The organism is Polycyclovorans algicola TG408 (genome assembly GCF_000711245.1).
Lineage (GTDB): Bacteria > Pseudomonadota > Gammaproteobacteria > Nevskiales > Nevskiaceae > Polycyclovorans > Polycyclovorans algicola.
Genome location: NZ_JOMH01000001.1, coordinates 1,765,417 through 1,823,087, shown reverse-complemented (window position 1 = coordinate 1,823,087; position 57,671 = coordinate 1,765,417). Strand labels below are relative to the sequence as shown.

At 59.2% G+C, this 57,671-nt stretch carries 43 protein-coding genes (2 of these 43 only partly in view); 5 read left to right on the top strand and 38 right to left on the bottom strand.

Features of this window, described 5'->3' with window-relative positions; all coding sequences use genetic code 11:
- The 32 genes from U741_RS0108735 to U741_RS19700 all read right to left on the bottom strand — a co-directional run.
- Positions 1-361, bottom strand: the 5' portion of a protein-coding gene (locus U741_RS0108735; RefSeq protein WP_029890096.1) for an REP-associated tyrosine transposase. It extends 170 nt beyond the left edge of the window; the window shows 361 of its 531 coding nt (coding positions 1-361); it begins with the start codon at positions 359-361; its stop codon lies beyond the left edge, outside the window.
- A gap of 233 nt (positions 362-594) precedes the next feature.
- Complete coding sequence (locus U741_RS0108730) at positions 595-1,743, bottom strand: Fic family protein (RefSeq protein ID WP_043110240.1); 1,149 nt, start codon at positions 1,741-1,743, stop codon at positions 595-597.
- A 315-nt stretch (positions 1,744-2,058) separates the two neighbouring features.
- Positions 2,059-4,236 carry a prolyl oligopeptidase family serine peptidase gene (locus tag U741_RS0108725; RefSeq protein WP_235200196.1) on the bottom strand — a complete coding sequence of 726 codons (2,178 nt, stop codon included), beginning with the start codon at positions 4,234-4,236 and terminating at the stop codon, positions 2,059-2,061.
- Between the two features lie 25 nt (positions 4,237-4,261).
- Positions 4,262-7,009, bottom strand: coding sequence for an SLBB domain-containing protein (locus tag U741_RS0108720; RefSeq protein WP_161776170.1), 2,748 nt, complete (start codon positions 7,007-7,009; stop codon positions 4,262-4,264).
- A gap of 36 nt (positions 7,010-7,045) precedes the next feature.
- Positions 7,046-7,696 carry a hypothetical protein gene (locus U741_RS0108715; protein WP_152551554.1) on the bottom strand — a complete coding sequence of 217 codons (651 nt, stop codon included), beginning with the start codon at positions 7,694-7,696 and terminating at the stop codon, positions 7,046-7,048.
- Complete coding sequence (locus tag U741_RS0108710; protein WP_161776168.1) at positions 7,693-9,831, bottom strand: YjbH domain-containing protein; 2,139 nt, start codon at positions 9,829-9,831, stop codon at positions 7,693-7,695. Before U741_RS0108710 ends, U741_RS0108715 begins: the two co-directional genes overlap by 4 nt.
- Positions 9,832-9,882: 51 nt before the next feature.
- Positions 9,883-10,662: a capsule biosynthesis GfcC family protein gene (locus tag U741_RS0108705; protein WP_152551553.1), complete on the bottom strand. Its 780-nt coding sequence runs from the start codon at positions 10,660-10,662 to the stop codon at positions 9,883-9,885.
- Positions 10,659-11,435 (bottom strand): hypothetical protein, encoded by a 777-nt coding sequence (locus tag U741_RS19525; RefSeq protein WP_200872808.1) that lies wholly within the window; start codon positions 11,433-11,435, stop codon positions 10,659-10,661. Before U741_RS19525 ends, U741_RS0108705 begins: the two co-directional genes overlap by 4 nt.
- Positions 11,436-11,661: 226 nt before the next feature.
- On the bottom strand, positions 11,662-12,009 hold the full coding sequence (locus tag U741_RS0108690; protein WP_029890088.1) for a hypothetical protein: 348 nt from the start codon (positions 12,007-12,009) through the stop codon (positions 11,662-11,664).
- Positions 12,010-12,120: 111 nt separating this feature from the next.
- Entirely contained in the window at positions 12,121-14,109 is a 1,989-nt protein-coding gene (locus U741_RS0108685) for a polysaccharide biosynthesis protein (RefSeq protein ID WP_052378645.1), read from the bottom strand.
- Between the two features lie 25 nt (positions 14,110-14,134).
- Entirely contained in the window at positions 14,135-15,040 is a 906-nt protein-coding gene (locus U741_RS0108680; protein WP_029890086.1) for a Wzz/FepE/Etk N-terminal domain-containing protein, read from the bottom strand.
- Between the two features lie 407 nt (positions 15,041-15,447).
- On the bottom strand, positions 15,448-15,999 hold the full coding sequence (locus U741_RS0108675; RefSeq protein WP_029890085.1) for a sugar transferase: 552 nt from the start codon (positions 15,997-15,999) through the stop codon (positions 15,448-15,450).
- Between the two features lie 4 nt (positions 16,000-16,003).
- Positions 16,004-16,945 (bottom strand): UDP-glucose 4-epimerase family protein, encoded by a 942-nt coding sequence (locus U741_RS0108670; RefSeq protein WP_029890084.1) that lies wholly within the window; start codon positions 16,943-16,945, stop codon positions 16,004-16,006.
- 52 nt (positions 16,946-16,997) lie between these two features.
- On the bottom strand, positions 16,998-18,173 hold the full coding sequence (locus U741_RS18925) for a glycosyltransferase (RefSeq protein WP_084154759.1): 1,176 nt from the start codon (positions 18,171-18,173) through the stop codon (positions 16,998-17,000).
- Complete coding sequence (wecB, locus tag U741_RS0108665; protein ID WP_029890083.1) at positions 18,158-19,288, bottom strand: non-hydrolyzing UDP-N-acetylglucosamine 2-epimerase; 1,131 nt, start codon at positions 19,286-19,288, stop codon at positions 18,158-18,160. Before wecB ends, U741_RS18925 begins: the two co-directional genes overlap by 16 nt.
- 2 nt (positions 19,289-19,290) lie before the next feature.
- Positions 19,291-20,424, bottom strand: coding sequence for a UDP-2-acetamido-2,6-beta-L-arabino-hexul-4-ose reductase (gene wbjC / locus U741_RS0108660; protein ID WP_029890082.1), 1,134 nt, complete (start codon positions 20,422-20,424; stop codon positions 19,291-19,293).
- 4 nt (positions 20,425-20,428) lie between these two features.
- Entirely contained in the window at positions 20,429-21,457 is a 1,029-nt protein-coding gene (locus U741_RS0108655; protein WP_029890081.1) for a polysaccharide biosynthesis protein, read from the bottom strand.
- Between the two features lie 33 nt (positions 21,458-21,490).
- Entirely contained in the window at positions 21,491-22,918 is a 1,428-nt protein-coding gene (locus tag U741_RS19210; RefSeq protein ID WP_152551552.1) for a hypothetical protein, read from the bottom strand.
- A 113-nt stretch (positions 22,919-23,031) separates the two neighbouring features.
- A complete protein-coding gene (locus U741_RS18920) occupies positions 23,032-23,727 on the bottom strand; it encodes an HAD family hydrolase (RefSeq protein ID WP_084154758.1) in 696 nt (231 codons plus the stop codon).
- Positions 23,724-24,470, bottom strand: coding sequence for a 3-deoxy-manno-octulosonate cytidylyltransferase (locus tag U741_RS0108650; RefSeq protein ID WP_029890080.1), 747 nt, complete (start codon positions 24,468-24,470; stop codon positions 23,724-23,726). Before U741_RS0108650 ends, U741_RS18920 begins: the two co-directional genes overlap by 4 nt.
- A 51-nt stretch (positions 24,471-24,521) precedes the next feature.
- Entirely contained in the window at positions 24,522-26,129 is a 1,608-nt protein-coding gene (locus U741_RS0108645) for an aldolase catalytic domain-containing protein (protein WP_029890079.1), read from the bottom strand.
- Between the two features lie 139 nt (positions 26,130-26,268).
- Positions 26,269-27,246, bottom strand: coding sequence for a hypothetical protein (locus tag U741_RS19205; protein WP_152551551.1), 978 nt, complete (start codon positions 27,244-27,246; stop codon positions 26,269-26,271).
- A 603-nt stretch (positions 27,247-27,849) separates the two neighbouring features.
- Positions 27,850-29,043 carry a glycosyltransferase family 4 protein gene (locus U741_RS0108635; protein WP_152551550.1) on the bottom strand — a complete coding sequence of 398 codons (1,194 nt, stop codon included), beginning with the start codon at positions 29,041-29,043 and terminating at the stop codon, positions 27,850-27,852.
- Positions 29,044-29,292: 249 nt separating this feature from the next.
- Entirely contained in the window at positions 29,293-29,937 is a 645-nt protein-coding gene (locus U741_RS18915) for a class I SAM-dependent methyltransferase (protein ID WP_084154756.1), read from the bottom strand.
- Entirely contained in the window at positions 29,918-31,261 is a 1,344-nt protein-coding gene (locus U741_RS0108630) for a lipopolysaccharide biosynthesis protein (protein WP_043110239.1), read from the bottom strand. The genes U741_RS18915 and U741_RS0108630 overlap by 20 nt, the downstream gene beginning before the upstream one ends.
- A 40-nt stretch (positions 31,262-31,301) precedes the next feature.
- Positions 31,302-32,282, bottom strand: a complete 981-nt coding sequence (locus tag U741_RS0108625; protein ID WP_052378644.1) for a UDP-glucose dehydrogenase family protein — start codon at positions 32,280-32,282, stop codon at positions 31,302-31,304.
- 40 nt (positions 32,283-32,322) lie between these two features.
- The gene (locus U741_RS0108620) at positions 32,323-33,342 is read right to left on the bottom strand and encodes an NAD-dependent epimerase (RefSeq protein WP_029890074.1); all 1,020 of its coding nucleotides are present in this window, start codon (positions 33,340-33,342) and stop codon (positions 32,323-32,325) included.
- A 1-nt stretch (position 33,343) separates the two neighbouring features.
- Complete coding sequence (locus tag U741_RS0108615) at positions 33,344-34,678, bottom strand: UDP-glucose dehydrogenase family protein (RefSeq protein WP_029890073.1); 1,335 nt, start codon at positions 34,676-34,678, stop codon at positions 33,344-33,346.
- A 25-nt stretch (positions 34,679-34,703) separates the two neighbouring features.
- Positions 34,704-35,084 (bottom strand): MarR family EPS-associated transcriptional regulator, encoded by a 381-nt coding sequence (locus U741_RS0108610; protein ID WP_084154754.1) that lies wholly within the window; start codon positions 35,082-35,084, stop codon positions 34,704-34,706.
- A gap of 95 nt (positions 35,085-35,179) precedes the next feature.
- Positions 35,180-35,719 (bottom strand): transcription termination/antitermination NusG family protein, encoded by a 540-nt coding sequence (locus U741_RS0108605; RefSeq protein WP_029890071.1) that lies wholly within the window; start codon positions 35,717-35,719, stop codon positions 35,180-35,182.
- A gap of 220 nt (positions 35,720-35,939) precedes the next feature.
- Positions 35,940-36,236, bottom strand: coding sequence for a NadS family protein (nadS, locus tag U741_RS0108600; RefSeq protein WP_029890070.1), 297 nt, complete (start codon positions 36,234-36,236; stop codon positions 35,940-35,942).
- A 71-nt stretch (positions 36,237-36,307) separates the two neighbouring features.
- Entirely contained in the window at positions 36,308-36,499 is a 192-nt protein-coding gene (locus tag U741_RS19700) for a type II toxin-antitoxin system RelE/ParE family toxin (RefSeq protein ID WP_235200194.1), read from the bottom strand.
- Between the two features lie 508 nt (positions 36,500-37,007).
- Here U741_RS19700 and U741_RS0108590 point away from each other — a divergent pair.
- The 4 genes from U741_RS0108590 to U741_RS0108570 all read left to right on the top strand — a co-directional run bounded on the left by U741_RS0108590 (position 37,008) and on the right by U741_RS0108570 (position 41,872).
- Entirely contained in the window at positions 37,008-37,730 is a 723-nt protein-coding gene (locus U741_RS0108590) for a PP2C family protein-serine/threonine phosphatase (RefSeq protein WP_029890069.1), read from the top strand.
- Positions 37,727-40,006: a serine/threonine-protein kinase gene (locus U741_RS18350; protein WP_052378643.1), complete on the top strand. Its 2,280-nt coding sequence runs from the start codon at positions 37,727-37,729 to the stop codon at positions 40,004-40,006. Before U741_RS0108590 ends, U741_RS18350 begins: the two co-directional genes overlap by 4 nt.
- Positions 40,007-40,189: 183 nt before the next feature.
- The gene (locus tag U741_RS0108575; RefSeq protein ID WP_029890068.1) at positions 40,190-40,930 is read left to right on the top strand and encodes a hypothetical protein; all 741 of its coding nucleotides are present in this window, start codon (positions 40,190-40,192) and stop codon (positions 40,928-40,930) included.
- Positions 40,931-40,954: 24 nt separating this feature from the next.
- Entirely contained in the window at positions 40,955-41,872 is a 918-nt protein-coding gene (locus U741_RS0108570; RefSeq protein ID WP_029890067.1) for an adenylate/guanylate cyclase domain-containing protein, read from the top strand.
- Positions 41,873-43,682: 1,810 nt separating this feature from the next.
- Here U741_RS0108570 and U741_RS0108565 read toward each other — a convergent pair.
- The 6 genes from U741_RS0108565 to U741_RS0108540 form a co-directional block, all read right to left on the bottom strand.
- Positions 43,683-47,408, bottom strand: coding sequence for an LVIVD repeat-containing protein (locus U741_RS0108565; protein WP_029890066.1), 3,726 nt, complete (start codon positions 47,406-47,408; stop codon positions 43,683-43,685).
- A 269-nt stretch (positions 47,409-47,677) separates the two neighbouring features.
- Positions 47,678-49,675 carry a hypothetical protein gene (locus U741_RS0108560; RefSeq protein ID WP_052378642.1) on the bottom strand — a complete coding sequence of 666 codons (1,998 nt, stop codon included), beginning with the start codon at positions 49,673-49,675 and terminating at the stop codon, positions 47,678-47,680.
- Entirely contained in the window at positions 49,662-51,557 is a 1,896-nt protein-coding gene (locus U741_RS0108555) for a heme-binding protein (RefSeq protein ID WP_200872699.1), read from the bottom strand. The genes U741_RS0108560 and U741_RS0108555 overlap by 14 nt, the downstream gene beginning before the upstream one ends.
- A 58-nt stretch (positions 51,558-51,615) precedes the next feature.
- Positions 51,616-53,259: a cytochrome c3 family protein gene (locus tag U741_RS0108550; RefSeq protein WP_029890063.1), complete on the bottom strand. Its 1,644-nt coding sequence runs from the start codon at positions 53,257-53,259 to the stop codon at positions 51,616-51,618.
- A 114-nt stretch (positions 53,260-53,373) separates the two neighbouring features.
- Positions 53,374-54,378: a hypothetical protein gene (locus U741_RS0108545; RefSeq protein WP_052378641.1), complete on the bottom strand. Its 1,005-nt coding sequence runs from the start codon at positions 54,376-54,378 to the stop codon at positions 53,374-53,376.
- Positions 54,365-56,761 (bottom strand): NAD(P)-binding domain-containing protein, encoded by a 2,397-nt coding sequence (locus tag U741_RS0108540; RefSeq protein ID WP_029890061.1) that lies wholly within the window; start codon positions 56,759-56,761, stop codon positions 54,365-54,367. The genes U741_RS0108545 and U741_RS0108540 overlap by 14 nt, the downstream gene beginning before the upstream one ends.
- Positions 56,762-56,866: 105 nt before the next feature.
- On the opposite strand from U741_RS0108540, the gene U741_RS18345 reads away from it, so the two are divergent.
- Positions 56,867-57,671, top strand: the 5' portion of a protein-coding gene (locus U741_RS18345) for a multiheme c-type cytochrome (RefSeq protein ID WP_052378640.1). Its footprint extends 518 nt past the window's final position; only the first 805 of its 1,323 coding nucleotides appear in the window; its start codon is at positions 56,867-56,869; its stop codon lies off the right edge, out of view.

Here is a 57,671-nt window from a genome sequence, read left to right as displayed (position 1 = left end):
CTTCATCGCGAATCGCGTGCTCCCAAAATCGACGCTGCCAAATGCCACGCTCTTGTCGACGTGCACGGCTGGCGTTGACCCGCTCGCCCGGCGGCAGCGCGCGCGAGAACCCAGACTTGATCAGCCGCCAGCGGGTAGAGAAATCGGCATCGTTGGGTGGCAACGTCCAGATGACGTGCAGGTGTTCAGGCAGGATGACAACGGCATCAACGGTGAACGGGTGGCGGCGTTGCACATCACGAAATGCCTCGCGAAGCGCCCCAATATTCCGCACCAGCAGGTCATTGCCGCGGCGATCGGAGAGATTGACGGTGAAAAAATAGCAACCTGCGGCGTTGCGGCTGCGAATGTAGCGACGCATGGCACGCCTCCTTGCGGGGACGAGGAACACTCGCTGGCATCGTAGGCCCGGTTGCCGCGAAACAGAAACCCCGGACGCCTTGGCCAACCTCACCGCTGGGTTTCGCAAGCTCTACCCAGCCTACGACCGCATATCGACGCCATGAGCGGTTTGAAGAAAGCCCCCGTAGGCTGGGTTGTAGCGAAGCGAAAACCCAGCATCCCTCTCGATCAACCCTCAACGCTGGGAAAGGCTCACAGCACGGAGCCAGCGCTTCGCTTCCCTGCTGCATCGCAAAGGGTGTACCCGGTGCTACGCCCACCCGCCTCTAGTTTTCTCAGCACACCTTTGTCCAACAGATCATTGATGTCTCGCAGCGCCGTATCGGCCGAACACTTGGCGATGGCCGCCCACTTGCTGCTGGTGAGCTTGCCGTCAAATCCGTCGAGCAATCGATTCAGCAGTTTTAGCTGGCGCTCATTCAGCGGGGTTGTTGCCCAGCGTTGCCAGAAGCGTGCTTTGCTCAGTACGGCGTCCAGGGTGTGATGCGCCTGGTCGACTGCGCGATGCAGAGTGTCGAGAAACCACGCCAGCCACTCCGTGACATCCATCGAGCCTTTCTGCGTGCGCTCGAGAATGTCGTAGTAGGCCTTGCGCTCCCGCTGGATCTGGGCGGACATGCTGTAAAAGCGTTGCGGGCTGCCATCAGCGCGCGACAGCAATAGATCACCGATGGCTCGCGCGATACGGCCGTTTCCGTCGTCAAACGGATGCACCGTCACGAACCAAAGATGGCCCAGTCCGGCCTTGATCAGTGCGGGCTCTCTCGACGCGCCATTCAGCCAGTCGAGGAACTTGTTCATCTCATCGTCCAGCCCGCTGGCGGGCGGTGCTTCGAAATGCACCTTCGGGCGACCGATGGGACCGGAGACCACCTGCATGGGGCCGTCTACGTCATCGCGCCAGCCGCCGACTCTGATCTTGGAGAGACCCGCGTAGCCCGTCGGAAACAGCGCGGCATGCCAACCGAACAACCGCTCTCGCAATACTGTTGCGTCGCATTGGGCGGTGGCATCCAGCACCATCTCCACCACACCCTCGACATGACGATCCACCGGCGCCAGGGCACCGATGTCCACGCCCAACCGCCTGGCGATGGACGAGCGTACGGACGCCACATTGAGCTGCTCCCCCTCAATCTCGCTGGTCTTCACCACGTCCTCGGTGAGGGTGGCCAAAGCAGCTTGATCGCGCAGTACCAAGCCAACATCAGCGAGTCGCCCCAGCAGCAGGCCCTGAGCACGGCTCACCTCGGCCATGGGACTCGCCAACGCGGCGAGGTCATAACGCCAGTTGGGCCAGTCGGTGGCCTGCCAGATGTACTTATAATCGCCGCGATACATGCGGAGATAATGCGGCATTATCACCGCGCTTGCAGAGGATCACCGCATATCATGCGGCGATAATCATGAATATTCGCCGCAGGCGGCTCGAGACTGAGGGCCACCGGGTTTCGCTTTCGGGGCTGTCGGCCAAGTTGCTGCACGGCTTCGGGCACCCCGCAGGGTTTCGCCGACTCTACCCAGCCTACAACCATGCAACGAAACCGCAGGCCGGGTAGGAAAACCCCCGTAGGCTGGGTTGCAGCGTAGCGAAAACCCAGCAGACTCCGGCCAACCCCGCTGGGTTTCGCAGGCTCTACCCAGCCTACGACTGCGTCAGGGCGCTTCAAGGCCCACATGGTGGGCGAGGAAGGCCATCTGGTCGGCGGCTTCTTCGATGCGCTTTGAGAGGGGTTTGCCGGCGCCGTGACCGGCATCGGTTTCGATGCGGATCAAGGCGGGCGCGGGGCCGGCCTGGGCCCACTGAAGGGCGGCGACATATTTGTAGCTGTGGGCAGGCACGACACGGTCATCGTGATCGGCGGTGGTGATCAGCACCGGCGGATAGCGGGTGCCGGGCTTCAGGTTGTGCAGCGGCGAATAGGCCAGCAGGTGCTTGAAGTCGTCCGGGTCATCGGGCGAGCCGTAGTCGCCGGTCCAGGCGCGGCCGATGGTGAAGCGGTGAAAGCGCAGCATGTCCATCACCCCGACCCCTGCCACGGCGGCACCGAACAGGCGCGGCTGCTGATTGAGCACGGCGCCCACCAGCAAACCGCCGTTGGAATGGCCACTGATCGCCAACTGCGAAGCGGTCGTCCACCCGCGGTCAATCAGGTAACCCGCTGCCGAAATAAAATCGTCAAACACGTTCTGCTTGTTGGCCCCGGTGCCGGCACGGTGCCACTCGCGACCGTACTCGCCGCCGCCACGCAAATTGGCGACCGCGTAAACGCCGCCCGCCTCCATCCACGCCAGGTTGGCGGCCGAGAAGTGCGGCGTCAGCGCCACATTGAACCCCCCGTAGCCGTAAAGGTGCACGGCGTTGGGCGCGCTGCGGTCCAGCCCCTTGCGATGGCTGATGAACATCGGCACACGCGTTCCGTCACGGCTGGTCACAAACACCTGCTCGGTGACGAATCGGTCGGGGTCAAACGGCAGCTCAGCGGGAAACAGCGGGGCCAGCCGGTCAACGCGGCGCGTCACATCGGTCGACAACAGCACGGCGGGTTGGTTGAAGGCGGTGTAGACCACATCCACCTCGGCACGACCGGCTTCACCGCCCAGCGCGCTGACCGCGCCAATACCGGGCAAGGTCAGGGCGCCTTTGGGCGTGCCATCCAGCGCGTGCCGCTGCAACACGTGGGTGGCGTCGCGCATCACGCGGGTGACCAAGTACGGCCCGGCACGTACGGCCGACTGCAGCGTGTCGCGACCTTGCGGAATGACCGACTGCCAGCCCGCATCCGGGTTGTTCATGTCAATGGCCACCACGCGGCCGCGCGGCGCCTCGGCGGTGGTGGTGAAGTACAGCACCGACCCGTCGTTACCGATCAGCGTGTACTGCGCCTCGAAGTTGGGGACGACTTCGGTCGCGTTACCGGCATCCCAGGGCGGCACATCGTCAAACAGCGGCTTGATGATCAGCGCGTTCTCGCTGGCGGCACCACGCCACACGCTGACCACCAGGTAACGGCCGTCATCGGTCACTTCGCCATGAAAGCCGCGGTCGGGATGATCGGGCTGCGCAAACATTTGCCGGTCTGCCGACTGCGGCTCGCCCAGCCGGTGCACGTAAAGCGCCTGATGGGTCAGCGGATCAAAGTCGTCGGTAGCGCCCTCCGGCGGATCGGGATAACGCGCGTAATAAAGCCCCGAGCTGTCGGGCAGCCACGCCAACCCCGAGAACTTGACCCGCTTCAGTGGCCCCGACACCTTCGCGCCGTCCGCCAGGTTGATGACGTTGATCTGCTGCCAGTCCGACCCCGCCGTTGACAGCGCGTAAGCCAGCCGCTTGCCGTCCGGCGAAACCCGCCACTGCGCCAGCGACACCAGACCATCGGCGGACAGTTGGTTGGGATCGAGCACCACGTGCGGCTCGGTCTCGCCGGTCTGCAGCACCATCAGCACCGGCTGGTTTTGCCGGCCGTCGCTGAACTCGAAGTACATCCGGTCGCCGACACGCTGCGGCAAGCTGTGACGCGGTTGTTGCCAAAGTGCGGTCAAGCGCTGTTCAAACCAGGCGCGCGCCGGCAGCGCAGCCAACTGCGGGGCGCTGTAGGCGTTCTGTGCCGCCACCCATTCACGCGTGGCGGCGCTGTCGCTGTCCTCAAGCCAGCGGTACGGATCGGCAAGGCCCACGCCGTGCAAGGTGTCGACCTGGTCACCGCGAAACGAAGTCGGCGCTTCCGACCGTGGCTCGACCAACGACCCTGCACGCACCGTCAGCGAGGCCAGCAAAAGCCCGGCGGCAACATGCCGGACCCAACCCGTGGCACCAAAGCCCGGACGTCTCACGCCCACACGCTGGCCAAGAGCAGGCTCAGAACACCCCGACCGAATTGAAGGCCGCAACAGTGATCGCCACCTGCGACAGAATCTGCGTGATGTCGCGCGCCAACTGCATGGGCCTAATGGCCGTCGTGTCCAGCGGCACCACGATGGTGTCACCCGGCCTGATCTCCGGCGGCGTGCCAAACCACCCGGTGTCCAGCGAACGCACTTCACCACTGGCGCGGACCACGTAAACCTGATCGTTATCCGCCCGTTGCGTCAGCCCGCCGGACAACTCCAGATACTCCTTGGCCGTACGGTTTTCACGCCAGCGATGGCTGATGGTCATGTTCACTTCGCCAATCACCGACACCGTCTCAAGCTTCGGCGGCACCACCAGCGTGTCGCCGGGGCTCAGCAGAACATCGTCCGAACCACCGTCAGCAACCTGATCAAAGTCAATCACCAAACGGCCGACTGGCTCCATGCCGTCTGACTCCTGCAGCAGCCTGCGCGCCGTCATCAAGCCTTCTTGTTCATCTGGCGATGCCTCGACCTGAACCGCCATGGCGCGAAGGTCATCACTCAGCCTCTGCCGCAACCGTGCCAACTCCTCACGCTCACGCTCCTTCAGCCGTTCACGCTGGAACACCGCACCGTTGAGATAACCCTCATCGGTGACCCCGCCCACCCGCTCCAGCAGGTCGCTCAGGCGCTCGCCCTTGGTGATCGTGTAGCGACCCGGGAAGCGAACTTCGCCCTTGACCTCGACGAACATCGGCTCGGTCCAGTTGGGAATGCTGAAAATGTTCACCACGTCATCGGGCATCAGTTTCAGCGACGTACGCTCGGCCTCGTCGGCCAGTGAGAAGCTGGCCTTGACGTTCTGCCGACCGCGGTCGTCGCCCACTGAATAGCGCACCAGCTCGGCAGTGTCTTCATAAGCCGATTCGAGCAGTCCGCCTGCCTTCTGGATCAACGAATCAACCGAGCTGCCTTCTTCATAGAAATACACGCCCGGGAATCGCACCGCGCCCGAAATGGTCACCGTCGGCTGCTGCCGGAACGCATCGGCACCGTTGACCTTGAGCAACAAGCGCTCCATGGCCATGGTCCGCTGCTCGCCCAACGGCAGCGCAACAATCTCGTCGCGCGCCTCCAGCGTTACATTGCCGCCGTCACCGGCGGCGACACTGGCGTAGTCGACGCTCAGCACCTTGATCTCTCGCGAAGGCCCGGACTCGCGCAAGATCAGCAAATATCCGAGGTCCGCACGCGGCATAAACTCCCGGATCGAAGGCAACACATCCAGCACCGTCATGCCTTGACGCCACTCACGGTAGCCGGGGTTTTCGAAATGTCCCGACAGCACCACCGCGTTATCACGCCGGCTCAGGGCGCGATCCACCCGGACCACATCGCCACGCTGCAACCGCAAGTCGCCATCGGCACCACGCAGATTACCGGTGACCAGATCAGTCTCACCGCGCTCATTCAGTCGCTCAATCGAAAAGCCGCCCGCGGCGTTGTCTGACAGCCCGCCTGCCATACCAACCACCTGCTCAACCGACGGCGCACCGTCGAGCTCGTAAAGCGCCGGCTTGCGCACCTCACCCAACACGCTGATGCGTGGCCCGGCCGGATGCACGATCACCACGTCCTCCTGCATGACCTGAAGGTCGCCCACATTCCGGCTGCTGGTCAGCACGTCATAGAGGTCGATTGACCGCACCAGCGACCCGCCACGCCGTATTGAAATCTTCCGGTAGGACGCGGTGTCGAGCAGACCGCCCGCAGCGATGATCACGTCGATGATGGAGGCGCCGGCAGGCACCGACACCGGCCCGGGCGAGGCAAACTCGCCCAGCGCCAGAACACCAATCGACCGCAGCGCGCCGACCGAAATGCTGGTGTTGACCCCGATCAGCCCTTCGGAAACCTTCTGACTGATCGCATCGCGAATGTCGTCAAAGGTCATTCCGGCCACGGTGATCGGGCCCAGCTCGGGCAGGTTGATGCGCCCATCGCGCAGAACCGTCAACTCATAAACGGAGTTGGTTTTACCGTAGTACTGAACAATGAACGAGTCGCCCGGCCCATACACATAGCCCGGTGGCGGCACCAAGTTTTCATTGATATTGCGCCCGACAATGTTTTCGTGGCCAAACACGTCAGAGCCAAACGGGCGAAGCCGATTGACGCTCACGGTGTCTGCCGGCAACAACATGACCGAGATGTCGTAGTTCGACAGCCTGGGGTCGACCGACAACCGCGCGACGATCTCGTCCGCGCTATAGCCCATCACTTCGTAGCGCCCAAACGCGTCCAGATTGATCTGGCCCTGATTGTTAGGCACCACATAGATGCGTTTGACCGGCGGCGCCTGATCGTCACGCGGGGCGCTCGTACGCGGCTCATCCTCATCCGGCTGCTGGGTCAACTCGACAATGACGCCGATGCCCGCTTCGACCACCCGGGGCTCATCCATTGGCTGCGTTGCATCCCGTGGTGCCTGCGCCGAGCCCAACCGCGGGTCGCCGTAGCCGCCGTTGACCGCGGCAGAGCCCATCGACGAACGATCGCCAGTCTGACCCAGCCCGGAGGGCATGGCCTGAGCGGCATTCGGATCACGGTATTTCTCGCTCAGCGCCTGAATATCGGACTGCGACAGGCCGCTTAGACCGGCGGCTGCACCGCCCTGCGCCGCAACGTGCAGCGGCGTCATCAAGGACAACAGCAACGTTACCGCCCAGAAACCGCGTGTTAGGCGCGTCCGGCCTGCTTGATCAATGCGCATTTCTTGCATCCACTTAATTTATGACAGAACCGCGCCCTATCGACCTGGCGCCTTGTACAACTGAATGACGGTGTGCGAGTCCTCGGCCGAATATTTTGCGCGCGAACGAACGTTGTAGAGCGTGTCGACCAGCAGCGCGTGCGTATTGGCCCATCGATTGCCGCGCGCATCAACCACCCGCTCTTCAATCTGGTGGGTTTGCACCCACAGGTCATTCACCGCAACCGGCGCCGCGCCAACATAGACGAACTCGATCCGCTGCTCGTCAAGCGCACCCAAGACTTCGACGATTCTAACGCCAGACAACGCATCAACCTGGCCGTCAATCAGTTGCCGTACGTCGTCACGGTTGGGCAGATCGCTGTCCAAAGTGGCCACGTTCAAGCCGGTGACGCCGCTGGACGACAGTGAGAACACCCCTTCACGAAACAGCAGGTTGCCTGCGGCGTCCATCCAGCGCTCGGCGCCATTGGCCGTGTCCACCATGATGAATGCAGTTCCCAAACGCCCCGGCCTTTCGACCAGCAAGTAAGCAAACGGAAACTCATCCAGATACCCGGCAATGTCCTCGCTTTTCGCCCCGCTCTTGGGCTTGCCCAGGGCTTCTTCGGCCAACGAGCGATAGCTGAAATTGGCGCACCCGGCCAACGCCACCGTCACGACCAACAAGGTGAGCCCGCGCATCACTCGAGAATCTCCGAGGCCGATTCGTAATAGCGGTCCACGCCTTCGTTGCTGAGCGTCGGATAAAGCGCGCGCCCGTCACTGACCTTGGCACCGCCATCGCGCAGGATGAACCGGTGCGAGATCGACACGCCACCCGCCGCCTCGCGCGTTGAAAACACGTTGATGGGGATGAACATGTAAACCCCCTTGTCGAACGAGCCCTCGCCAAATTCGCGTGACGACACATTGGTCTTGGTGGCAAACACGCCAAAGCGCAGCCCGTTGCGGAACGACTTGGACAGATCAAGCGTCGCCCCGGTGTCACCGGCCAGGTAGCGGCCCACACTGAGAACCACCCGAATACGGCTGAACGGCGATTCGTAGTAGCCCGTCACATGCCCCGTGGTGGCCTCAAAATCCTGAAAGCCAAACCGCAGGTCAAAGTCGCGCTTCTTCACCCGGTTGATGTTGTAGCCCACGGCAAACCTTGAACCCGGCGGCATGTAGAGCATCTCGTGGCCAATGCCGCCGTACATTTCTTCAAAGATACCGGCCGAAACCCGCCCGTACACCGACGGCGCTACCGTGAAGTAGTAGTTGGCCTCCAGTTTGTCCAGATAGCTGCCGCCGCTCTCTCTTTGGTAACGCTCGAGGTCGGTGCGCACCGGTGGCAACAAACTGGTTTCACGCGGCTGCAGACGGTCAAAGTCGTCGTAAAGAAAGTCAAAGGCCCAACTGGTGGTCACGTTGAGATTGCGTGACAACTGGATACTGGCAAACGGCTTGAGCTGCAACTGCCCGACATAGAAATTCACCGGGCCACCGATGTTCGACCGCAAGGCCGGCGTGATGCCAAAGGCAAAGGTCGGATACTTGGCCAAGCCGGTATAGGTGGCCTCTTGCCAATCTTTCTCCGGCACGGGCGCCACGTCGGTTTCGAGCAACAGCTCCTCGACTGACAGCGCGCCCAACGCGGCCTGCCTGAAGATCTCGGTGTCGAGCGTTACGTTAGACCGCTCCCGACCCGCCACCACGCTGACCACGTTCAGCTTTTCAAACTCGCGCCCGTAAGTGTCCAGCAGCGCGCGCGCCGAGCGCCCGGCCGCCACAGCCGATTCACGTGTCAGATTATTGGTTTGCCAAACCGTGGCCTCCTTATTGACCGTGTCGAGGTCCAGCGCATGGACAAACACCCGGTCCTCCCGCAGCCGCTGGTGGAAGCGCCGCAATTGCTCGGGTCGTTGAAGGCCCTCGGATTCTGCCCTGACCTCCGGAAAGCCCACCTCATCAAGGGGCTTGGGCGGGCGCACGGCCCGGCGGCTGCGTTCAAGCTGCCGGTTCAAGGACGCGTGAATCAACACGCCAAACCCAAGCACCTCCCCGCGCTCGTAGCTCAGCTTCAGCTTGATGTTGTCGGTGACGCTGTAATCAGCCCCCACATTCAACCGTGTTGACGACTTGAGTGATTCACCACGCCGAAACTCATCGGAGTAGTCGTTGCCCTCCCACTCGGCCTTGAGGTCGAGCCGGCCGCCCAACAGCGAATAACGCACGCCGCCAAACAGTGCCACCTCACGCCCCGAAAACCAGCTTGAAACTGCCGGAACGCCGCCTTCGCCGCGGGTTGCGCTTTCGCGGGTTTCGAAGCGGTCATCAATCTGACCCAATGGGTTGGTCATGTCGCGGCCGGCCGCAAACCGGCCCCAACCCATGCCCAGCGAAAAGTCGAAATCGTGAATGCGCTTGTTCATCACCAAATATTCGGAGCTGAACAGGCCGGTGCCGGCGGCATCAATCAAACCCACGGCAATTTGCGGGCGCCACAATGACTCCTGCGCAAGCCGAAACTGCAGGTTGATCCCTTTATCGTGCACGGTGTTGACGCGCGATTGCGCCACGTTGGTGTCGGTGTAGCGCACCGATGCGTGCAACCAGTCAAATGGCGACGCATAAAAGTTGAGGCTGTCGTAAGGCTCTTGGCGCGCAAAGCCCAAGCCCACCGACCCGGCCTGGGGCATGCGTGCGACCGGCGTCTGCACCAGCCCCGGAAAACCCATGGGGGTAATTTGCTCCGCATTGGCGTTGGTAACGACAAAGCCAAACAGCCCGAGCCAAAGCGCACGCGGCCCACATACCTTGGCCAGAAAGACGCGCATCAATTGCCGCATCGCGGCGAGCGCACGACCCGGCGCTGGACCCATAAACATCTAAAGACCAAGGCAGCTGTCATCAATTTTCTTTTTCTTGTCACGGCTTGTGATGACCGAGCCCGGCGGCACAACCTGCAACTCGTAATTCCAAAGATTCAGCTTCAACAGATCTTGATCACCGTTCGGCAAGTAAATGCGGAACTCATTGCTTGACCAATTGGTTTTAATGTCGGCGGCGTTCAAATACTCATCCGCTTTCCAGCCGGGCCGATAATTGACGATCACCGTCTCGTCATTGCCAGGCGAGATAATGGCCACCGACGTCGGCCGAAACGGCACGTAGAGAATGTCCCCAGTAACGAGCGTCACGTCGGCCTGCGCCTCGGCAATGGTCGGCCCCGGTGAGAGTGAGATCGGAATGCGGATGTATTGCCCCAGGTCGATTCCAGCCGTCAGGCTGCCGGCACCTGTCAGCTCACTCCCCCCGGAGAGGGCCAACTGCATGCGCAGCAATTCTGCGGCCGACGCCATGCACACGGTCATGCCCACCTGCAAATCACTCCTGCGCAGCAGCAGCGAGCCGTACGGGTACGCCCCCTCCCGGTAGCCGCCCGCCACCTTGATGGCATCACTGAGCTTCACGGGGCCATTGACGCGAATCGGCTTTTCGACCGCACCGGTCACAGTGACCACGCTGTCCCGCGTGTCGCTCTGGGCCAACGCCAGGTTGGCCCCGCCCGACACCAGCATGGCAGCCCAGGCAATCACCGCATAAACGGCACCATTGCTCAAAAAAAAGGCCGGCGACTGCCGGCCCTTATGTTCCAACGTGCTCACGGCGTCGAAGTATTCGTGTTCGTGTTGGTGTTGGTGTTGGTGTTGGTGTTGGTATTCGTGTTGGTATTCGTGTTGGTGTTGGTGTTCACCGGTGGCTGAACGGTGGGTACCGGACTTGCGGTCGGCGTGGCCGTCGGGGTCGCAGTCGGCGTGGCCGTTGGCGTCGCGGTTGGGGTCGCAGTCGGGGTGGCCGTAGGCGTCGCAGTCGGAGTAGCCGTTGGTGTCGCAGTCGGGGTGGCCGTCGGCGTCGCGGTGGGCGTTGCGGTCGGGGTAGCCGTTGGTGTCGCAGTCGGCGTCGCGGTTGGCGTAGCCGTCGGCGTCACGGTGGGTGGCGGCGGCGTTGGGGTCGGGGTGGCCGGAGGCGGCGTCACTGGCAAAAGCGGCGAACGAACATCTTCGCTGCTATCAAACTCGGAAATGATGAAGACGCCAACGACCAGCGTCGCGACAATGGCGGTGATCTGCTGTGCCGTCAGCCCTGCCTGAGTGGCGAGACCGAGACGGGTGGCGCCCTTTTGCGTCACCACAAAGGTGCTTGCGCCGGGGGAGGAGGGCTCGATGAACCCGGCGCCGATGGCGTCCTCCAGTGACATGTCCATTCGCTGGGCGACACGCTCAGCGTTAGCCTGATCCAACACACCGGCGCTCACGTCACCCTGGGTGGTGGAACTGCTCTGCGATTCGCCTTGCGCCTGGGCAAGACCGGACGTCAAGAACATGGAGACCGGGGCAACAAGTGCACCTGCCATCGCGGCAACAAGCAGTTTTTTCATTTCACATACCCCTAGGGAACTGTTAGATCGTTTTAATGGATGACACTAGTGTGGCTTTTGTAAGAAATCATCGCAAGCGTTAAATCGTGTTGCAGGCTACCGGCCGACGAACGGCGCATTGTCAGGTGAATAAAGTCGCCATTTCAACATCTGTTCGTGATCAATTTATGACCAGGTGACCGCTTTGAAGCGAGACCTTGCGCCTCAAGCCGATCCTGATCATGCGTCAGCGCAGCTCGTCCACCGGGCGAGCCAAATCTTTCGGTGCGTCTGACCCACCCATGAACACCGACAGCGCAGCAAAAAACATCACGCTGGGCATTTGCGCAAGGCCGGGCTGGTCACCGCCATACAGTGCCCCCCGAATCAGCGCAGTGCGCGCCCGCGCCGTTTTGCCCTCTTCGCTCAAATCACCCAGATCGGCAATTGCGTAGCCGGTGGGCATGGCCGACAGGGGCTGAGCGTCTGCCGCCTCGGGCGCCTCAGCCAATGCATGGCCGCCCACCAGCATGCCGCTGAGCAAACCGACGAGGGCATACCCCAGAAAAATTCGTTGGCCCTGCCTTACGCCCATTGCTACTCCGTTCCACTGTTCATTGTTGTTACCCCTAGCATGTTTCGTGCCGATGCCACGCGAGACAACCCGATGGCGAGGCCGTAAAGCGAATGCATTCCCTGACGGGCGCTATCCACGCTGCCCAAAACTGCCCGTCACCACGGTCGCGCCACCGCGTGCCGCCACACCCAAGCGTGGCCCCGGGCGTCGCCGATCCACCGAGCCTAGCGGTTCGGCGGCGGGCGCATACCCCTCGACGAGCTCGGCAAGCCGATCCTTCAACCAGGGCACATCGAACTGCTGGGCGCGCGCCTCAAGCTCATCAAAGAAACCCATCAAAGCGTCGCGCCCTGCGGAGGGCTCAAACACCTTCATGATTTTGGGGTGCTGCGTTTCCTGGGCATCGCCGGTGCCAATCAGCAGTTCTTCATAAAGCTTCTCGCCCGGGCGCAGGCCCACGGTCTTGATCTCGATGTCGCCATCGGGGTTATCAAGGGTGCGCTCGTCGAGCCCGCTGAGGCGAATCATCAACCGCGCCAGATCAATGATCTTGATCGGTGAACCCATGTCCAGCACAAACACATCGCCACCGCGCCCCATCGCCCCGGCCTGAATCACCAACTGCGCCGCCTCGTTGATGGTCATGAAGTACCGGGTGACTTCGGCATGCGTCAGGGTGATGGGCCCGCCTGCGGCAATTTGCTTTCGGAATAGCGGCACCACCGACCCCGACGACGCCAGCACGTTGCCAAAGCGCACCATCGTGAAGCGCGTCTTGCCCACATTGGCATCGGCCGCCCACATTTGCAGCACCAGCTCGGCCAGGCGCTTCGACGCGCCCATCACATTGGTGGGGCGCACGGCCTTGTCGGTCGAGATCAGCACAAAGGTGTCGACCCCGCAGGCCATCGCCGCTCGCGCCAGGTGCAAGGTACCCATGGCGTTGTTGCGCACACCCTGAAACGGGTTGCTCTCGACCAGCGGCACGTGTTTGTAAGCGGCGGCGTGGTACACGGTCTGCACCTGCTGGCTGTCCATCACAAAGGCCATGCGCTGCTCATCCACCACATTGCCCAGCACCGGCACAATCTCGATGGCCGAAGCCAGCCCCTCCAGTTCCTGATGAATGGCGTACAGCGCGTATTCGCTGTGGTCGAGCAGCACCAGCCGGCGCGGGGCCGCCACCAAAATCTGCCGGCACAACTCAGCCCCGATGGAGCCACCCGCTCCCGTCACCATCACGTTAAGCCCGGCAATGTTGGCGCTAAACAGCAATGGTTTGGGCGCCACGCTCTCGCGCCCCAAAAGGTCTTCAATCTCGACCTCGCGTAAATCGTTGAATTGAATATGCCCGTGCGCCAACTCCGAGAAACCGGGCAGCACCCGCACGTGCACCGGCAATGGTTCGAGCCGCTGAATCACCTCGCGCCGCTTTTGCCGGGACGCCCCCGGCATGGCGATGAAGACCTTGTTGGCCTTGAACCGCTGAATAACCTGTTTCGCCAACGTGCCCCGGCGCACCGGCAGGCCGGCAATCACGCTGCCGTGCAGGCTGGCGTCGTCATCCAGAAACGCCACCGGGCGATGACCGGTTTCGCGTCGCAAAGCGGCCAGCAGTTGCCGCCCTGCCGCGCCGGCGCCGTAAATCACCACCCGTGCCGGCGCCGAGCCCACCTGCCCCAGAAACAAGCCCAGGGCGCGAATGGCCGTGCGGCTGCCCCACACCCAAAAGAAGATGAGTGAGGTGCTGAACACCGTACTCAAGAACGCGGCACTGAACGGCTGCTTCGCCCATGGCAGCAAGGTCAAAGCCGCAATCAGCACCACGCTGTACAGCAGCATGGCCAACAGCAGGGTTCGTAAAAACGTCTCGTCAAAGGCGCGGACCACGGCCTTGTAGACGCCGCTGATTGCCAAACAGGCCACCGACGCCACCGTGGCCACCACCAGCAACTCAGCACCGCCGCGAATGGGCAACCACCAATAGCCCGCCAACTGGGTCCAGGTGAGCCACAGCACAGCGGGAATCATCAATGCGTCCATGACCACCAGAATCAGCAACTTCTCGCGGCGGCCACTGGCCAGCAGCGTGTTCAGTAGGTCTTTGATGTGATTCATGCCCTTCCCCTTCGGCTCACTCGCCTCAGCGCGGCGCCCGCAGCGCGTTCTTCACCAGCACAAACATCACACCCAACATGCCGCCCAACATGAAACCCAACACCAGAATCAAGGGCTTCTTGGGCTTGAACGGCGCCTGAGGCTCCAGCGGCGGGTCCACCACCACCAATGTGCCGCGCTCGGCGTTGCGGGCCATCATCAATTGATTGAGCTCTGACTCCATCATGCTGGCCACCGTCTGGCGCACCTCGACGGTGCCCGCCGCCTGCAACTGGCCTTCGAGATACCGCAGGTTGTTCGTGGCCTCATCCAGCACCGCGCGGTTCAATTCAACATTGGCCCGCTCGATCAATGCCTTGAGCCACTCCGCCGCCAGCACCGGGTCGTGCCAGGTCACTGCCCAGGTTTGGGTGCCCGTCTGGGTGTCCACTGCAATCGAGAAGACCTCCTCCATAAACTTTGAATACGCATGCCAAGGGGTCGGCGGCGGGGCCGGCTCGTCAGAGAAACGCTTGGTCTCGGGGCGCCAGTCTTGCGCCTCAGCATCCCACCGGTCGGCATACAGATGCTGCATCACATCGTGCGTGTCGATGAAGCCCTGAATAAAGGCGCGCGATTCCACGTAGGCCGAAGCATAAATCTGATCCGATCCGCCCCCGCTGCCCAGCGACACCCCCGCCAACGCAGCAAGCCCGCCGAGCTGCCCACCCATGCCGCCGGATGAGTTGTCATCCCGCAACTGCAGCGTCGCCTCCGACTTGAACTGCGGCGTCGCCGTAAACGCATAAACGCCGGCCAGAACCGTCGCCAGCAGGGTAAACAACATGATCCACCACTTGCCGCGCCAAAGCGCCGCAACCAGCTCGCGCAGGTCAATCTCATCGTCTGCATAGCCGCTATGCACGGGCGCCAACTGCTGCTGATCATTCATTCGCGAAAGGGTTCTCAAACTCTACGAAGCGGCCAAGTTCGGGCGCGATTGTACGCACAGCCCGACGATGTAGTGCCTGAAGCCCGAGCCGCGAAGAAGGGCCCGCCCAAGCACCCAATCAAGTCCCGCCCGCAACAAGCCGCATCGTCCCCAAACCAAGCAACACGTCTCTTTGGCCTCAACATCGTCATGCCGGACCCACTTTCATCAGCCCGAATCTCACCTTAGTCATGCCGGACCCCGATCCGGCATCCACGATCGAGCGATACACCTTCAACCAACCGCTGACACCATGGAGCCCAAACGATTGCTTTGTCGACGTCGGAGACCGTGGCGCCTTAACAACTTTCAAATAGCCTTCTTCAGAGTCTAACCCACGGTCAGCAACTCAAGAGCCCGCACAAACGCTAGCCCTTCAAGCGATCCCCAGACCCTCGCCCAACAACCGTCATGAAGATGTACTGAAAATAGCGCCGCAGCGTGAGCGTTTTCATCATCCGCTCGTCCGTCTCCGCCAAAAGCTCCGGCGTTGACATATCAATCTCGCTCACTTGCGCAAGACCAGTAATACCCGGACGCACCTCAAAGACCCCCCGGCGGGCCCGCGCCTGCGTCAGCTCCTCTTGGTTGAACAAGCCCGGCCGGGGCCCCACCAAACTCATGTCCCCCATCAACACGTTCCAGAGCTGAGGCAGCTCATCCAGCTTGGTCCGCCGTAAAAAACGACCAAAGGGCGTCACCGCATGACTACTGGCCAAGTGTGTCGCAACCGAAGCGGTATCCAGCTTCATGGTCCTGAACTTGACCAGAGTGAACGGCCGCTGATGTATCCCTATACGTTCCTGCCTGAACAACGGCGACCCTGTATCAGACAAACCGATCAGCCAGAGCAGCACCAAGATCGGCAAGCCGAACACCAGCCCCAGAAACGAGAACAGCAGATCGAACAGTCGTATCAGCACGCTATCGCCCCACTGCCCGTCTAAAGCCCTCATCCACGCCAATCGGTGGCTGCCACCCAAGGAGCTCACGCGTCTTGGAGATATCAACCTGTAAAGAACCCAACAGCCGCTGCGCCACCGAACGCTTGCCTAGCATCGCTGCCCCCGCCATTAATACTCCCATCGGTACCGGAATCAACTTGGCTGGCCTTCCCATCGCCTGCCCCAAGCGCTCGAGCAGGTCTGCGGTGGACAAATCCTCATCATCGCTGACCAAGAAAGTCTGATTTGCAGCGGCTGGGTGATCCAAGCAAGTCACCATCAGATCGACCAAATTATCCAACGCCACCAGACTTCGGCGATTCGAACGAACAGCGCCCAATGGCAACGGTGCGCCTCGTGCTACCCACCGCATCATCGTCGCAAAGTTAGCCTTGACTCCGGGGCCATAAACGACGGGTGGGCGTATAATTACGATCTCCATTCCGGTTTCGGTCGCAACCTCACGTAGACCCTGCTCTGCCTCAAACTTCGATTGGCCATAAGGATCAAGCGGCGCTGGAATGTCTCCCACTTTAAACAAACACCCTGGCCCAGTACCCTCGCCATTAACTTTCACGGAACTTACAAACAAAAAACGACGAGCCCCAGCCGCAGCGGCTTGTCGGGCTAGGTTTAAAGTGCCCTCCACGTTCACTCTGCGGTAGACGTCTAGTGGATCCGCCTCATGATCCTTCATAACGTGGGCCCTGGCGGCACAATGAACAACCGCCTCTACATTCTGCAGCGCAGGTGTCCAGTCAGTTTGGCCGGTGAGTTCGAGCCCGCCTACCAAATGCACTTGGCTGGGCAGCCCTGAAGCAGCGTTTCGCACTGCCGCGACGACCTGGGATACGCCATCAATGCAGAGACGGCGCACCAAGGCAGCACCCACTAGGCCGGTCGCGCCGGTTACCAATATCATTCAAGTTTCCTCTCAATGATGAGAACGAATCGATCCAAAGATTATTGGGTGATCAAACAATCGCTTCGATCTGATTCTTCAGCACACCCACAAATCTAGGCATAGACAAACGTTCCATGAGTTCCGCACGCTTACTCGTCCCTGTTAGATCAGATAATTCGCCCGCTTCAACTCTTTTAAAGCATTGCACGACTTCGTCCACCGTGGGCGGGACAACAACACCTACGTGATTGAAATTAACCCATTCTGCGACACTAGTGTTGTGTCCACAGATCGCAATAATCCGCGCATCAGCAAAAACATAAGACGAGGTTTTGCTGGGAAAAGCATATTCGGTAACTTCATCTTCAATAGGAAGGATTGCCCATTCATATCGACTTGAGAGTTCAGCAGCCTCTCGTGAGGATACTTTCCCGAGGTAAGTAACTTTGGAGTTACGCTGCGCGAGGGACTCCAGTTCTTTTGCGTAAACTCCTCCTCCGGCAAACGCAAATTCTAGAGATCCACCCGCTGAATGATAGCTATCAATTGCATCGATCAATAGTGGAATTCTTTGCAGCCGACCAGCATTTCCACAGAAAGAAAAACCTCGACTCTTCGCGGCAGGCAGCGCTATGGACTCAAATGGGACTGAAGGATTTTCTAGTAGCATCACCTCCCCGCCCGCTCCAGACCTTTCAACGATCTGCTTCGCCATTACTCGAGTCAGGGTGATCAGCTTGTGCGCTCTTCGCATCGTAAAGCCATCAATAGCCTTGAGCAACTTAAACAGAGCAGGCCTCACTTTAATAACGACATGCGCAGCCTCAGGGTGAATATCCTGAAGATGGTAAATGAAACGCGCGCCGGAAAGCTTTGAATAAATAGCAACGACGAATGGAGCAAGAATCGGCGGGTCAGTCGAAACATAAACCACCTTTGGGCGCAGCCATAGCAGCACACCCAAAACCCATCCCATGAACCTCACCGCATCTATAACTCGCCGCAAGACACCACTGGCTGAGGTAGACCATGCATCGATAGAATAAAAACGGACCCCTTCACCACGCTTCTCACGCAGAAGACGCTCTCGTATTCCTACCTGATCCTGCAGAATTACACTGACATCGTAAAAAGGCGCCAACTCTTCGGCCAGAAGCAAAAGGGCTTCGCCGATAACTGGATAGATTGGCCAGAAGCTTCTATTAATGATAGCGATGCGAGGTTTCTTCACTAAAACTGCTTCCACACCACACGCTTCACATAGTCGGTATAGCTCAGGATAATCCGTACCACCTTTTCACTCACGTTAGGCATGCTGTAGTCCGCCACAAGACGCAACGAGCGTTCTTCGCCACGCGACTGTCCCTCCAACACCTGCAGCCCCTGCAGCACCCGCTCCACGCCCAGCCCGGTCATCATCACCGCGGCCTCTTCCATGCCCTCAGGCCGCTCGTGGGCTTCGCGAATGTTGAGTGCTGGAAAGTTGAGGATGGAGGACTCCTCATTGATGGTGCCGCTGTCAGACAGAACCGCCTTGGCCTGCATTTGCAGGTGGTTGTAGTCGGTAAAGCCCAGTGGCTTGAGTAGGCGCACACGCGGGTCAAACTGGATGTTCATGGCATCCACCCGCTTCTGCGTTCGCGGATGGGTGGACACGATCACTGGGTGGTCGTAAGTCTCAGCGATCGCATTCAGTGTCTCGACCAGGCGCAAGAAGTTGCGGTGCGAGTCGACGTTCTCCTCCCGGTGCGCGCTTACCACGAAGAATCGCTCGGCCTCCAAGCCCAGCCGAACCAGCACGTCGGAAGCCACAATCTTGCTGAGGTAGTGCTGCAGCACCTCAAACATCGGGCTGCCGGTCTTGATCACCAGATCCGGTGGCAGCCCCTCTCGCAGCAGATAGTCCCGGGCGATAGTGCTGTAGGTGAGATTAATATCCGCCGTGTGGTCGACGATCCGGCGGTTGATCTCCTCCGGCACCCGCATGTCGAAGCAGCGATTGCCGGCCTCCATATGAAAGGTCGGGATCTTGCGCCGCTTGGCCGGGATCACCGACAGACAGCTATTGGTATCACCTAAGACCAGCATGGCCTCGGGTTGCACCATAGCCAGCACCTGGTCAACCGCGATGATGACCTTGCCGATGGTCTCGGCGCCCGTCGCACCTGCAGCATTCAAGAAGTGATCGGGCTTTCGGATGCCCAGATCATTAAAAAAGATCTGGTTGAGTTCGTAGTCATAATTCTGGCAGGTGTGTACCAGCACATGGTCGCAGTTGCGATCAAGAGCCGCCATCACACGAGACAAACGAATGATCTCTGGCCGCGTCCCGACCACCGACATCACTTTGAGTTTTTTCATTTTTAAAGCCTGCTGGCGATGGTGTCCGGGCGGTCTCGATCAAAGTTCTCATTGGCCCACAGCATCACCACCATCTCGTCGCCCCCGACGTTGGTGATGTCATGCACCCAGCCAGGAATCGTATCCACCACCACAGGCTTGTCCCCATAAGTGCGCAACTCAACCTGCTCCCCGGTTAGCAAATGGCGGAAGCGGAACAGCGCCACGCCCTTGACGACCAGAAACTTCTCAGTCTTGGTGTGGTGGTAATGCCCGCCGCGTGTTACCCCGGGGTGAGCGGTGAAGAACGAAAACTGTCCGCTGTCTGGCGTCTTTAGCATTTCCACAAAGACGCCGCGCGGGTCCGCGTGCTGCGGCACCTCATAGGAGAACTTCTCGTTGGGCAGGTAGCTAACGTAAGTGGCATACAACGCTCTTACGAAGCCCGTGCCCACTCGCTCAGTTAGTAGACTGGTGCGGCACTGACCAAAGGCGCGAATCTGCGCCACTAACTCGCCCAGCGTCACGCGATATTCCGGCTGAACGACGCCTCGCACCAGGCCCTCAGCCGGGGCTTCCAGGGCGCGTATGAAGGCGGAAACCACATCATCCACGTACACCAGTTGCACGGCAGCTGCAGGGTCGTTGACCTGTATCGGCAAGCCACGCGCAATGTTGTGACAAAAAGTCGCCACCACGGAGTTGTAGTTGGGCCTGCACCACTTACCAAAAACGCCAGGCAGGCGAAACACCACGCAGGGATTGCTCGTTTTCTCTGCCAATGCCTGTACTGCGTGCTCGGCGGCAAGCTTGCTGCAGCCATACGCGTTGTCGCGATCCGCCTGGGTGGTGGACGCCATCAACAAAGGAATGGCCCGCCCTTTTTGGAGCATAACTTGTGCAATCGCCTCGCATAGCGCCACCGTGAGCCACGTATTGACCTGGGCAAAGGCCGCCTCGTCCTGTGGGCGGTTTTCACCGGCAAGGTGAACAACCGCATCGCATTCTGCGACCAGTCCTGGCAACCCCCCTGCGTCATCACCACGCACAAAGGGGAGCACGCTGAAGCCAGGCAGCTCCTCCAAGCGAACCGAAAGGTTCCTGCCAAGAAAACCGTTGGCTCCAGTGATTAAAACACGGAGGGGAGGCGCAGTCATTTCGTCACTCCTCAGCTTCTACCACTTCACCGCGGACGGCGGCCTGCATGAAGCGCAGCTTCATTAGCAATGCTTTCATTCCGTCAACGTCCAAGCGCGTGGTGTTATGGGAGTTGTAGTCGGCCGCAGCCGAAATTCTGACTTCCCCCTTCTCCACAAACTTGTCATAATTCAGATCACGCAAGTCAGGCGGCACACGGTAATACCCGCCTAAATCTTCCGCTGCGACGATCTCCTCCCGGCTGAGCAAGGCCTCGTAGAGCTTCTCACCGTGGCGCGTGCCAATGACGCGCACCTCATGCTCTGGCTTGCAAAGCAAGTCGGTCAGGGCATGGGCCAAGGTTTCAATCGTCGCTGCGGGCGCTTTCTGCACAAAAATCTCGCCTGGCTGACCGTGCAGAAACGCGTAGAGCACCAAGTCCACAGCGTCATCCAAGGTCATCATGAAGCGCGTCATCGACGGATCGGTAATGGTAATTGGCAGCCCGGCGCGGATCTGATTCACGAACAGGGGAATGACCGACCCGCGTGAACACATGACGTTGCCGTAGCGCGTCACGTTGATAACCGTACCGTTGGCGCTACGCGATTTGGCCACCGCTACCTTTTCCATCATAGCCTTGCTAATACCCATGGCGTTGATGGGGTATACCGCCTTGTCAGTACTCAACACCACAACGCGCCTAACATTGCAATTGATCGCTGACTCAAGCACGTTCTCAGTGCCCAACACGTTGGTCTTGACAGCCTCTAGCGGATGGAATTCACAGGACGGGACCTGTTTAAGCGCAGCTGCATGGTAGATGAAATCTACACCACGCACTGCATTCAACACCGATTGATAATCTCGCACATCACCAATATAAAACTTTAATTTATCGCTCCTGTATCGACGGCGCATATCATCTTGTTTTTTTTCATCGCGACTGAAGATTCGAATCTCTTTGAAATCGGATTCAATAAAACGCTCAAGAACTGCGTTACCAAAGGACCCAGTTCCCCCGACAATAAGCAACGTTTCATTTGCAAACATAATATAACCTGATTAAAAATCACAAAACTTTCTTCACTCGCCTTTGACTAAGCTGGAAAGTTCCGCATAATTATAAGCTCTAGATATAGCCGAAGAGAGAAGCGAGGGGAATATTTTTTCAACATAAACACGGTCCTTCTTCGCTACAAGAGCGGCGATTGCGGCAGAACCACGCATAGAAGCCTCAAGTAAAACTGACGATTTTCTAGCAACACAGACTGATGAACGTATCGCTTCAGAATAATCTGCGATCTGGTTCACATCAGGGAATTTCTGTGAATAAATTGCCGCATTCTCTAATGGATGCAACTTAATGGAGATCTCCAAGTCTGCCATCCTAAAATATTCTATGATCGCATAATTCACCTGAGGATCGCGCGGCTCAGTAAAAAAACAACACCTGCTGATTTTCTGAGCTTGAGCTGCTTCAATATTCACACCGCACATACTCCTTGCAATTTCCTCCGAGTACAAGAATTTTTTGCTTTTGTACAAAGAACTCAGAAAATTTGCGCTTTCTTCTGCAAGACAAAAGAATATAGTGCCAGCCAAGCCCCCGGGGAAATTAAACCCATATTCTAGCCCATGAGGCAAACAAATAAGATTGACATCCGCCTTCTTACAAACCCTAGTTTGCATTAGCGCGAAACGATCATCTTTATCTCCCGTAATAAACGTCGCCCCAGGATGAAGCCTAAGGACTTGAGTCAAACAAGCTTCATAAATCGCTTTATGAGAAATTCTCTTTGAATAGAAAGAAAGAATAGCAGCTGAACAACTAATGCCGAGCATTCTATTTCCATCAATAAAAAACGCGCGGATATCTCGAATGGAATACAATAACGTTTCGAATGTTACCTTTAAAACGTTTCCTAGCGTTATGGCTGCGTATATTGGGTGTCCAACGACATTAATTTCACGCCAGTTATCAACAAGCACCATTGCTGACTTTACTTCATCAATACTGAATTTGCATTTACGATATGAGGCCTCAGATCGTATCAAATAAATAAATTGAAGTTTTTCCTTTTTTTGACTTATGGAATCGTACTTCCTTGTCTTCCACAAGAAATATAACGGCAAAAGAATTGAAAGCGCGAGCGTTTGCAGAAGATAAATAATTAATTGGCCGCCGATCTTTGTATTTAAAAGTAAGATTTTTGTAAATGAATCTTCATCATTACATGCCTTTCGCGCACGTACGACAATCGCCGAATCCACTATGCTACGTTTCATACCCCCTTGCAAGGGCAATCCCTTACCCAAAATTGCACAATATTCAGAAAACTTCAAATAAAAGTATAAAAAAAGTTCGTTCGAGAAATCAGAAGACGTAGTGAAGGAATGCTCATTCACTTTGGCAATGAAATCTTCGGTGTAACAATCATCTATATTGTCTGTAAGAATAATTCCCTCCATTTTTTTGACATTTATATGGTCAATGATATTGCCATCGATCAATTAACCGGACGACATATCCAGAGCGAAGTGGCGCGTTACTCGCAGCGCATGCGAACACTTGGGCCAGCGTCAGCTCTAATTGACTGCCTTGGCCTGACACTACAAATTATACTTCAATGATTGGCGTCACCGCGTTTGTGACTTCCCGATAAAAGACATGCAATCGAATCAATCACGGTTATGTCGCTTGCTTGCACCCAATGTTGCCAGTTTTTTACCTCACTCCAGGAGCTTACGAACACAAAATCTAAGCCCGCTTCCCTTGCAGCCTCGTAATCGTACTTGCTATCCCCCAAGAACAAGGCAGGACTTTTAATATTTCCGGATACGAGTTCACGCGCAAGAATTTCATCTTTGGTGTCGGGGCTACCGAAGATGCCTCCATCGAACCAGTCAAAAATGCCGCGTTGGTTAAATACGTCGCGCAACTCAGACTGATCACCACCCGATACAATTAACCATACCGAGCTGGGGTTTCCTTTTCGCAGCGCCTCTAAACTCGGGGCCAAACTACAACATAAGAGTCCCTTTCGCACATGACTCGCATAGGTCTGCAACAGGGCTTCCAGATCAGAGGCCTGTCTATGTGAGCTCTCTGCCCGAACGATGTGCTGCTGAAAGTGAGCAAATTTTTTATAGCGCGACACTCCACCATTTGCAATATGATAGTCAATCATGGACCGCGCAGCGGCCTCACCATACGGGAGAGTCGCTTGAAAGAAAGCCTCAGTTTTAACTTTGTTGGAATCCAGAATTACCCCATCACAGTCAAACACTAAAGTAGCGTAATCTAGTAATTGATGCTTCATTTATAACTCTTAACAAACTTATTTAATAACGCTTCCACTTTGGCGACATCAGCAGGCACATCCACCGCCAAGCTACCCGGCCGTGTTTCAACCATTTTTACAGTGCTACCGAGCTCCAGGAAACGCAAAATTTCTATATCTTCTGCACGCTCAAGTTCACTTTTACGACCAAAGCCATGAAAAATATTTAGTTCTTCCCTTGTGAAGGCGTAAATACAAACCTGCTTCTTGTAATAACTAGGAGCACATTTTACGTCCTTAAAACCCGGCAATGCTACCCGCGACATGTATACTAATTCGTCTCGCTCGTTGGTGATTACTTTGGGTATGTTTACACTATTTGGGTCTTCGCCGTCACTCACACGGCTGAAGCCATTTATAATCATGTCCATAGCTGCCAGCTTTGAATTACGCACCTTTATGATATCGGAAGGGTCGGCCAGCGGTTCATCACCCTGAACGTTTATATAAATGTCGGCCTCTATATTTTTTGCGGCTTGAGCAAGCCGGTCGGTGCCGGTTAGGGCCTCACAAGAAGTCATAACCGACTGGAATCCTGCCATTTCCACGACATCGGCAATACGACCATCATCGGTCGCGACGTAGACGTGCTCCACGCCCACAGCACGGGCTGAAAGCTCAGCAACCCATAAAATCATGGGCTTTCCCAGCAGTGGCACCAGAGGTTTTCCCGGGTATCGACTAGAAGCATATCGGGCAGGAATTATAACCACACTACGCATGACGGACTCGTAATTATATTTGTGAAAAAAAAGGCATCAAGGATAAACAGCTCAGAGCGCGTAAACCGACTCGGTATGCAGCCCATAGCTGGTTGGGGTGATTGCGGTGATCTGCAATGCCCCTTTAGCAGTCTGATATTTTTCCAGCAATTGCTGCATTTCACGGCTACGAGGATCGTCAGCGCCATAGCCATCAAAGCCAGCCATAAATACACCCACAGCTGATCCGCTAGTAACAATAGCCAAAGCGTAAGCAACCACTAATGATGTAGGTATTGTGCAATGAGTATTCGCGAAGTCAAACAGATCCTCTTCTACGCTTAAACCAAAGTCCAATACGTCTTTATCGCCAAGGGATTCACGCACAAGCTTTGGCAACATGGAATACGGAGTAACCAATGGCTGGGGCAGTTTTCTGTGAACATCACTGTCCGCTAATAGACGTATCGGGTGACACGCTACACGCAAGTCAACCAACTCAGCATCTATTGCGCTCTGCGTATTGAGCGCAACTACCAACGGCCTCTTCGAAATGATATAACGCTGCAACGCACTCCGATGCCTCGCCACTCCTGGGCCGGTACCTAGAAGTAGCACTTCACGGCCAGAAAACAATGCTTTTGGAGACCAATTTCCTTTTGCCTGACCACGATAAAAGTGGCGTGCAACATCGAGTGCATTCTGGCTATACTTCTTCCCCCCCACAACCCGCAAGTGATCAATAACTGCCAGAACATCCTCTTCACTGTAGCGGGGGTCACCAAGCATCTCCTGAACGTAAGTTGGGTGAATGCCATACTTGCCTGCGAGATAGTAATAAGCATTTGTGCCCCAACCATAACTGGCCTGCATCGGCTTAAAGTGTTCACGAATTAACGACATCAATGGAATTAAGTTCATCGCCTTGCTCCGTCGCTCAGCAACTTCGATGACGAGCTCCTCTGTGCGAGCATTACCTGGGCCGCGACCCATGCCAGTGACTGTGGAATCCACCCAAGTTACTCCTTCTTCTAAAGCACGTAAGGTATTGGAAAGCGCGAGCCCCAGATTATCGTGTGTATGAATACCCATCGCTCCAGTCCATTCACTTTGAAACCACCGCAATATCTGCGCTGTTTGATTGGGGCTCATACTCCCCATGCTATCTGCAAAATAAAGTACGTCTAAGGGATAGTTATTGGCCAGACGCGCAAGCGTCTTAATCTCATTCTCCGTCCGATCTGCAACTTGCATTAAGTTGAATCCCACCTGATAGCCTCGCGCTTTGAGCCAAGTAGAAGCCGGAAGTGATTTTTCAAACTCATGCACATGACACGCAACACGCACTAATGAGATTGGTGAGTCTGTTGCGACATTCGGAAACAACCGTTCCAACACCTCCTCTTGAGGAATTTCACTGACAAGCTCACTAGCGTTTATCATAACGCCTATTGTCAACCCACATGGTATTTTAACGTCTCGGATGAATTTGTCGGTAGTAAAGGCGCAGGGGCCCTGGAAGCCCTGGTTCTTTAAGGTCCGGAAACCCAGCTCAACGACGTCAACTTGAGCAGACTGCATGGCATATAGATACTGCCGTATAAGCTCAGTCGAAAAATCCCAAGCATTGTAATATCCACCATCACGCAGGGTGCAATCGAGTACTTTTACTGATATCATCTAAATGACCTCAAAAAAATATTTTGAAAACTTCATTCCCCAAAACCTGTAAATGGGCGCGTGATTTAAAGGGAGAGCAGAGAAATTAGGGCAGCTATTCGTTAAAAACACGACAATCCATTTTTACTGTAACTGCTCCTTAACACGGAATGTTAGAGCCACACTGGAGTACAGTCATAGCATACTTAGCCCATCCATATGAATAATAAGCGGTAGTTGACAGAACTCCAATATTAAAACCACCCTTATATGGCAACGCAAAGTGGAGAAATGCGAAGTATCCGAATATGTTTATCCTTGTTTCACCGACAAAAAGAACTGCAATAGATAGAATTAAAAACAAAAAAACAACATGGAGCCTTCTTCCATTAGCATACAAGAGTGATAATAAAAAAAAAATGGCAATTCTAAGATAATCAACAGCATCTGTGCCGCCGTGATATGCGCTTATTTTAGAATAAATATGCCTGTCAAAATATAGAAACAAGCAGCCAGAAATCAAAAAAATAGCAATAGCAGATATTGCTGCGCCAAACTTCAATCGCCCCTTGATCAGAAGACTTTTTAGTAATGGGCCGGACTTTGAAATTATTCCCATAACGACAGCAAGAAGCATTTGCAAATGAGTCAGCAAAGAAACTATAAAAAATCCACCAGCCCTTACTCTCGAAGTGCAATTAATCGCTATAGCAAAGAAAAGAAATGCGAATTTTAGCCGCTCAGCAGACAAGTACAATGCGATAAAATAAAAACTAAATAGCACTATCCAAATTACAATTAAGAGGGACCCTCCCCACCCCCTCAACACTTTTATTGCATAATAGGCCAAAATGGCGTTAGATATCGCCATAAAAAGATCTTTGTCAAAGAATCGACTTGCAACCCAAGTGATGACGTAGTGACCCAACTCAAGTGTGAGTATTCTCGCCGCGTAAACTCTGATGCCATCAGAAATGGAAAGTTTACTGAGCTCCGAATAAGCTAAGCGATAGATCTCCTGATCACCACCAACATAATGCGCAGATAAGAAATAGCTGTAAAGAAAAACCACTAGTGAAGCGAGAATTATCGAAGTTAATATCGCTGCTGACATAGCTCTTTTATCTTTAGCAGTCATCTAAGGACTCATACAAAACAGCATTGCTAAATGTACCGCGAAGTAAGTCAAGCCTGCGATTGAACATTCTAGTGGGCACTCACACTCTCGTGAAAATTCGGCTCAGGTTGAAACTGGGCCTACATGCCCGCCCGCAGCACTAGCCACCGTGTAGCGAGCAATTAGTTGATGCGCCCTGGTATCACGGTTGGAACAGACCTGTGCTGGCCAAGCAGGTGCCGGAAACGCACGGCGTGGCTCTGGACGGGCATCCAATCTACACCAGCTCAATTCCGATAAATTCGCTATACAGGGGAACATCATTCAGGACCTCCTTTTCCACCAAGTCAGGGCTCACGGCTCCCGTAACGCACCACCTCATCCGACTCTTCTGGAAAGAACCGATCGCGGGTCCGCTTGACAACACCACAAACCAAAACGCAAGGCTCAACTGCCTCATCGAGATCCGGCTCTCAATAGATCATCCGAGCAATACTGATTTACCCATGGTGTGTGATTATCAGGCAGACCCTAGTTAAGAACCTTCCGGTTTCCGGGAAACTGACAACGCCAGAATCTCGACTATCGAAATATCCTATCCACTGAATAGGTTGGTTACGTGTTCTAGTGATCATCACCAAATCGATCTGTACTCATGTCCAAGTACCGTACCAATTGAAGCCAAGTGTACTTTTCTTTGAAGTTTTGACAAATTAGGCTATTAATGTTTCCTTTGTTAACATGCATTATTGCAAGCGGCAAGTTAGAATGCTGGTCGACAAAGTGAACTAAGCCATCGAAACCCACGAATATCTCTCGAGTGGCGGTGTTAACGCCACCCATTCTTTGCGGGTCAAAAGCGACGATTGGCAACTCGGAAAACGCCGCCTCAAGCAGCACTTGCCCGAAAGGTTCGTAAGACGACGTAAAGAGAAAAACATCAGCGATCTTGTAATATTGTTCTGGCTCTGTTGTTTGCCTGACAAAGTGCACTCGGTCAACTGAGTTGACCGCTGCTGCCACCACCCTTAAATGGCTCTCATACGGCCCGGAGCCAACAATCCATAACTTATAATTCTCCGGGAGTCTGGAAATCGCTCTAATTGCGTGATCAAAACCCTTCTCAGGACTTAAACGGCCAACGCATAAAACGATCTTTTCAGATGGAGAGATATTGTAAAATCTTCTTAAAGTCTCCCTTTTTTCGGAAGAGTAATTGAAGCGAACGACATCACACCCTGGAAATGTTTTTATAATGTTTGCCGATGCGCAGATCTGACGAACTTGAATGGCCATTGTTTCGCTAAATACAAAAACTCTTTCCGCAACACTAAAACTCAACTTCTGGATAAGTTCGTTGATTTTCTTTTTCAAAATTACGTAGAAACTTTTCAATCCATTAAAAGTGACTATCTGTTGGTTCTTCACTATGCCAGGCACGACATAGTTAATTTCCCTGAATCCAGCCATATAGCCTAGCAGAGTGGTAACGTGGCTCCTAGAAATGACAAGATCGAACCTCTCAGCTCTGCGCAACTTTCTAAGAAGCATGTAGCAGTAAAGGTAGTAGGTTCCCATAGGCCCCTTCCTGAAACGTCTCACACGGGCCCCAAATTGCATCTGATTATCCGGATATCTCACTCCTGTCGCATCAACAACGTCGGCAGCCACCGCCACAACTGCGTCTCCGCGAGCTGAATACAGCTCACAGATCGACCTAATAGAATTTTCAACTCCGCCTATTCTAGGAAAAAAAGCAAGATTTAATATTAATATATTCATGTAAGTGACGCTGAAATATTTTTTTAATTTACGCACTACCGCCCATGCTGTACATTTTTTGTTCAATAGACATTAAACTTATGCTGTTGACAAAAAATAACCCAACCTGATGCTGATGATTTTAAATTCTAATGCTTTGCCGTGAACCTAATGCCAAAAAATCTAGGCTGTCGGGACTTTGTCCGTCTGTAGTAATATAATCTATTCGCAAGTTGGCGACACATCATACGGTCAAGCTTCAGACAGCATCGACCGACTGGGCAATCCCCCATTACTCATACTTATTCATGAGATCACGGACTTTTGGGAGGTACTAAATACAAAGAAACGATGATAGGGATTTTCATCTACTCGAAAGGTTTTAATCAATTTTACGGACGCTGCACTTAATAAATCTTCCGCCACTTTTGATGCAGGATAGCCTGCCTTATTAATTTCCCAGTAGTGCTCTCCGTCAAAATTATGAACCATTGGACGAAGACGGGGCCTGGGAATGGATAACCACTTTAATCCGATTCGGGGTATATGGACCGCCAGTGGCCAGCGGCTTGCGGCATCGGGCAAAGATATTACAAGTCCTTTGCTGGAAACTCTTGACATTTCGGCAAAGATGGCCAGGCTCTTTTCGTAAGGAACATGCTCCAGCATCTGAAAAGCACAAACGACATCAAAAGCATTATCTTCAAAAGGCATTTCATCGGCTGGGACAACATGATCTGGCTTCAAATCAGGATCAATGTCCAGCGTTTCAACCCGGGGCCCAAATCGGCTTGCCAAAGCCTTGAATACACCTGGTCCCGGACCGATTTCAAGCACCGTGGAAGGCTCGAATGCCAAGACCTCAGCCACCTGATGCCACATACTTGCCCACCGCGGCTTTCGGATATATCTCTCGAAATCGTAATGACTTTTATCTACTTGCTTTTGCATCAGAGCTCCAGTTTCTTGCATTCAAATAAATCCACAACATCATAAAAGCGTAAGTAGCTACACCACTTATGGAGAACAGCGCAACCGCCCATATATCGCTGCTAAACCAATAAAAACCAGCTACAAGTGCTAAAGATTTCCCCGCGGTACTGAACAACTCATAAATAAGCAATCCGCGCTGAATGCCGAGTACGGGTACGCTCGCCACACAAGGCTTATTGATGAAGTTAAACAGAAAGAACAAGGCCAACCAGCGCGCATACTCGCCGGCATTACTCCATTGCGCTCCAAAAATTATCTTGAATAGATCAGGCCCAAAAATGACCACAGCACCGAATGGAATGATGCCGATTCCCAGCAGCACGCCCGTGGAGCGCAAAATATGCTGAGAAAGGTTCTCGCCATTTCGGGCCGCATTCGTGATCCGCGGGTAGAACACGTCGCTCACAGCCTTGCCGAGCAAGCTGCTTGGCGCACCCATCACCAACATGCCGAGCGTGTAGAACCCCGCCTGTGCTGGCCCAAATAGAGTAGCCAACATTAGTACTGGCAGGCTTTGAGAAGCTGCATTTATTAAGTTTTGTGGCGCACGATATACTGGAAAATCACGATAGCGATAGGCTAACTGTCGGAAAGTGGACCTTTTTTCGGGAGCCCCATTTTCGCTGTTCACTTTAATAGGCCTGCTCAGTCTGCGCGCACCAAGAAATAGTAACGTTGCATGCAGAGCGGGTCCTAGCGTTGCAAGCATGATCAGCACCGCTCCTCCCGAATGCACCCAGCCGATACCGACCTTGGCAGTATTCAATATTAATGAATGACCAACGGCAGCGCGGGCTACCACCCCAAATTGCGTTTTACGGGTAAGCCACTGTTGGGCGATTTGCATCCAAGCGGAGAAGATCATCGCCAAGGGTATTAAATAAAGCAGCCCAGCCACAGATTGAGCCCCAATGCTTTTGGCGAGTTGATCACTAGTTAGAGCTATTAATCCTGCCGCCAATAATGCGACTATGAATGACAACAAGATGGAAAGCCGCGCCAGATCTAGTGCGTCACTATCTTCTTTAGGCAAGACGATGGCAATCGGGAAAGCTAAGGCCGCCGCAGGAGCGGCGACGCCAACAATCGCCGTGAATGTCCCCAAAAGGCCAAATGCTTCCGGGCCATAAATACGCGTGATAAACGGCGCGAAAGCCATCGTAATGGCCTGTGCACCCGCTGTGCCGGAGGCGACTACCGCTACATTGCGAGCAAATTTGCTGGTCCAGACGCGCCGCATCGCGCGGCGTGGAAAGGCAATCGCGGAGCTCATGCCGAGCATGTTTGAGTCGGAACACGCCCGCTGGCGGCTACTCGAATACTCACTGGTTTTTCCACTTCCTGCCGATCGAGCGGTAATTCAAACCCACGTTCATCAACCACTCCGGCTCATACAAATTCCGCCCATCCACCACCAGCTTGTCGCTGAGCTTCTTGGCCAGCGCCGAGAAATCCGTGCTGCGGAACTCGATCCAGTCGGTCAGGATGGCCAGCGCGTTGGCGCCTTCCAACGCTTCCTTGGCGGTGCTGACGTAGGTGAGGCCTTCGGGCTTGCCAAAGGAGTGCTCGCAATCAGCAATGGCCACCGGGTCATAGGCACGGATGCGGCCGCTGTGGCTGAGTACCTGGCTCATAAAGGCGCGGCTGGGCGCTTCTCGCATGTCATTGGTATTGGGTTTAAAAGCCAAGCCCCAGACGGCGATGGTTTTGCCGCGCAGGTGTTGCGGGCCGCCGTAAAAGTCCGCCAGCTTGGCAAAGAGCACGCTCTTTTGCGCCTGGTTGACGGACTCCACGGCGCCGAGGATCTGCATGTCCTTGCCGTAATGATGCGCAGTGCGGACCAGGGCCTGCACGTCTTTGGGGAAGCAACTGCCGCCATAGCCACAGCCGGCGTAGAGGAAGTGGGTGCCGATGCGGCTGCCGGAGCCGATTCCGTGGGGCACGTGCTCGATATCCGCCCCCACCACTTCGGCCAGGTTGGCCAGCTCGTTCATAAAGCTGATGCGGGTGGCGAGCATAGCGTTGGCGGCGTACTTGGTGAGTTCGGCGCTACGCACGTCCATCACAATGATTTTTTCGTGATTGCGGTTGATGGGCGCGTAGGCCATGCGCAGTTGCTCGGTGGCCCAGTCTTCGTTGCTGCCGATGACGATGCGGTCGCCTTTCATGAAGTCGCCGATGGCCGCGCCTTCTTGGAAGAACTCGGGGTTGGAAACCACCGCGTACTTCACCTCGACACCCCGCGCGGCCAGGTGGGTCGGCGACCGGTCGATAGGCGGTTCAGATGGCTGGGGGCTGTTCATTCGTGGGTGTGCGGCTTTCGACAACAACACTGTGGAAACGTCAGCCATAAAATCCGCGATACCAAGCCACGAAACGCTTCACGCCTTCAGCGATGTTCGTGGCTGGGCGGTAACCGACCGCTTCGTGTAGCGCCGAGACGTCAGCATAGGTGTCGGGCACGTCGCCGGGCTGCAAGGGTAGTAATTCCTTGATGGACTTGTTGCCCACCGCCAACTCGATGGAATCGATATAGGCCGACAGGTTTACTGGGCTGTGATTGCCGATGTTGAAGATGCGCCAAGGCCCATTACTGGTGGCGGGGTCCGGTTTCTTGCCGTCCCACGAGGGATTCGGCTGGGCTATCTGGTCACTGGCGCGGATCAGGCCATCAACAATATCATCCACGTAGGTGAAGTCCCGCGTGTGGTTACCGTGGTTGAAAACTTGGATGGGCTTGCCTGCGAGGATGTTCCTTGTGAATTGGAACAAGGCCATGTCGGGCCGCCCCCAGGGGCCATAGACCGTGAAGAAGCGCAGGCCGGTGGTCGGCAGTTTGAACAGGTGGCTGTAGCTGTGGGCCATCAACTCGTTGGCACGCTTGGTCGCGGCGTAAAACTGCAGCGGGTGGTTGACGTCGTCATGTTCCGAAAATGGCATTTTGGTGTTGGCGCCATACACGCTGCTGGTGCTGGCGTAGGTCAGGTGCGGCACTTCGGCATGGCGGCAGGCTTCAATGATGTTGGTGAAGCCGATGAGGTTGCTCTCGACGTACGCGTGCGGGTTTTCGAGCGAGTAGCGCACACCGGCTTGGGCCGCTAGGTGGATGACTCGGTCGAATTGATGGTCTGCAAAACACCGCTCGACGGCTTGCCGGTCAGCCAGGTTGGCGCGAATGAAGTGGTACTCACTGCCCGTCTCGGTGGCAGTGCGCTCAATTTCACGCAGGCGCGCTTCCTTTAATGACGGGTCGTAGTAGTCGTTGACCACGTCGAAGCCGACGACAGAGTCACCCCGCTCCAATAGTTTCTGTGCGGTGTGGAAGCCGATGAAGCCAGCGTTGCCGGTAACCAATACCTTCACGTCAGCCTGCCCGTCCAATGGGGTGATACGTGAGGCCTTGGTCGCGAACCGCTCGGGGTTCGTAAAGGTTGCGACCGTCAAACACGGTTTTGGCCTTCAACGCGCTCCGCATGAGGCGGAAGTCTGGGCTGCGAAACTCTTTCCACTCGGTGACGATGAGCAGGGCGTCGGCGTCGGTCAGTGCCGCTTTGGCAGTTTTGGCGTAGTTCAGGCCTGTAAGGACACCCAACGCGCGGCGGGCTTCGTCCATGGCGACGGGGTCGTAGGCGGTGATGGTGGCGCCGGCGGTCAGCAGGGCGTTGACGATGACGCGGCTGGGCGCTTCGCGCATGTCGTCGGTGTTGGGTTTGAAGGCCAGGCCCCACAGCGCGAAGTGCTTGCCCGTAAGGTCGGTGCCGAACACCTGTTGCACCTTGTTGACCAACACGTGCTTTTGCAGGTCGTTGGCGTGTTCGACGGCTTTGAGCACGTGCAGGTCCATGCCAGCATCGACCTGACCGGTGTGGATAAGCGCTTTGACGTCTTTGGGGAAGCACGAGCCACCGTAGCCACAGCCGGCATACAAGAAGTCGTAGCCGATGCGCGGGTCAGAGCCGATGCCGTGGCGTACGTGCTCAATGTCGGCACCCAGCTTTTCGGCCAGCAGGGCCAGTTCGTTCATGAAGCTTATGCGCGTGGCCAGCATGGCGTTGGCGGCGTACTTGGTGAGTTCGGCGCTGCGCACATCCATCACCACCAGCTTGTCGTGGTTGCGCTGGAAGGGGGCGTAGAGCGTGCGCAGGGCGTCAAGCGCGGTGTCGTCGCCCTTGTTAATGCCGATGATGATGCGGTCGGGCTTCATGAAGTCGTCGACCGCCGCGCCTTCTTTCAGAAACTCGGGGTTCGAGACGACGCTGAAGGGGATGTTGACCGCCCGTGACGCCAACACCTCGGTCACGGCGCGGTGCACCTTGTCGCCGGTGCCGACGGGCACGGTCGATTTGTCGACGATGATTTTGTGTTCGGTCATGCGGCTGGCGATGTTGCGTGCTGCCGCCAGGACGTATTTCAGGTCGGCCGAGCCGTCTTCGTCGGGCGGCGTGCCCACGGCGATGAATTGCAACTGGCCAAACGCCACAGCCTCGTCAATGTCGGTGGTGAAGCGCAGGCGCCCTGCGGCGACGTTGCGTGCCACCACCTGGTCAAGGCCGGGTTCGTGGATGGGGATGCCGCCGCTGTTCAGCGTGTCGATTTTGGCGGGGTCAAGGTCAAGGCACAGCACGTCGTTGCCGGAGTCGGCCAGGCAGGCGCCCGAGACAAGGCCAACGTAGCCGGTGCCCACTACGGTGATGTTCATGCGGCGGTGGTTTCCATTGCCAGATTCAAGTGAGGTCGCCCCGGGATGCACGCGGCTCAATGTGGGGGTCAAGGTCGCGTTGCAGTTGGGCAATTTCGTCGCGAAGGGCTTCGTATTCGGCCATTCGGCGTTTCATGTAGCGAAGGGTCATGTGGGCCTTGTGCTCGAGGCCGCTTGGAGTGAGCTGATAGAGATAGCTCAGCCGGTTTTGGCTGTTGCGAAAGTTCTGCACTTTGATCAGGCCCTTTTCAGCAAGGCCTTTCAGCAGAAAATTGGTCTTGCCCACGCTGATACCGAGGCGTTCAGCCAGTTCGCGCTGGCTGAGTTGCGGTGCGTTGGCCAGCAGGCGCATGACCTTAAGGTGAGCGTCTTCCTGCAGGCGGTCTGGATCGGTTTGCTGGGTCACTACGACCTTTTGCTGAGGGGTTGGTGGGGGTGGGCAGGCACGCTCCCGCCCTCCGAATGAGAATCGGTTTCAACAAGTCACTGCCACCCGCCGCTTCAGGCGACGCTGAGGTAGCAGTTGTCGATTTGTGCTTCTACGTCGCGCCCCAGCCAACTGAGCAGCACGCGACTGCGCGCCTCGCCGTGCGCTTCAAGAAAGACCGCCGGCACGTCGTGATAGGCGCCGCCGTTCAGCCTGATGGCGGCGCCGGGTTCGATGGCGGGTTGCGGTTTGCGCTGTGGCGCGTCGCGGGTTGCGCGGTCGAGGCTTTCGATGAGCGATTCGGCGACGATGATGGGCGCGTGCTCACGGCGCACAAACCCGCTCACGCCCGCCAGGTATTTGAGGTGGTTGAACGGGGTGCAGGCAAAGTCGACGCACACGAATACGTAGCGTGGAAACAGCCATTCGGTTTTGGTGTGGCGGCGGCCCCGGGTGAAGCGTTCGCAGACCCACTCGGGTGCCCGGTAGGGCAATTGCAAACGCTGCAGGTGCGACACCACGCGCCCTTCTTGCCGGGGGCGCGTCATCAACAATCGCCAGCGCGGGCCTAGTGCGGCGTCTTCAGCATTCAGGTGGGCGGATGCGGCGGTCACAGAATGGGCGGCAGAATGTCGATGCGTTCACGGTTTGAACGGGCATGCGACTCTAACCGATTGCAGATGACATTTGCAGGGCAATATGGCGACGCATTTGGCACTGGCGGCGGGGTGAATGCTGGGTTTTCGCTTTGCTGCAATCCAGCCTCGGGGGCTTGCGAAACCCAGCGGGGCCTCTGCCTCGTGTCCGCCAGCCGCTTTACAGCAGGCGTCCGGCTCAGGCCGGTGTCTGCAGGGCCCGCAGGACGTTTGTCGGATCGGCCTGGATGGCACGAAGCAGCGCCTTCGCCGGGCCTGTGGGGTTGCGACGACCTTGCTCCCAGTTTCGAAGGGTTCCCACGTCCACCTGGAGCACAGCAGCGAACTTCGCCTGACTCAGCTTGGTGATCGCACGCACTTCCTTGACCTTCGCGGCGTCAACGAAGAATTCACGCGATGGCTGACGCTCGCCACGCGCGATTTCATTGGCTTGCTGCACGCTTTCGAGCAGTTGGTTGAACAGTGCCTTCTTCACGACCAGTTCTCCACAATCAAACGAAGTTGCCTCGATTGGACCGGCGACAAGTCGTCGGCCTCAGATTTCGGCTAGGCCAGCAGCATGAGGATTTGGGCCTCGGCCACTCGCCAGAAGTAAATCACTCGGACGCCCCCGCGCTTGCCCTTCCCCGGCAGCTTCCAGCGAACCTTCCGCAGCCCTCCAGTGCCCTTTATGAGGTCGCCGGCATCAGGCTGCTCGATCAGAAAGTTCTGAAGCTGCCGATAAAGGTCGTCATCCATCAGCTCCTTGATGAGCTGGGTGAAGACTGGCGTTTCCCGAAAGACCATTGCTCATGGTAAGTCGGTGACTTATGTAGGTCAATGACGTACTTTTGCCTTGTTGGTGCCTGCTGGGTTTCCGCTTCGCTACAACCCAGCCTACGGCGCAGCCCTGACATGGGAGGCGGTGCTGGTCGAGGTTTGTAGGCTGGATAGCGCTGTTGGGTTGTAGGCTGGTAGAGCCTGCGAAACCCAGCGGTGCCCGTTTTGAAGGTGATCGCTGGGTTTTCGCTCCGCTACAACCCAGCCTACGGAGCCGCACTAACATGGGCGGCGGTGCTGGTCGCGGTTGTAGGCTGGGTCGAGCTGTTGGGTTGTAGGCTGGGTAGAGCCTGCGAAACCCAGCGGCACGGGGGTTTGGGGGTGATCGCTGGGTTTTCGCTTCGCTGCAACCCAGCCTACGAGCTACGAACTGCAAACTAGCCTATGGGGCTGGCGCAAGCCTGTGGTGCGCTGCGATGATAGCGGGATGACTGCCCTCATCCGTGGTTCAGGTGGCACCCACGTTGGAAAGCGTCGTGCCGACAATGAAGATGCCTGGATCTGGCTAGAGGATTCCGGTGTCGCCGTCGTCGCCGACGGCATGGGCGGTCATGACAGCGGCGAAGTCGCCAGCAACGCCATCATTGATGCGGTCCGCAACAGCGCGTCATCCGGGCTGGCGGTGGAGCTGGGGCTGGAAACCGCGCACCAGCATCTGCGCACCACTTATGGTGACAAGTCCACTCGCCCGCCAGCAGCAACCGTCATCGCCTTGAGCTTTTTGCCAAACAACGAAATCCGTTATTCGTGGGCGGGCGATTGCCGTTTGTACCGCTGCCGCGACGCGCGTGTGGAGGTTTTGAGTCGCGATCATTCGATGGTGGACGAACTGTTCCGCGCCGGGGCCATCACCGAAGCCGAAGCACGCGACCACCCGCAACGCAGCGTGGTTTCGCGCGCGCTGGGCCTGACCGAGCATCCGCAGGCCAAGCTCGAAACCGAGACGGTGGCTTGTCAGGTCGGTGATCGATACCTGTTGTGCTCGGACGGCCTGCACGGCTTTCTGGCGCCGGCGCAGCTCGACGACCTGCTGCGCAACGCGATCGACCCGCAGTCGGCAGTCGACGCGCTGATCGCGGCCACGCTGGCGCAGACCGAGGCGGGCGACAACCTGACCGCCGTCTGCTGCTTCGTGGACGAGCCAGGATGAGTTCACGCCTGCCTGACGGGCACGAGCTGGGGCATTACCGGATTCTCGGTCGCCTCGGCTCGGGCGGGATGGCCGACGTTTACCGGGCCGAAGACCTCAAGCTGGGCCGGGAAGTCGCGCTCAAGGTGCTGCCGCCCGAGTTTGGCCGCAACGAAAATGCGGTAAGCCGCTTCCAGTCTGAAGTGCGTTCGTCGGCATCGCTGAACCATCGCAACATCGTCACGGTGTTCGAGGTTGGCGAACACGACGGGCTGCACTACTACGCGATGCGGCTGCTGAGCGGCGGCGATCTGCGCCATCGCATCAACGCCGGCATGCGCCCTGACGAAGCCCTGTGGGTGCTGCGCGAAATCGCCGACGCCTTCGTGCAAGCGCATGGCCGAGGGTTCGTTCACCGTGACGTGACGCCCGGCAACATCATGTTTGACGAGCAGGGCCACCCGGTTCTGACCGACTTCGGCATTGCCAAGGCCCTGCAGTCCAGCAGTCGCTTGACCGCCACGGGCGCATCAATGGGCACGCCCCGTTACATGAGCCCCGAGCAGGCCCGCGGTCGGCCCGTTGACGCGCGTGCCGACCTCTACAGCCTGGGCGTCGTGCTCTACGAAATGCTGACGGGGCAGCCGCCCTTCGATGCCGAAGAAGCGCTGGCACTTATTTTCAAGCACGTCACCGAACCCGTGCCGCGGCTGCCCGAGTCACTGGCGCCGTACCAGGACCTCGTGGACGGGTTGCTGGCCAAAGACCCTGACGAGCGTATTGCGTCTGCAGAAGCGTTGATCGACGCGATCGAGCCCCTGATGCAGATCGCACAGGGCGGCAGCCCGGCGCCGGGCACCGGTGGCGCCGATCAAGATGTCCGCACCCAGCAAAACCCGACGTTGCGGCAGTCCGGCCCGCGGACATCGATGCCGCGCCCGCCGGCAACCCGCGCCACCGACCCGGGGCAAGCGGCGGCGGCGCGCGCGGCGGCGGAGCAGGCCGCCCGAGATGAAGCGGCGCGTGCTGAGCAAGCGGCCCTTGAGAAGGCCCAGCAAGAAGCCCAGGCGCAGCGCGAAGCCACCGAGCGCGCCGAGCGCGAGCGCCTTGCGGCCGAAAATTCGCGCAAGGCAGCCGAGGAGAAGCGCCAGCGGGACGCTGCACAGTTGGCAGCGCAACAGGCGCAGGACAAGGCAGCGCAAGAACAACGCGCGGCCGAAGAAGCGGCACGCGAGGAAGCGAATGCCAAGCAAGCGGCAGAGAACGCTCGCCAGGCCGAGGAGAAACGCCAACAGAAAGCCGCAGCCGATGCAGCGGCGGCAGCCGCGGCCAAAAAGGCCGCTGAAGAGCAGGCTGCCCGGCGGGCCAAGGAGGCTGAAGAGAAGCGTCAACGCGACGCCGCGCTGGCCGCCGAAAAGCAGGCCAAGGCGCAGGCCGAGCGCGAACGCGCTGCGGCTGAAAAGGCGCAACGTGATGCGGCAGCGGCGGCCGCAGCCGAGGCGCAAGCCGAACAGAAGCGTCAGCAAAAGGCCGCCGCCGAGGCCGCGGCAGAAGAAAAGCGCCAACGTGATCAGGCTGAGCGCGAACGCAAGGCCGCCGCCGCCACAGCGGCGGCGCAGGCCAAGGCAGCGGCTCAGGCACAGCAACGTGCGGCGGCCGAGCAGGCGAAGCGCGACAAGGCGGCGGCCGCTGCCGCCAAAAAGGCAGAGAAAGCCCGTCTGCGCGCGCAGGCCAGCAGCGACCCCAACAAACGACGCGGCGGCGTGCTGTGGATCGGTGCAGGCGCGCTGATCACGCTGCTGTTGTTGCTGGCTTTCTGGTTGAAACCGTGGGAACCCAGCGCCGATCAGACGCCCGATGGCCCGCCATCCGACCCGGCGCCGGTCACCAGCCCGACCGCGTCACCAACGGCGACGGCGGCCCCCTCAGCCTCGCCGCAGCCGCCCGCATCCGATGATGGGGCGACAGTCACCCCGTCAGCGTCGCCAAGTTCAACGCCGACACCGACCGCGACAACCGTGGTGACGCCGCGCCCCACGCCGCGTCCGACCGTGGCGGCGACTGCTCCACCCGCGACCCGCGCACCGACGCCGATCCCGACCCGTGCAGCCACACCCGCACCCACCGCACGCCGCACACCGCCACCCGCCACGCCGCGACCGACACCCATACCGACCCCGGTTCCGACGGTGGCCACACCGCCGCCCACCGAGGCGCCCACCCGCGTGCCGCCGCGCCCGACTGAGCCGCCTGCCCCGTCGCCAACGCGACGTGTCCTGATTCCCGGCGGGTTCTGACACGACGTTCCGTCATCGGCCGCACACGCGCGGCTGGCATGGGTGGACGCGTTTCAGGCGCGTCAGCGTGACGGTCATCAGCCACCGATCCCGCCGCCGCTGCCGTGGCTGGCTCACCCAAGTTCATTTATGCTTCAGGCGTGGCGAGCGCTGCAAAAATCATCATTTTTTGGGAGTCGGGAAATGAAACATGCAATCGGCATTTCAGGGGCATTGGTCGGGCTGGCGGCATCGTTCGCCGCGCAAGCCCAAACGGCCCTCGACATCCACGGTCGTCTTGGCGCGTCGGGTGGGCTTTATTCCAACGAGTTCACCGTCTCGGGGGTTGATCAGAACGGCGCACCGGTTGACGCTTCGGCCGAGCGTGACGAACTGGTTTACGGGCTTCTCGGCGGCATCATCGCGGTCATTGACGGTTACTACGCCAACACCGAGTTGGAAGTGCAGCAAATTGACGATGACGAGGGTGCAGACTTCAAGTCAACCGACATCACCCTGACGTTCGGCAAGCAATTCGCAAACGGCTGGGGACCGTTTCTGGGCTACCGTCATGTTCGTCAGGGGGACGGCGTGTTTGACGACGATGTCCAGCGTGAAAATGGTTACTTCGCGGGCCTCAACTACTCAGGGTTGCCGATCGGCCAAAGCATCATCGCCAGCTTCGGGGCGGCCTACGTGATCAGCAATGTCGATGTAGACGGCCTGAAATTCGACGACGCTGATGGCGTCAGCCTGCGCGCCACCGCGAACATCGCCGACACGCCGCACTCGTTCAGCCTGAGATACCGCCAGTTCTCGGGTGACGTCGGCATCAACGACCCCAGCGTCGGGTCGCTGGACGTTGAGATCGAAGAAAGTTATTTCACGCTGAGCTATCAGTACACGCTGCCGATCACCTCGCTGCCGATCTCCAGCGGATTCTGACCGGCCGCTTGCCGGAGAGACCTCATGGCCAATGATGCGCTGACGATGGACTCACCCTCCTCTCAGCCGTCATTGGCCTTGTTGTTTGCCGACATCGTGGGCAGCTCGGCGCTCTATCGCCGACTGGGCAACGAGGCTGCCGAGAGCAGCGTTGGCCATGCGCTGTCGAGCGCATCGTCAATTGTCGCCACGCATCGCGGTCGGACGATCAAGACAATTGGCGACTGCGTGCTGGCGGTGCTGCCCAACGCGGACGCGGCAGTGGAATGCGCAACGGCACTTCAACTCGCCTTCCAGGGTCATCAGGACGAACGCGGCGCCGAGATCCGTTGGCGAATCGGCTTTGCCTGCGGTCCTGTCGTCGAGCGCGATGGCGACTTTTTTGGTGACGCGGTCAATCTTGCCGCCAGAATTGCCGACATGGCCAAGTCGGATCAGATCCTCACGCACGACTCCAGCCTCGATCTCTTGTCGCTGCGGCATCACCCGAGCATTCAGCGCTACGACGAAGTCGACATCAAGGGCATCGGGGCGATGCAAGGCGTCCTTCAGGTGTCTTGGGAGCGCCGCTCGCAAACCGAGGTTTTCATCATCCCCGCCGAGCTTCGAGATGCGGCGTACGCCATCACGCTGCAGCAAGGGTCCCGGGAAGACTCGTTTAATCGCGATGGCCTGCCACTGCACTTTGGGCGGGCGGACGCCTGCGACTGGCCCATCCCGTCCGCCTTCGCGTCACGCGAGCACCTGACGCTCGAATACCGGCGCGGCAAGTTCACCCTGGTCGATCACAGCACCAATGGCACCTTCGTCATGCCGGCCGACCGGGGCGGCGAAGCGGTGTACGTCCGCAACGAGGCGTTCCCACTGCACGGCGAAGGCTATTTTTGCCTGGGCGCACGCCCCGACGCGGATGTACCCCAGGTGCATTACCGAATTCGCTAGGGAAGCTCTGCAAATTCATGCTCGCGCTGTTTCCCCTCACCCGCTTGCGAGAGAGGGTGGCCGAAGCGCGCCGCAGCGCGGTGGACTTCGCCGACACCTCCGGCCCCCTTCGGGCGCCGCCCTCTCCCCCTAGCCCCTCTCCCGCGGGCGGGAGAGGGGAGTAAAGGCCCTAGGGAGCCTTCTTGGTTCATGTGCTTACATTTCGCAACACAACAACCGTCATTCCGGCGACGGCGCACCGCTGTCCAGAATAATGATGCTGGTGATGCTGCCGACCTTGTCGTTACAGAGGCCGCGGTACGAGCGGCCATTGAAGACCCGATTTCACACTCGCGTTGTTCCCCTCGCCCGCTTGCGGGAGAGGGTGGCCGAAGGCCGGGAGAGGGCGCGCCGCAGGCGCGGTGGACTTCGCCGACACCTCCCGGCCCCCTTCGGGCGCCGCCCTCTCCCCCCAGCCCCTCTCCCGCAGGCGGGAGAGGGGCGTAAAGGCCCTAGCGAGCCTTCTTGGTTCATGTGCATACATTTCGCAACACAACAACCGTCATTCCGGCGACGGCGCACTACTGTCCGGAATAATGATGCTGGTGATGCTGCCGACCTTGTCGTTCCAGAGGCTGCGGTACCAGCGGCCATTGAAGACCTGATTTCACACTCGCGCTGTTTCCCCTCGCCCGCTTGCGGGAGAGGGTGGCCGAAGGCCGGGAGAGGGCGCGCCGCAGGCGCGGTGGACTTCGCCGACACCTCCCGGCCCCCTTCGGGCGCCGCCCTCTCCCCCCAGCCCCTCTCCCGCAGGCGGGAGAGGGGAGTTAAAGGCCCAGGGAGCCTCTCCGGTTCATATGGATACATTTCGCAACATAACAACCGTCATTCCGGCGAAGACGCACTGCTGTCCGGAATAATGATGCTGGTGATGCTGCTGACCTTGTCGTTACAAAGGCTGCGGTACCAGCGGCCATTGAAGACCTGATTTCACGCTCGCGCTGTTTCCCCTCGCCCGCTTGCGGGAGAGGGTGGCCGAAGGCCGGGAGAGGGCGCGCCGCAGGCGCGGCGGACTTCGCCGACACCTCCCGGCCCCCTTCGGGCGCCGCCCTCTCCCCCCAGCCCCTCTCCCGCAGGCGGGAGAGGGGCGTAAAGGCCCTAGCGAGCCTTCTTGGTTCATGTGCTTACATTTCGCAACACAACAACCGTCATTCCGGCGAAGTCGCACTGCTGTCCGGAATAATGATGCTGGTGATGCTGCTGACCTTGTCGTTACAAAGGCTGCGGTACCAGCGGCCATTGAAGACCCGATTTCATACTCGCGCTGTTTCCCTCTCCCGCTTGCGGGAGAGGGTGGCCGAAGGCCGGGAGAGGGCGCGCCGCAGGCGCGGCGGACTTCGCCGACACCTCCCGGCCCCCTTCGGGCGCCGCCCTCTCCCCCTAGCCCCTCTCCCGCAGGCGGGAGAGGGGAGTAAAGGCCCTAGCGAGCCTTCTTGGTTCATCTGCATACATTTCGCAACACAACAACCGTCATTCCGGCGACGGCGCACCGCTGTCCGGAATAATGATGCTGCCGACCTTGTCGTTCCAGAGGCTGCGGTACCAGCGGCCATTGAAGACTCGATTTCACACTCGCGTTGTTCCCCTCGCCCGCTTGCGGGAGGGGGAGGAAGGGGGCTAGGCCTTCTGCTTTTACGCTGTTGAGGGCACGGCCACTTGTGATCTGAAAATGCGGTGCAAATCGTCAGGAAGGTCAAGGGTGGTGCGCATGCGGCGTACCGTGATGCGACCGCATCACGGTGTTAACTGCCCGCAGACAGACAACCGCTGACTAACGACGATCTCGGACAAACCATGGCTTGCCCTCGTCATCGACGTAGAGCTTGCGCTGCTCGTCGAGGGTGAATGGCCGTGAGCCGATGCGGCCGAAGACGGCAATCTGCCCGCCGCTTTCATCGACTGCGCGGTCGCGATGTAGACCCTCGGAGACCGCGCGGGCGGGCTTGTCGGTGGCGTGGCTGGCGATCAGTTGGGGCTTGGGCTCTGGCGAGAATCCGTAGAAGTTGGGTTGGGTCTCGGGGCTCATCAGCTGAATCACCCGCAGGCCGTTGACGCCGTCGGCCACGTAAGCGAAGAGCGAGGCATTGGTGGCGGCCACTTTCACGTCGCTGGCGTCGTTGATGGCGCCATCGGCGGTGAAGCGTTGATACAGCCTGGGGGCTTCGGGATTTTCGACGTCGATGATCACCAGGCCTTCCTTGCCCGCAGCGACGTAGGCGTAGGTGCGCACCACGTAGACCCGGCGGGCATCGTCGAGCTTGACCTGGGCACCGTCGACGATGCGCGGCGTTTCGGGGTTGGTGATGTCAACCACTTCCAGACCGTGCGCGGAGGTCACGAACAGGTAGCGGAACTGCACGGCCGTCGAGCGTGCGTCAGCGACGTTAATCGTGGTGATGACCTGCGGCTTCATCGGGTCGTCGAGGTCGGCCACGACGATTCCGCGCGGGGTGGTGATGTACACCCAGCGACCGGCCACCGTCAGGTGGCGCGCCCCGGTCAACAGACCATCAGGGTTCCAGGTCAGCGCGCGCTGCAGGGTGTTGTTGCGCAGCTCGCCATCGGACAGCGTGTTGACGTCCACCAGGATCAAGCCCTCTTCACTGTCGGTGATCAGGGCGTAGTTGTAGACCGGATGGAAGGGCTGCTCCTGATTCACCGTCTGGTGATACTCGGTATTGCGATCGGGGTGAATCGGCTGGTTGGTCGGCAGCGCCACGCAGGTGGCGTTCTTGCTGGTGACGCGGGTTCTGTGGCCGAGCGGCGAGAACGGCGCGCTGATGAGCTTCTGGCTGAAGCCCTTGTTGGCGATGCTGGCGACGTCATAGGCCTCGAAGCCCCGCCCGCCCTGCGCGACGTAGAGGTATTCGCCGCGCAGTTGCAAACAGCCGACATCGCCGCCGGTGCTGTGCCGCTCCGACTTGGTCAGGGTCCGCCCCCGGGCAACATGCTCAGCGTGCCAATCGGGGTAAGCGTAACGGTGCAGGTAACTGCCGATGACTGCTTGCGGCTCGTCCCATTCGGTCACATTCACGCCGGCGATCTGGCCTTCCAGCCCTAACCACGCGTTGTAGCCGATGAAGTTCATGAAGTTGGTGCCATGCAGCAACAACTGGGCAAGGATGGCGTTGTTGTCATTTTTTCGAGACAGATGGCAGTCGTCACACTGCTTGGTCTCGGTCTTGCGCTCGGTGTGCGGGTAGTGCGGTGCAAAGGCCTGCGAGCTGTAACCGCTGGCCGCGATGGGCGGCTGCTGGATGTAGATCTTCTCGCGGTTGGCATTGGTCGACGACAGCACCAGCGCACTGGATGAACGCACCGGGGCAATCCGGCCACCCTTGGCAGGGCCGTGCATGCCCAACTGGAAGACATCATCGCGCGCCACCTGCGGGTTGTAGGTGGCAAGGTTGCGGGTGGTGCCGCCCTCGTAGTTGAGGCGATCACTGAGGCGGTTGGCCTCGATGGGCAGGTGACAACCGCCACAGCTTGTCGTCCAGGAGGTGTGACAGGTGACACACAGCATCTTGTCATCCTGGTGGGCGCGGTCGGCAACGGCCACATCCGGACCAAAATTCTGGGTTTCGGTATTGCTGGAAACGGTCTTGGCTTGCGCCGACTTCTCGTTGTAATGGCTGGAGCCGGGATTGACCGAGTCCTTCACCAGGCTCATCGACCATTCCAGACCCGGCGTCACGCTGGAGCGTTGAATCAACTCGCCACCGCGCCACTCGAAGCGCCGGTCGCCAAAGGGCGTCCGCATGGTTGACAGGTCGGTGCCGCCTTCAGGCGCCGCCGGACCACTGGTCAGCAGGGGTGGGTATTCATCGGCGGTGCCGTGGCAGTCCACGCATTCGATCTCGATGGCCTGTGCCACCTCGCCATACATGTGGCCGTCGCCGTGCATGTCCTGCGAGAAGTGACAGTCGGTGCAGTGCATGCCCACATCGACGTGGGTGCTCGACATGTGCACGGCCTTCTCAAACTTCTCGGGATCGTCGTTGGCGACGATGTTGCCTTTGGCGTCGAGGAGGTTGCCCTTGCGGTCGCGTTTGTGAATGGCGCGGAAGTTCCAGCCGTGACCGTGATAGTCGGCAAACTGCGTGTCATTCAGCGTCGGGTTGAGTTCGCTGACCTGCTTGAGAAACTCGGGATCGCTCCACTTGCCGCGAACGGCGGCTTCTTCCGGGTTGCGCTCATTGATACGCGCAAAGTCCTCATCGGTGGGGTACTGCTGTTCTTCCGGCCACATCGCGGGCGCGTCGGACTCGTAGTCCCACATCGTGTAGCCGAGCATCGAGTTGAGGAAGATGTTCGGCTGGTGCATGTGGCAGGTCATGCACTGGCTGGTGGGGATGGCCGAGGTGAAGACATGCTCGATGGGATGACCCGAGCGATCGTTCGGGATGGTCGGATCCGCCGTGGCCGACTGGCCGGTGTGGCCGTGCTGGGCATACGGCCCTGAATGGCGCGGATCACGGTCGTTGGCGTAAATGACATGGCAGGCCGAGCACCCTGAAGAGCGATAGTCCCCCGGCTGCTCGTTGGTGCCGAGAAACCACATCAACGGATTGTTCAACCGCGTCTTGTGCATGTTGAGCACCGGCACCGCGATGCGGTTGCCAGTGCCGGGGCCACGATTGGACTGCTTCAGATCGGGTCGGCCGGGCTCTTCCAGACGTTGAATGGTGCCGGGCTGCAGGGTCGCGACGTTGGGCAGGCCGGTGTCGGGAAACAGGTTCACGATGTTTCGCCCGCCCCGCTCGAACACGCGAAACACATCAGCCGGCTCGATGGTTTCCCAGGCGGGCAGTGGATACAGCGTGTCGATGACGCCCTTGGCGATCATGTTCTCGTCGGGCGTCACCGGACCCTTGAGCGTCGCCGCCTCGCCATGGTGGGTGTAAGCCTCGCCGAGGATGGCGCGCTTGAAAGGCAGAATGCCGTTGTTGTAGGCCGCGCCCTGCCAAAACATCGCGGTGTTGGCCATCAGGCTGCGTTCGGCGGTTTCGATCACCGGGAGGTGACAGGCGCCGCAGGCCTCGCGCGCAACCCGGTAATCACCGGGGTTCACAAACCGAATGAACTCCGGGCTTTCATGATTCACCAGCGTGTACGTGTGCTCGGGAGAATTCGAGTCCGGCCAATTCCACGACTCGGGCAAGGTCGGCATCACGTGGGCCTTCGACAACAGGTCCAGATACGGCACGCTGTCGGGCGCAAAATTGCCCACCTTGAATACATTGGCATCCCCGCCGTGACAGTCGGTGCACCCCAGCACAACCGCCTCCAACCGGTGCATGGTTTTTGACTCGGACGCGCTGTGGCAGCTCACGCAGCCTTCGCTTTTGGCATCCGCTTCAGCCTGCATCTGCGATGCCGGCGCGGGCGGCGCCGGTTGGTAATCGATCTTCAGCGGCTTTTCGCCGCTTGCCGCATGGACGCTGGCCCCGGCGAGTACCAGGGCGGTGGCGATGATTCCTTTCAAAATCGAATTCATAGCTAGGGCCTGTTAACAATTGGCGCATCGCTGCGGCCGAGTCGGTTATGGCCTTGGGCGAGGCGGGAGAAGCGCGGTTTGGTCATTCCACACAAGCGACGACCAACGAAGTCCAGGGCCATAACCGGCCGGCCCCTTTGGGTTGCTGTCTGTTTTTCCGCCATGCGGCGTTGTTCCTTCGTCATTTGGAATAACCAGATTTCCTCAGTCGCGCCTTGCCTGGCGAAAAACAGACGGCAACGCAGCGATACGGCAATTGTTAACAGGCCCTAGTAGGCCAGCACCAAGTTCAAGAGGCCGGAATAAAGCGTTTCGTCGCCATAAAGCTGCTCGAAACCCTTGCCCGGCAAAAGGGCGGCAAAGGACCCCCTGAGGATCACGTTTTGCGAGGCGAATGGACGCCAGATTGTGGCCACCGACAGGTCGGTGCCGATCGCCTTGTCGATGCCACCCTGATTACGTGCAACCTCGACAACCGCCGTGTCGGCAAACCAGAGCTGGTTGGCATTGAGTGACAGGCGGAAGGACGGGGTCAGATCAAGGTCGGTCCCCACACCCAGCAAGACGGTGCCCGGGTTGGTGAAGTTGGACTGACCCTCTTCTTTGCTGGAGCGCAGCGAGTTCAACACGCCGTTACGGCCCGAGATGCCCACCCTGCCGCCGCCAATCAGCGGCACGCTTTGGCGTATCCAGTAACTGGTGTCAAAGCCGGCGAACACCGGGTTTTCAAAGATGGCGTCAAAGCCCGTTTCCTTGTCGTCGAACGGGTCCTCGTCGCCGCCGGCATAAAGCGCCGAGATGCGGACGCGCCGCCAGTCAAAGTCGACCGACGCCTCTGCAGCGGCAAAGACGGCTTCGATGTCGGTGGGGCGCGCCACGAACACGCCCTGCTCGGCATCACCCAGGGCGTAATAAAAACTCGTCGTCAGGTTGAGGCGCCCAAAGTGACCGTCGCCGTTCAAGCCAAAATAAGTGACGTCGTAATTGCGGGGCGCTTCGAGACCCAGCGACGCAGGACGCTCGATGAACTGATTCTCGTTGAAATGGCTGCCCTCATCGCCCTCGCGGTTGCGGTTGTGAACGATGGACACCTGGCTGATGAAGCCCTTGGAGGGGAAGTCCTGCCAGTAAAGGTTGGCCGCGAACACATCGTCTTCGCGCAATGACTTGCCAAGGTCATTCAGGCCACTGTTGGTGTCTTTCTCGAGCCGCCGGAACGCCGCAAGGTTGTACTGAAAGATGTTGTTGCTGCGGGTCCCGAACAGTCGCGCCCCCAATTGCAGGTCTTGAAACAGAAAGCCGCGAAAGTCGGTGGTGAACGGCTGAATACCGATCCGGAACGAGTCGAAGTCGTAGCGTTTCGAGACGTTGCGAATGTGATAGTCGAAGAACAGTTCCTGCACCGCCAGGTGATTGTCGGAACGATCCACGCCAGCACGCGGGTCCACCCGCAATGCGCGCGCCTGATCGGTCTCGACATGGTTGTACTGGTGCGCCAGCGTCAAGCGGTACTCGTAATCCGGTGGCTTGAAGGTGGTGTTGCCCTTGTAATAGACCAGCGCAAGGATCGAGGTCTGGGCAAAAACCGTTTGGTCGGTGCCCCCCAGCACATCGAGCTGCCCGGGCTGGGCGTCTCCCTGGGCGCCCGTGGGCGTCGGCACGCTGCGGGGTTCAAACACCGAATCCGAGGTCAGGCCGAGGTTGAAGAACCAGTCGCCGTGCACCGGCCGGTCGGCCTTCAGCGTGTTCTGGTTGTAAGGGTCGAGGCGCGAGAAATCGGTCAGCCCAAGCTGCCGCGTCAGTTGCCAACGGTCTTCGACAAGCTGCTTGTCGTAGACCGCGTCGGCGTCCGGCTTGGCGACCGCCAACAGCCCGCTGCGGCGATTGGTGTTGAACGGCGTGCGCGGCCCCCTCGGTGCGCCGGGCGACGCGCGCTCGCCGGTTTCAGTCGGCACGTTGGCCTCCAGTTGACCGGGTCGCCGACGCCGTTGATCGCCCGCCACACCGACGGGCGCTGACGGCACCACCGGCTCATCAACCCTGACGTCTTCACTTTGGCCCGGGCGACGGCGGGTTGGCGCAGGCGCCTGGACCGGTGCCGCCGGCCGGGTGTCCCGGGTGGTGGCCGGCGCATCGGGCAGATCAACCTCCACCTCGCGGTCCACGGTCTGGCCGGCCCTGCGACGCTCCTGCGCATTGACCGGGAGCGCCGCCAGCGCGGCAACCAGGGCAAGAATCACACCGACACGGCCATTACTTGCCCGCACAGACGTTCTCCTCGTCGCTGTCAATGAACGGCGCCTGCGGACACTGCACATACCGCGGGTTCTGACCGTCAATCACCAACTGATCGGCACGAAGCGCCACCGGTGCATTGCCGATGGCCCCGCCCAGCGCCTCGCCCGCGCGGTGCAGGCCGAGGAAGGCGATCATGTCGTCCTGCTCGATGCCATCGCCGGAGATGCCGATGGCGCCAACCAGCTGGTTCCCGCGATAGATGGGAACGCCGCCCGAGAAAATCTGGACGCCGTTGGGAAGGGCGGCGATTGGCGAGTCCACCTGAAGCCCTTCAGAGAACCGGCTGATGCCGGTGCAATTCTGTGGCACGTCATTGGGGATCGCGCCCAGCAAAAAAGCCACGTGGGCGACCAGGGCGTTGTAAACCAGATCAACCTGCAACCCGGTGGAGAACACACTCCATTCTCCCATCGGCTTCGACAGCGGTCCCGGCGGCGCGCCGACAATGCCATCCGGCAGAAAGGGGCGGGCCAGATTGCCGATCGTGCGCGCGCCGAAGGCGATCTGACCGTCTGCCAGTGCCGTGGGCCGCTCCAGTAGGGCGCGGGTGGCTGCCACGTAATCCCCAAGGGCAACCGGGGGGCGCTCATTGAAACCATTGACCAGGTAGCCAACGTCCGGGAGGGCCGTCAGTGCCGAGGCCGCATCGGATCCACTGAAGAAATTGACCGTGCGCGCCTTCTGCAAGGCGACATCAATGCCGAAGATCGGCGCATCGCGGCTGCGCACGGCACCCAGCACGTCGCCGTTGCGATCGGTCACGAAAATCGACACCCGCGCCGGGGTCGACAGTGGCCGACGAATCTGCGCCCGGGCACTGTTGGCGACATCCAGCGCATTGAGCATGACCGCCCGCACTTCGGCCGCGCTGAGTGCACCGGCGCCGGTCCCGGCGCGCGGGGCAAAGCGGGGTTGATTGGCGGCATCAACCAGCATGAACGCATCGCGGGCGGCAAACTCCGCATCGCTGGCCGGCCGAATGCCCGATGCCGGTTGGCCGAACGCTGTCCCGGACCTGACCCGCACCGTGTCGTCGGTGTAGCCGCGCACCAAGACGAAACTGCCGAGGCTCAGCGCATCGGCCACGTTCACCGTCGCCGGCATGCTCAACAGGTCGGCATCGCTGACGTCACTGAAGCGCAGGGTTTTGCCTTCAACCGTGATGCGGTCAGCGCGGCGATCCAGGGGCGCGGCGAAGCCAAACGTTGCGGCAAGCGCGACCAACTCATCGACATCGCGATCCGTATCGAAAACGCTGGTGTCGAGGCCGTAAGCGCCATCGACTTCGACCCCGACCCCGCCAATCACGGTGCCATTGCGGTACAGGGGAAAGCCCCCCGGATCGGCCGACATGCCCAGCGGCGAGCGGTGCGGTCCGGGCGACGCGGCCACGCCCTGATGACGGGCCGAAAGATCCGAGCAAGGCAACTGCGAAATCTGCACCCCGAACAAGGGGCCGCCCGGCTGATCGAACTCGCCAGGGTTGAAGTGCTCCTGAATGATCTGGCTGGCCACCCGGGTGCTGAAAGCATTGCCTTCAGACGACACATAGGCCGCCGTGTTGGCCTTGGTGATTGCGCTGGCCACGGCGGGGATCACGTTGACCCCCTCAAGGCCCGCAGTGATGTCGCGCCCCGGCGTGGCAATACGGATCGTGGCGGGCGACCCGGTCATCGAGAAAACGCCGAGCACATTCCCGACCCGGTCACTGACGGCGATGTGGCCGGAAACGCCAAGGGCGCGGGCTTCGCCAACCGCCTGCGCGACGATCTGCTCAACGTCGGCCACCGACAGATTTTCGGGCGAATCCGCACAGCGGCCTTCGCAGCCCTGCGTGGGGTCAGACCCCACCCCTGAGGCCTGCTCACCCGCGGAACATCCTGCAAACCAACCCGCCGCCGCAATCAAACTAAGGCTGTAAGCCCATCTCCACGGGTTGAATCGATGCATCCCCATGCAGGCGCCCCTCCCTATCGCCGACGCTGTGCGTCGCGCTCACCTGATGGAAGCCGTGGCAGTCCACGCAGGCACTCTGTATCCCCGCTGAATAAGCTACGCCCGCGTGACATTGGCGGCAAGTGGCGATGGGCGGCAGCAGAAGCTCTGCGGCATCTTTCGAGGTCTCGGCGCTGTGACACAGCGCGCACTCGGTGGTTTGGTGAGGCGCGTGCGTAAAGCGGGCATGTGGCCACCAGCTCTGCGCCAAAAGGACGGGCGCAACCCCTTCGCCTTGCGCGGACACGACATGGCACTTGGCGCACAGCCGTGACTCGATCTGTGATTGCACCCAGCCCTCTGTCGTGGGGCCGTCACCACGGTCAGCCTGGCTGCCGGCCCGGCGACGCTCGATGTCGGGGGTGTTGGCCTCAGGCATGTCGGCCAGCGCGTCGGTGGCGATCCGCTCGAGCATCCAACGCGCGGCCACGATATCGCCGTGCGGCAGGGTGACCGTCGCGTCGGGCGCTTCGACATCCAGGGCGTGGCAGCGTTGACAGTGGGGCTCAAAGGCGATGGGCTGGAACCCGACCCGGCCCGGCCCGGGTTGATGGCAATCGACACAGGCCAGGGTTTCGGGGCCTTCGGGACCGTCCAGGTCGGCTTCAAGATGCAGGTCGTGCGGATAGATCAGGCCGCTGTTGTCGGCGGGCGCATCGGCGAGCGGCGTGCGCTCAAAGGTCGGGATGGCACCGTCCCAGCCACTGATGACATTGACGCGGAATGGGGGGTGCGCGCGTTCGAAATCGGCGGCAGGCGACAAATGCGCAGACCAGTCTTCCTGGTGGGGCGCGGCGTGGCAGTCCGTGCACAGGCCGGAATGCTCGGGCATCACCGCGTGTGTCCCGCCATGTTCTTTATGGCAGTTCGCGCAGCCACGTTCGCTCAGGCCGCTGGCGTGCAATATGTCGGTGTCGGCGCTGTGCTCGCCCAGCCCCTGGTGACAACTGCGACAGGTTTCATCACGAACCTGCACGAACAAATCGACATGGCAACTGCGGCAATCGTTGGCCAGATGCTGGTGGGCGTTACTAATGGTTCCCGAATTCCACAACGTGTCGGTGGGCAGGAAGGCCCGTACCGGGGTCTCGGCAGGTAGCAACGCCATGACCAGCGGAATCAGCAGCGTCAGCAACAGCAGCGCGATGGCGGCAACCCATGCCGGACGGCGCATGCGCAAGCCTGCACCGGCAAGATCGAGCGCACCGCGACGGGCCTTGGCCTCGGCATCCAGCGCCACGCTGAGCACCAGCGACAGCCCGTCGGTCGGCGCCAGCACCTGAATTCGGTGCGGCCCCAGCGCCAGGGTTTGCCCGGGCTGAAGCACGGCGTCTTGCAGGCCACTTTGCCCATCCAGACCAAACCGGTAAGGACCCTGCGCCTGCGCCCGCCAGATGCCGTCGGCGCCGCAGTTCAGCAGCAGGTGCATCGTCCCCACCCGGTTGCCGGGCAGCACGATGGTGTTGTGCGGGCTGCCGCCAATAGCAATGGCGGCAACGTCCAGGTCACGCGTGCTGGGCGCGCCGCTGAGGGGTTGCGTTTCGATTCTGACGCGCATTCAGAACGTGCCCGAGGACACAACACGCCCACGACGGTCGCCGCAGGGCGATCCAGTAAGACGTGGTTTCGGGCTGCAAGGTGAGGCGGTTTTTTCAGTCACGGGCGCACTCGTTCACCAGTACAGAAAAACGGTGAGCACATGGACGAACAGGCTCACCAGCAGTGCAAAGGTCATGGGCACATGCAGATACAGCCAGAGGTTCTGCCGCGCGCGCAGGGTGATGTCGCGATTGAGCCGGTCGACCAACAGCTTGCGCCGGGCCAGCGCCTCCATCAGCTTGTCGAGATGTTCGCCGCGGGCATCGCGCCCGCCATCGAAGATCTGCCCGGCGACCATGAACAGGGTCACGCCCCGCGTGCCGCCGGGTGTCTCGCGGGTGGCGGGTGCAGTGGCGGCGCGATCACGAATCTGCGCCGCCTTGCGGCTGAGCGTCGCCGTCAGAGCGCCGCCGTCTTCGCGTCGCCGGTAGCGACCGCGAATCTGCTGCCATAAGGGGCCACCCATCTGCACCCGCTCGACCGAACGGATCACCATGGCGTGCGTCTCCGGGTCGACCTTGGCGGCATACGACAGGGCGCGCTCGTCAGCGCTGGCAATCTCGGCAACGATGGCGTCGCGGGACATGCCCGCCAGGTTTTGCGTGAGCTGGCGCGGCAGCACGGTGTAGGCAATAGCGCCGTACACCCCCGAAAGAATCACCAGCATCATCAACAGGTAAGCGAGGCTGTGAACATTGAAACCGAGTTGGAAACCCGCATGCAGGGTGGCAATGATGGCCAGTGACAAACCCAGATAGACGTGTGCCGACACCCACGCTGCCAGCGCGCCGCGCCCGGTGGTGAACTGGCGCTTGCGGATGCCCAGCCACGCCAACCAGACAATCAGCGCCAACCCCACGGTGCCGAGCGTATAGCCCAGCCAGGTCCCGCCGTTGTGGCCGTGCCAGGGGTCCGTCAGGGCGTAGAACAGCACCGACACCAACACCAGCAGGGCGGCGCGCTTGAGCCAGAGCGCACGACGATAGGCCCACATCGAACGGTGGCCTTCAGTCTCGTCACGCTCGACCGGGGTTCGCCACGACGTCCATAACCGCCGCAGATGATCAGCGGCGACCATCGCGCAGAATCTCGAAGAACTGTTCAGGGCCGACCCGCAGGGCGGCACCGGTGGGGCAGGCCTGCACGCAGGCAGGACCTTCGTCGCGGCCACGACACATGTCGCACTTCACCGCCTTTTTGGCGATGTCCTTGTTTTTGACTTTCAGCTCGCTACCTGGCGCCCGGCCCTGACCGAACATCATCCAGCGCCAGAGGCTGGGCGCTTCGGTGGACTCGACGCCCATCTGAATCACGCCGTAAGGACAGTTGCGCTCGCAGTTGCCGCAGCCAATGCAGGTCGATTCGATGAACACCTCGCCATTGGCTGCGCGGTGAATGGCATCGGGCGGGCAATCCTTCATGCAATGCGGGTGCTCGCAGTGGCGACAGGACGTGGGCACGTGCAAGTGGTCGAAGGTCGCCCCGGCCTCGCGGTCCAGCCTCGACACCTGCCCGTGCGTGGCCGCGCAGGCCTTCTCGCACTGGTCACAGCGCACGCACAACGACTCATCGATGAGCAGGGCGTCGGTGGCCTCGCCGAGGCCTTCCTTGAGCAGGAAGCTCATCATTTCGCCGCGCTCGGGATTACGCTCCATCTCGATGCGCTGCTGCACCGCCAGCTGAAAGCGGTCACGTACCCGCACCTGGACGGCGGGATGCTTTTCGAGCAACTGCAGAAACGCCTCGGCGGGAATCGCCAGGGTCTCGGTCTTGATGGCGGCGCGTGCGGTCTGCCGTCTCGCGGTGCCGGCCAAGACGTCCACCTCGCCAAAATATTGCCCGGCCGGCACATAGGCCGACACCTGCTCACGGTCGCCTCGCGCGGCTGCCAGGGTCACCGAACCACTGCGCACCAGATGAATATGGCCCGCCTCGGTGCCGTGCTCATAAATCGCCTGACCGGCCTTGAAGGCTTTCATCTCGCAGAGGTCCAGCAGCTTGAGAACCTCCGCCTCGCCGACGCCGGGGGCGAGGTAGTTCTGCACGGCGCGCAGCGCGAACACCCGGTCAACGTATTCGCGGATGGGCGCGTGGCTGGCCATGAAACGCAACATGGTGCGTCGCGGCACCTCGACAATGATGCAGCCCTTGCCCGCCACCACCGAGGCCGAACGTGGACGGCCTGACACCAGCGCCAACTCCCCGAACATGCGGCCGGCCTTGATCACCGGATTGGCATCCAGATCGGCGCTGTTCAGCTCCACACTGGCCTCACCGGCAATAGTCAGAAACACGGTGTTGCCGTAGTCCCCTTTTTGATAAAGGCGCGTCCCCAGCTCGGGCGCACGCAGCTCGCTCTCCAGCAAAAATTCACGCAACTGCAGACGGTTCAGGGCGGCCAGAATCGACGAGCGTTGACGCAGCACGTCGAGCACCACCTCGACATCCTTGATGGCGCTGAACACTTCGAACTTTTTGCGCAGCAGCGGCTCGTCAACCGGCGTCACCGGGCGTCCGCGGATGAATTCCACGGTCTCGAAGCCCTGGTTCATCGCCTGCTTGATCAGCGGATAGCCCGCCAGCGCGCCGATGATGTACAAGCCCGGCACGTTGGACTCATAGCTTGCCGACACCTGCGGCAGGGCCGCCGCATCTTTGCTGGGGAACTGCACGCCACAGCCCTCGACGAAGTCTCGCGGTGCCGTGGCGCCCAGGCGCGCAATGATGCGATGGCAGGGCACCGTCTCGTGCCCCGCGTCGGCGTTGAGCAGCAACTTGACCGGCGGGCCGTCGGCTTGCAGTTCCAGCCGTTCGATCCCGGCGTTGTAATGCACGATAACCTTGCCCTGGTCGATGGCCGCAAGGATGGCGCTGTTGTTGCCATCCTTGGCGCGACTGAACTCGCCCTTGCGATTGACGATGTGCACCGTGTTGTTCGCCGACAGCGCGATGGCGTTCTCGATCGCGGCATCGCCTGCGCCCACCACCACGATGACTTCACCGCGATATTCATCGGGATCGTCGAGCTGGTACTGCACCTGCGGCAGGTCTTCGCCGGGCGCACCGAGTTTGCGGGGATTGCCCTGCACGCCAATCGACAGGATGACCGCCTCGGCCAGCAAGACCTCGCCATTGACCAGCGTGAGGGTGAAGCCGCTCTCGTCCTTGCAGATGCCTTTGACTTCGGCCTGCCGCCGCAGATTGACGCCCGCTGCGACGACGTCCATGTCCCAGCGATCCAAGATGGCTTCGCGCTTGCCTGCCTCAAACCCCGCATCCGCGCGCAACGGCAGGACGGAGGGCTCGGCCATCACGTGCTTGCCCTTCTGGTAGCGATAAATGGTGTTGGCCAGATGCGGCTGGGCTTCGAGCAACACATGGGTGTCACCGGCGCGTGCAGCGCGGCAGGCAGCCGCAATACCGGCGGGCCCACCCCCCACAATGGCAATTTGATAACGCATGGTGAGCCTGGGGTGATCCTGGGTCAGACGCCTGGGACTAGGCGGGTGCTTCGCGATTCGCTATATCTATCCTATCCAATTCAGATTCACTTCAGGTACGCCCACATGCGCCCCACTCAACGACTTGCCCGAATCGTCATCAGTGCACTGATGCTGACGGGGGCTGCGGTGGCCTCGGCGAACCCCGCGTTTCCATCGGACGCGGACGACATCCACCTGGGCGTGGCCACCTGCGCAGGCAGCACCTGCCACGGTGCCTCGCGGCCGCTCAGCGAGACGCCGGTGTTGCAAAACGAGTTCACCACCTGGGAGCGTCAGGACGCGCATTCCAATGCCTACAAGGTGTTGCTCACCCCGGCATCAAAAAGAATTGTCGCCAATTTGGGCTACACGAAACCGGCCCACGAAGCGGCCGAATGTCTGACCTGCCACAGCGACTTCGTGCCCGCCGAGCGTCGCGGTCGCCGCTTCAAGCTCAGCGACGGGGTGGGCTGCGAAGCCTGCCACGGGGGCGGTGAGGATTGGCTGGGCCCTCATGTCTCGGGCAACACGCACGCACAGAACGTGGCCGACGGCCTATACCCGCTTCCGCAGCCGGCGGCGCGCGCACGCCTGTGCCTGGACTGTCACATGGGCAGCACGCGCAAACCCATCGACCACAAAATGATGGGCGCGGGACACCCGCCGCTGAGCTTTGAGCTCGACACCTTCACCAACATTCAGCCCGCGCACTTTCAGATTGATCGTGACTATGTCGAGCGCAAGGGCGCGGCCGATGGCCTGCGCCTTTGGATGATCGGCCAACTGGTGGCCACCGAAGCGTTTCTGGACGGCCTGATCAGCGAACGGTTCATCAGCCACGGGTTGTTTCCCGAGCTGGTGTTCTTCGACTGCAATGCCTGTCACCACC

What these genes read in the sequence shown, in the direction of transcription:
- U741_RS0108685 (WP_052378645.1), bottom strand. Translation starts at nt 14,109, where the DNA reads ATGAATCACATCAAAGACCTACTGAACACGCTGCTGGCCAGTGGCCGC.
- U741_RS0108545 (WP_052378641.1), bottom strand. Translation starts at nt 54,378, where the DNA reads ATGGTCGCCGCTGATCATCTGCGGCGGTTATGGACGTCGTGGCGAACC.
- U741_RS0108550 (WP_029890063.1), bottom strand. Translation starts at nt 53,259, where the DNA reads ATGCGCGTCAGAATCGAAACGCAACCCCTCAGCGGCGCGCCCAGCACG.
- U741_RS0108615 (WP_029890073.1), bottom strand. Translation starts at nt 34,678, where the DNA reads ATGAACATCACCGTAGTGGGCACCGGCTACGTTGGCCTTGTCTCGGGC.
- U741_RS0108540 (WP_029890061.1), bottom strand. Translation starts at nt 56,761, where the DNA reads ATGCGTTATCAAATTGCCATTGTGGGGGGTGGGCCCGCCGGTATTGCG.
- U741_RS0108565 (WP_029890066.1), bottom strand. Translation starts at nt 47,408, where the DNA reads ATGAATTCGATTTTGAAAGGAATCATCGCCACCGCCCTGGTACTCGCC.
- U741_RS0108650 (WP_029890080.1), bottom strand. Translation starts at nt 24,470, where the DNA reads ATGCGTAGTGTGGTTATAATTCCTGCCCGATATGCTTCTAGTCGATAC.
- U741_RS19525 (WP_200872808.1), bottom strand. Translation starts at nt 11,435, where the DNA reads ATGAAAAAACTGCTTGTTGCCGCGATGGCAGGTGCACTTGTTGCCCCG.
- U741_RS0108590 (WP_029890069.1), top strand. Translation starts at nt 37,008, where the DNA reads ATGACTGCCCTCATCCGTGGTTCAGGTGGCACCCACGTTGGAAAGCGT.
- U741_RS0108645 (WP_029890079.1), bottom strand. Translation starts at nt 26,129, where the DNA reads ATGATATCAGTAAAAGTACTCGATTGCACCCTGCGTGATGGTGGATAT.
- U741_RS19205 (WP_152551551.1), bottom strand. Translation starts at nt 27,246, where the DNA reads ATGACTGCTAAAGATAAAAGAGCTATGTCAGCAGCGATATTAACTTCG.
- U741_RS0108730 (WP_043110240.1), bottom strand. Translation starts at nt 1,743, where the DNA reads ATGTATCGCGGCGATTATAAGTACATCTGGCAGGCCACCGACTGGCCC.
- U741_RS18915 (WP_084154756.1), bottom strand. Translation starts at nt 29,937, where the DNA reads ATGCAAAAGCAAGTAGATAAAAGTCATTACGATTTCGAGAGATATATC.
- U741_RS19700 (WP_235200194.1), bottom strand. Translation starts at nt 36,499, where the DNA reads ATGGATGACGACCTTTATCGGCAGCTTCAGAACTTTCTGATCGAGCAG.
- wbjC (WP_029890082.1), bottom strand. Translation starts at nt 20,424, where the DNA reads ATGACTGCGCCTCCCCTCCGTGTTTTAATCACTGGAGCCAACGGTTTT.
- U741_RS0108630 (WP_043110239.1), bottom strand. Translation starts at nt 31,261, where the DNA reads ATGCTCGGCATGAGCTCCGCGATTGCCTTTCCACGCCGCGCGATGCGG.
- U741_RS0108570 (WP_029890067.1), top strand. Translation starts at nt 40,955, where the DNA reads ATGGCCAATGATGCGCTGACGATGGACTCACCCTCCTCTCAGCCGTCA.
- wecB (WP_029890083.1), bottom strand. Translation starts at nt 19,288, where the DNA reads ATGAAAAAACTCAAAGTGATGTCGGTGGTCGGGACGCGGCCAGAGATC.
- U741_RS0108670 (WP_029890084.1), bottom strand. Translation starts at nt 16,945, where the DNA reads ATGATATTGGTAACCGGCGCGACCGGCCTAGTGGGTGCTGCCTTGGTG.
- U741_RS0108625 (WP_052378644.1), bottom strand. Translation starts at nt 32,282, where the DNA reads ATGAACAGCCCCCAGCCATCTGAACCGCCTATCGACCGGTCGCCGACC.
- U741_RS18350 (WP_052378643.1), top strand. Translation starts at nt 37,727, where the DNA reads ATGAGTTCACGCCTGCCTGACGGGCACGAGCTGGGGCATTACCGGATT.
- U741_RS0108575 (WP_029890068.1), top strand. Translation starts at nt 40,190, where the DNA reads ATGAAACATGCAATCGGCATTTCAGGGGCATTGGTCGGGCTGGCGGCA.
- U741_RS0108720 (WP_161776170.1), bottom strand. Translation starts at nt 7,009, where the DNA reads ATGCGCATTGATCAAGCAGGCCGGACGCGCCTAACACGCGGTTTCTGG.
- U741_RS0108680 (WP_029890086.1), bottom strand. Translation starts at nt 15,040, where the DNA reads ATGAATGATCAGCAGCAGTTGGCGCCCGTGCATAGCGGCTATGCAGAC.
- U741_RS0108710 (WP_161776168.1), bottom strand. Translation starts at nt 9,831, where the DNA reads ATGCGCGTCTTTCTGGCCAAGGTATGTGGGCCGCGTGCGCTTTGGCTC.
- U741_RS18920 (WP_084154758.1), bottom strand. Translation starts at nt 23,727, where the DNA reads ATGAAGCATCAATTACTAGATTACGCTACTTTAGTGTTTGACTGTGAT.
- U741_RS0108690 (WP_029890088.1), bottom strand. Translation starts at nt 12,009, where the DNA reads ATGGGCGTAAGGCAGGGCCAACGAATTTTTCTGGGGTATGCCCTCGTC.
- U741_RS0108655 (WP_029890081.1), bottom strand. Translation starts at nt 21,457, where the DNA reads ATGTTTGCAAATGAAACGTTGCTTATTGTCGGGGGAACTGGGTCCTTT.